Here is a 56,973-nt window from a genome sequence, read left to right as displayed (position 1 = left end):
TCCTGGCTGGCCACGAACATCAGCTCGTCGCCCGGCTCCAGCGTGTCGTCGGACGTCGGGACGAGCACCCGCCCCTCCCGCAGAATCGCCACCAGCGCCGTGTCGCGCGGCCACTCCACCGACCCGACCCGCTGACCGCCGAGCGGCGCGTCGTCCGGCAGCGTCAGCTCCACCAGGTTCGCCTCACCCTGCCGGAACGTCATCAGCCGGACCAGGTCGCCGACGCTCACCGCCTCCTCCACCAGCGCCGACAGCAGCCGGGGCGTCGACACGGCCACGTCCACGCCCCACGACTCGTTGAACAGCCACTCGTTGTTGGGGTGGTTGATCCGGGCCACCACGCGCGGCACGCCGTACTCGGTCTTCGCCAGCAGCGACACCACCAGGTTGACCTTGTCGTCGCCGGACGAGGCCACCACGACCTGGCAGCGCTCCAGCGCGGCGTCGTCCAGCGCGGAGATCTCGCAGGCGTCGGCCAGCAGCCACTCGGCGCGCGGCACCATCTCGACCTTGATGGCCTTCGGGCTCTTGTCGATCAGGAGCACCTCGTGCCCGTTCTCCAGCAGCTCCGCGGCGATGGACCGGCCCACCGCGCCCGCCCCGGCGATCGCGACCCGCATCAGGACTCCTCCCCGTTCCGCGCCGCGACGGCGGCGTTGACGCGCTCGAGATCGTCGGCGGCCGCCATGATGTGCACGATGTCGCCGTCCTGGATCACCGTGTCCCGGTCGGGGACGAGGGCGTCGCCCATCCGCGACAGGAACGCCACCCGCGTGCTCGCGTGCTCCTCCAGCGCCCCGACCTTCTCGCCGACCCACAGATGCCCCGAGTCCAGCTCGGCGAGGACGACCTCGCCGGTCGGGTCGCGCCACAGCGGCTCCGCGCCCTCGGGGAGCAGCCGCCGCAGGATCTGGTCGGCCGTCCACCGGACGGTCGCGACCGTCGGGATGCCGAGCCGCTGGTACACCTCGGCGCGGCGGGGGTCGTAGATCCGGGCCACCACGTTGTCGACGCCGAACGTCTCCCGCGCCACCCGGGCGGAGATGATGTTGGAGTTGTCGCCGCTGCTGACGGCGACGAACGCCGACGCCCGCTCGATGCCCGCCTCGGCGATCACATCGCGGTCGAACCCGAACCCGGTGATGCGGCGGCCCCGGAACCCGCTGCGCAGCCGGCGGAACGCCTCCGGGCTCTGGTCGATGATGGCCACCGAGTGACCCTTGTCCTCCAGGATGTGCGCGAGCGTCGAACCGACCCGTCCGCACCCCATGATCACGATATGCACGGCCGTTTCCTTTTCCGTCCAGGGGGACGTTCCCCCTGTACCCCCCGCGCCGCGCACGGCAATCGTCGCTGGCCGCCCATGCCGTGCTTACCCGAGGATCGTTTCCTGTGAATGATCCCTACCGGGCTGCAAACCTACACATCCGCCCAGGGGAGCACTACCCGGCGGCGCCCTTCGGCGCGCACCGGTCCGGCCGCCGGGGGGACGCGGCGGCGGTGTCCCCCACAAAGGCTAGGCTCTCGTTTCGTGTCAAAGGTTCCGGACCTTGCGAAGCGGCTGCTCCTCGGCCGGGCGCTGAGTAGCGCACAGCAACACGAACAGCTCCTGAAGAAGCGCATCGCGCTCCCCGTCTTCGCCAGCGACGCGCTGTCGTCGGTCGCGTACGCGCCACAGGAGATCCTCCTCGCGCTCGGCGCGGGCGGCCTGGTGATGTACCACTACACCCCGTGGGTCGCTGCGGCCGTCGTGGTGATCCTGCTGACGGTGGTCGCCTCGTACCGGCAGAACGTCCGGGCCTACCAGAGCGGCGGCGGCGACTTCGAGGTCGCCACCACCAACCTCGGCGGAAACTGGGGCGTGCTCGTCGCGAGCGCGCTGCTGGTCGACTACGTCATGACCGTCGCCGTTTCCGTGTCGTCCGGGGTGGAGAACCTCGGCGCGCTGCTGAAGTTCATGCAGCCGCACGAGGTCGGCGTCGCGATCGTCATCGTGGTGCTGCTCACCATCGGGAACCTGCGCGGTCTCAAGGAGGCGGGCGTCGCGTTCGCGATCCCGACCTACCTGTTCATGTTCGCGGTCTTCAGCATGCTCGTGTGGGGCGTGTTCCGGCTCGTCCTCGGCACCGACCTGGAGGCCGAGACCGCCCACTACGAGGTCCGCGGCGACGAGGCGGGCGTCGCCGGGTTCGCCCTGGTCTTCCTGCTGCTGCGGGCGTTCTCGTCCGGCTGTGCCGCGCTGACCGGGGTCGAGGCGATCAGCAACGGCGTGCCCGCGTTCCGCAAGCCCAAGGGCGAGAACGCCGCCAAGACGCTGCTCATGCTGGGGCTCGTCGCGATGACGCTGTTCGGCGGCGTCACCGCGCTCGCCTACGTCACCGACGCCAAGTTCGCCGAACCCGACCAGGGCAGCAGCCTCGTCGACCCGTCCACCGGACGCGCCGTCCAGGACGCCGACCCGGTGATCGCGCAGGTCGCGCACACCGTCTTCAGCAACTTCGAACTCGGTTTCGCGCTCGTCACCGCGATGACCGCGCTGATCCTGTTCCTCGCCGCCAACACCGCGTTCAACGGGTTCCCCGTCCTCGGGTCGGTGCTCGCCCAGAACCGCTACCTGCCCCGGCAGCTGCACACCCGCGGCGACCGGCTCGCCTACAGCAACGGCATCATCATCCTCGCCACCATGGCCGGGCTGCTGATCTACGCCTACGACGCCTCCGTCAGCCGACTGATCCCGCTGTACACCGTCGGCGTGTTCGTGTCGTTCACCGTCAGCCAGGTCGGCATGGTCCGGCACTGGAACCGGCTGCTCGCCACCGAGACCGACGCCGCGCAACGCCGCCGGATGCGGACGTCCCGCGGCATCAACGCCTTCGGCGCCACCCTCACCGGCATCGTCCTCGTCGTCGTGCTGATCACCAAGTTCGCGCTCGGCGCCTACATCGTCTGCATCGCGATGCCGATCCTGTTCATGCTGATGAAGGGCATCAGACGGCACTACGACCGCATCGCCGCCGAACTGGTGCCCTCCGGGGAGGACGTCGCGCTGCCCGCCCGCATCCACGGCATCGTGCTCGTCTCCAAGATCCACAAGCCGACGCTGCGGGCGCTGGCGTACGCGCGGGCGACCCGTCCGTCCACGCTGGAGGCCGTCACGGTCGCGGTGGACGCCGAGGAGTCCCAGCGCCTCCAGGAGGAGTGGGACGCGCTCGACGTGCCCGTCCCGTTGAAGATCCTCGACTCGCCTTACCGGGAGATCACCCGTCCCGTCCTCGCCTACGTCAAGGGCATCCGGCGCAAGAGCCCCCGCGACGTCGTGACCGTGTTCATCCCCGAATACGTCGTCGGACACTGGTGGGAGCAGCTCCTGCACAACCAGAGCGCGCTGCGGCTGAAGGGACGCCTGTTGTTCCAGCCGGGCGTCATGGTGACGAGCGTCGCGTGGCAGCTCCAGTCGTCCGACCGGCTCAAGGGACGGATCGAACCGCCCGGCCCGGGTGCGTCACGGCGGCCGCCGCGGACCGGGGCACGCCCAGGGGCGGGTAATGTTTCGGGACGTGACTGAGCTGCAACCCGACGTCCTCGAACTGGAGGTCGGCAACGTCGCCAACGGTGGTTTCTGCGTCGCCCGGCACGAGGGCCGCGTGGTCTTCGTCCGGCACGCCCTGCCCGGCGAGCGCGTCCGGGCCCGCGTCACAGAACGCGCGAAGAACTTCCTCCGCGCCGACGCTGTCGAGATCATCGAGGCGTCCCCGGACCGCGTCGACCCGCCGTGCCCGTTCGCGGGCCCCGGCCGCTGCGGCGGCTGCGACTGGCAGCACGCCTCCCTGCCCGCGCAGCGCGCCCTGAAGGCCGCCGTCGTCCAGGAGCAGCTCGAGCGCCTGGCGGGCATCGACCGCCCGGTCACGGTCGAGGAGGTGCCCTATCCGGTCGATTCGGAGGTGGCGCCGCCGCCCGGCCTCGGCTGGCGCACCCGCGTGCAGTTCGCCGTCTCGTCCGGCGTCATCGGCCTGCGCCGGTACCGGTCCCACGACATCGAACCCGTCGACGAATGCCTGATCGCCCACCCCGGCGTCGAGCTGATGGGCATCGAACGCAAACGGTGGCCGGGCGCGTCCGGCGTCGAGGGCATCGTGTCCGCGACCACCGGCGACCGCGTCGTCGTGCTGCGCGGCCGCGACCGCCGCAAGGTGCGGGTGCCGAGGCTGGACGTGCCGGTCCGGCTCGTCCGCGGCAAGCCCGAGCCCGGCGCCTCGCTCCCGTACGTCCGGGAGGAGGTGTCCGGACGCCTCTACCAGGTCAGCGGCAGCGGCTTCTGGCAGGTCCACCCCGGGGCCGCGCAGCTCCTCGCCGACGCCGTCGTCGACGCCCTGGAGCCGAAGCCCGGCGACATCGCGCTCGACCTGTACTGCGGCGCGGGCCTGTTCGCGGGCGTCCTCGCCGACCGGGTCGGTTCGGACGGCCTCGTCGTCGGTGTCGAGTCCGACGGGCAGGCCGTCCGCGACGCCCGTTTCAACCTGCGCGACCTGCCGCAGGTCTCCATCGAGCGCGGCCCCGTCGACGAGGTCATCGCCGACCTGGAGTTCGGCCGCGCCGCCAGCGGTTCCCGCGCGCAGAACAAGCGCGGCGCCGGTCACCAGGGCGGCGCGCGCGTCCGCGGCGCCGACATCGTCGTCCTGGACCCGCCCCGCACCGGTGCGGGCCGCGACGTCGTTCAGCACCTCACCCGCCTGGCCGGACGCAAGATCGCCTACGTGTCCTGCGACCCCGCCACCCTGGCCCGCGACCTGGCCTACTTCGGCGAACGCGGCTGGACACTGGAGACCCTCCGCGCCTTCGACGCGTTCCCCATGACGCGCCACGTAGAACTCCTGGCAACCCTGGTCAGAGGCTGACCGTCGATCAGAGGCGGCCCGGCCCTTCGGGCCAGGCCGCCGCCCGGCGCCCGGCCCGCCGCCCCCTGTTCCAAACGGAATCGCAAGGCCCGCAATTAGATAGGCGAAAAACGCCTAACCATTTCACCAATAGTGCACCGCGAAGATCATTGTTCTCCTGAGCGACGGCTACCTTGAAACGCGACGGCACCACGGAAGCGGAGACGCGACCGTATGGGGCTGACAGCGCTAAAAGGATGTGCCGCGAAATGTGCAAATAACCCGGTGGGTAACGGACATTCACCGTCGGCACGCCATACTCGGGAGGCCACATGACATCCGGCGCCGACGTCGCTCTACGCGAACGGGTAAGGGCCCAGATCGCGCCGAACGGAACCGTGCCCTGGTGGCCGTTGCTGCTCGGCGCGGGATGGTTCGTGCAGGTCCTGCTCCGGTTGGCGCTGGCGAGGGGACGGCACGTCCCGCTCTACGTCCCCGACGAGGTCGGATATCTCCTCGGCGGCCGGTTGTTCGCGGGCGGCCCCGCAGGTGACATGACCGGAAGGCCCCTCTACTACTGCGGGTACTCGCTGCTCCTGGTCCCGGCGAACTGGATCAGCAACAATCCCGCCACCGTTTACCAGCTGGTTCTGGCGATCAACGCGTTGATCGGCGCCGCGGCGCTTCCGCTGGCATACGTGGCCCTCAAACGCATCGGTGTGCCCCAGATCCCGGCGTACATCGCGGCGACGTTGACCGCTCTGCTGCCGTCTAGCGTCCACTACAGCCAGTTCGCCCTGACCGACGCGGTCATGCCGGTGGCCGTCCTCGCCTGGCTGCTGCTCGCGCACTCCTGGCTCACGTCCGGACGACTGACGTCCGGGGTGGGCGCCAGCGTCCTCGCCGCGTACCTGTCCTGGATCCACGTGCGCGGCTTCGTCGTCGTCGTGGTGTTCGCGGGCCTGCTGGCCGTGACCTGGTGGCGCCGCTGGGCGGACCGGCGCGGCGTGGTGGTCATGGCCTGGGTGCTCGTCGCGACCACCATGATCGGTGTCCAGCTCAACGACTGGCTCCGCTCCCAGCTGTACCCACGGGGGACCTACCAGCTGGAAGGGCTGCTGTTCGACCGCCTCACGAGCCTGTCCGGCCTGGGCTGGACGCTGTCCCTCACCGCCGGGAAGTTCTGGTACCTGATCGTCTCGACCTGGGGCATCGCCGGAGTGGGCCTGGTCGCGTTGACCATCGCCGTGATCCGCGACCGCACCGCGGTGGAGACCCGCATCATCGCCGCGCTGGCCCTGATCTCCACTGTCGGCCTGGCGCTGGCGACCTCGGCGGCCACCCCGGACGAGAACACCGTCGCCAACTTCGTCTACGGCCGCTACCTGACCTGCGTGGCACCGGTACTCTTCATGGCCGCCGCCGTCCTGGCCGTCCGCTCCCCAGCCCTGACCGCCCTACGCGCGGCCCCCATCGCCTCGGCCGCCGCGGTGATCGCCGGGAGCCTTGTGTGGCTGCACGCGGGCGACCGGCTCTCCAAGGACTTCTTCCTCTCCACCGACTTCCCCGAGACCAGCTTCCTCACCTGGAACTGGAACGAACTCCGCCTCTGGCCCGCCACCCTCATGGCCCTGGTACTCCTCACGGGAGTCGCCGCGCTGGTCGCCTACGGAGGCAACCACGCGCTCGCGGTCAGCGCGGGCCTGATCGCCGCTGTCAACCTGGCCGCCGTCCTCGCCGCCACCGGCCACATCGTCGACCACTGGGACCGCCGCTACGCCGCGAACACCAGCCTGAAACAGCAGCTCCGCCCTGACGACAAGGTCGGAGTGAACTTCCCCGACCTCGACTGGCGAGTCTGGGTCCTGCACGCCTTCCAGTCGCGGCATGGGCTCGTCCCGATCGACCGCACAGGACGCTTCCCCCTACCAGCGGACCTGACGCTCGTCGTCGTCCCGTGGACCATGGGCACCCCACCCCGCCAGAGCTGGCCCGCCGCCCCACCGAACTGGCACATCGTCACCGCACACGCCCCAGGCACCGGCGGCTGGGTGGCTTGGCGCCGCACCAACTGACCGACAAAACAGCAGCACACGGACAAGCGGCCGATATCCCGCCATTCCCAACATTAGCTCCCCATGTGCACCCTTAAAAGCATGCCGCACAATAACCAGCGAATGCACCCACTAAATACCCGAGCGCAGAACAAGCGCTCCCCAGAAAATGTCACCGCCACCACCGCCTCTGATCGCGGTCGGCGCACATTCTTAAATGCAATCTAATGACACTCACATAAGCCTGGCAAAACGCGAGATCCCATCTATATGTAACCGGCGCCGGGGCACCTTCCGCGCTAGTTCGGCACCAGCCGCCCGCGAGGGCGGCGGCTCTCACCAGGGCACAAGAGCACGCCTGGCGAGTGCCATCGGGTGCGTCCACGGTTACGAGGGAGTTATCGCGTGTCCCGCTGGCTGCTGCAACGACGCCGCTCGATCAGAAACTCCATGATCTCGATCACGTTGCTCCTGGCTGCTCTGGCCCAGCCGTTCAACGCCCAACGCTCATCCGCCTCGACGGAAGAGGCTTCAGGAAAGAACGCGGACAGCAGCGGGGCCCGGCACCACACCGAGGACACGGCACACTGCGGAAAAGACAAGTGCTGCCACAAACCGAAGTGCTGCCACAAGGGCAAGTGCGAACACGGCCCAACCGGCCCGACGGGCCCAGCAGGTGAGGACGGCGCCACAGGCCCGACCGGCCCCCCAGGCGAGGACGGCGCAACAGGCCCAACCGGCCCCCCAGGCGAGAACGGCGAGCCAGGCCCACCCGGCGCCGACGGCGCGACCGGCCCCACGGGCCCAATGGGCACCGAAGGCGCGACGGGCCCGACAGGCCCCGCCGGCATGGACGGCATGGACGGCGACACCGGTCCAACGGGCCCAACGGGCGCCGACGGCGCACCAGGCCCCGCAGGTGCAGACGGCCAGGACGGCGCGACCGGCGCAACGGGCCCAACCGGTTTCACAGGCCCAACGGGCGCTGACGGCTCAACGGGCCCCACAGGCGCTGACGGTCAAGACGGCTCGACCGGCCCAACGGGTTTCACCGGCCCCACGGGCGCCGACGGTGCGACGGGCCCCACAGGCGCCGACGGCGCCACCGGCCCAACGGGTGCCAACGGCCTAGACGGCGCGACCGGCCCGACAGGCGCAGAAGGACCGACGGGCCCCGCAGGCGCGGACGGCCAGGACGGCTCAACCGGCCCCACGGGCCCGACGGGCGCCGACGGCGCGACGGGCCCGGCGGGTATGGATGGCTCGGACGGCGCGACGGGCCCCACCGGACCGGCAGGTATGGACGGCCTCGACGGCGCCACCGGCCCAACGGGCCCGACGGGTGCTGATGGTCTGGACGGAGCAACCGGCCCAACTGGCTTCACAGGACCCACGGGCGCAGACGGCGCGACGGGCCCCGCAGGTATGGATGGCGCGACGGGCCCAACTGGTCCCACGGGTTTCACTGGCCCAACGGGCGCGGATGGGGAGCCCGGCCCGACCGGTGCCACAGGAGCTGATGGTGAGACGGGCCCGACCGGTCCGGCAGGCGCAGACGGCCTAGATGGCGCGACGGGCCCAACCGGACCGACGGGTGCTGATGGCCTGGACGGTGCCACTGGCCCAACGGGCCCTGCGGGTGCCGATGGCGTTGATGGCGCGACGGGTCCGACGGGTTTCACTGGTCCGACGGGTGCCGATGGCGCGACAGGCGCGGAAGGCCCGACAGGGCCTGCGGGCGTGGACGGTCTCGATGGGGCAACCGGCCCGACGGGCTTTACGGGCCCGACTGGGCCCGCTGGCGACACCGGTCCGACTGGGCCTGCGGGTGTGGACGGCCTTGACGGCGCTACGGGCCCAACCGGTCCGACGGGCGCGGACGGCGCCACTGGCCCGACGGGTGCTGATGGTCTGGATGGAGCAACCGGCCCGACCGGTCCCACGGGCCTTGAGGGCCCGACGGGTGCTGATGGTGCAACCGGCCCCACGGGCGCCGATGGCCCGACAGGCCCGACGGGTGCTGACGGTGCGACGGGCCCAACCGGTGCGGCGGGCGCAGATGGTGCTGATGGCGCGACGGGTCCGACTGGTCCGACGGGACTTGAGGGTCCGACCGGCGCTGATGGTCAGACGGGTCCGACTGGGCCTGCGGGTGCGGACGGCCTTGACGGCGCGACCGGCCCGACGGGCGCCGATGGTGCGACTGGTCCGACGGGTCCTGCGGGTGCCGATGGCGTTGATGGCGCGACGGGTCCGACGGGTTTCACTGGTCCGACGGGTGCCGATGGGGCTACGGGCGCGGAAGGCCCGACGGGGCCTGCTGGCGTGGATGGTCTCGATGGGGCAACCGGCCCGACGGGTCCGACGGGCCTTGAGGGTCCGACCGGTGCTGATGGCGCGACCGGCCCCACGGGCGCCGACGGTGCGACGGGTCCGACGGGCTTCACCGGTCCGACCGGCGCCGATGGCGCGACGGGTGCAGAAGGCCCGACGGGGCCTGCTGGCGTGGACGGTCTCGATGGAGCAACCGGCCCGACCGGTCCGACGGGCGCGGACGGTGCCACTGGCCCGACGGGTGCTGATGGTCTGGACGGACCAACAGGCCCGACCGGCTTCACGGGTCCGACGGGTGCTGATGGTCTGGATGGGGCAACGGGCCCGACGGGCTCTACGGGACCGACCGGTGCTGATGGCGAGACGGGTCCGACTGGGCCCGCTGGTGCGGACGGCCTGGACGGCGCAACTGGCCCAACAGGTGCGGACGGCGCGACTGGACCGACGGGGCCCGCTGGTGCGGATGGACTGGACGGTGAGACGGGCCCAACCGGCCCAACCGGTCCGACAGGCTTTACGGGTCCGACGGGCTCTACGGGTGCTGATGGCGCGACGGGACCTACGGGTTTCACTGGCCCGACAGGCGCTGTTGGCGCGACGGGCGCGGAAGGGCCGACGGGACCTGCGGGCGCGGACGGCTTGGACGGCGCAACCGGCCCGACTGGCGCGACGGGATTCACGGGCCCCACTGGTGCCGACGGTGCCACAGGCCCCACGGGCCCGACTGGTGCTGACGGTCTGGATGGAGCAACTGGCCCGACGGGCTTCACTGGTCCGACCGGCGTTGCGGGTGCGGATGGTGAGACGGGGCCGACCGGCCCGACGGGCTTGATGGGCCCCACGGGCCTGGATGGTGCGACGGGCCCGACGGGTGCAGACGGCGCCACGGGCCCAACCGGAGCCGCAGGTACGGATGGGACGACCGGCGCAACGGGCCCAACAGGTTTCACGGGTCCGACGGGTGCTGACGGCGCGACCGGCCCTACAGGCGCCGATGGTGCTGATGGCGCCACGGGTCCCACTGGACCGACGGGTGCTGATGGTGCGACCGGCCCCACGGGTGCCGATGGCGCGACTGGTCTAACTGGTCCGACTGGCCCAACCGGCTTCACTGGCCCAACGGGTGCGGACGGCGCTGACGGTGCTACGGGTCCGACTGGCCCAACGGGGCTTGAGGGCCCGACTGGCGCTGACGGTGCGACGGGTCCGACGGGCTTTACTGGTCCGACGGGTGCGGATGGTGCTGATGGCGCGACGGGTCCGACTGGCTTCACCGGTCCGACGGGCGCAGACGGTGCTACTGGTCCGGCGGGCGCTGATGGCGCGACCGGCCCGACTGGTCCGACGGGGCTTGCGGGTCCGACGGGCGCTGACGGTGCCACCGGCCCTACGGGTGCGGATGGCGCTACTGGACCTACGGGTGCGGACGGGGCCACTGGACCTACGGGGGCCGATGGGGCCGATGGTGCTACCGGGCCGACGGGACTTGCTGGACCCACCGGGGCTGATGGGGCCACCGGTCCCACTGGTGCCAATGGGTCTACCGGGCCTATTGGGTTCACGGGGCCGACCGGACCGACGGGGGTTGCGGGGGCCGTTGGTGCTACCGGGCCCACCGGGCCGTCTGGGGTTGGGGCTACTGGGCCCACTGGGCCTACAGGTGCGGGGGCTACGGGGCCGACCGGGCCTACCGGGGGTGTTGGTGCCACTGGGCCTACGGGGGCCACTGGTGCGGGGGCTACTGGGCCGGCCGGGCCTACCGGGCCGACTGGGCCTGCGTCCACCGGTGTCACCCAGACCACTCGTGTGAGCCAGCTGGTCAACATTCCGGCCGGGAACCAGGCCATTCAGGGCAGCGCGTACTGCCCGGCCGGTTACACCGTCACCGGGGGTGGCGCGACCATGGGGAACACGAATGACGGGACGATCTCGTCCACCGAACCCTTCCCCGGTGGCGTGCAGGCCTGGAACGCATGGGGGCGGTCGTCGTCGGCCACCACGATGACGGTGTACGCGATCTGCATGCGGATGTCCTGAGTCTCGTAGTGATCACCCTTCGGGGTCTCCGGCGATCGGGCCGGGGACGCCGGAGGGTGATCGCTTGCGCGGGGTGGGCGGTGTAGTGATCTTCGGGTGGCAGGATCGAGGGGCGGGGGGTCGACGGCGGAACGGGAGTGGCTGTGAGCGATCTGGTGGAGTTTCTGCGTGCCCGGCTCTTCGAGGACGAGGACACCGCGCGGTGGGCGGCCGACTACCGGTCGCGTCCGAGGACGGGCGCCGACCTGTCGGGGCAGGAGCGGTGGCAGTGGGTCGAGACGCACTCGGGGGAGCGGCTGCGACTGGGGCGGCGGCCCATGGATCACCTGCAGAGGCCCGTGTCGTTGAGGAGTATCAACGAGTATCCGTGGCAGAGCCGCCCCGGGTTCGGACCGCATCTCGTGTTGGACGTGCCGTTCGTCAAGGAGGGCGTCGCGCTGCACATCGCACGGCATTCGCCCGCGCGGGTGGTGGCGGAGGTCGGGTTGAAGCGGCGCCTGCTCGAACTGCATTCGCGGATGAACGGGACGGGTGTCTGCCAAACGTGCGGCGAGCGGGTCCGGGAGGGCGGGTGCACGACGTTGCGGCTTCTCGCGATGCCGTACGCCGACCATCCGGCATACCGGAGGACGTGGGCGGTCTGACCCGCCCTGGATGTTTCCTGGTATTTCCGGCATGCTGGGCGCCATGGCCGGGGACGTGGACCGGGAGCGAGTCGCCAAGTACGCGGTGGCGCGGCGCGGGTCGCTCGGGTTGACGCAGGAGCAGCTCGCCGAGCGGGCCGGGGTGACGGTCAAGACGGTCTACAACCTGGAATCGGGGGAGCGCTGGCCGCAGGCGCGGACACGTTCCGCCGTCGAGGACGCCCTGCGATGGCACCCCGGTGATCTGGCCAGGATCGGCGAGGGCCTGGAGCCGCAGGACGGACGCGACCACGTCGCGCCGGAACTCGCCGAGCTCAACGCCTACTTCGCCGAGCTGCGCACCGACCCGGGAGACAAGCGGCGGATGGCACTCGCCTTCTTCCGCGCCCTCTACGGCGAACCGGACGGCCGCTGACTTACCGGCTCTTGCCGGGTCTCATCTCCAGAAGAACACCTTGGCGCTGCCATGGGCGACCTTGGCGCCCCCTCCGCCGTGCTGGATCAGCTGGAAACGGACCCGGTGCCCCTTCCGGACGGTGTCGGCGGCAAGCCCGTACACCAGGTTCGTCGTGTTCCCGACGGAGGTGAAGTCCTGGACAGGCCCGACCTCGAACTTGTTCACGTCGTCGATCTCGACCTCGATGGCGCGGGCCTGGATGAGCGTCCCCTCGGGAACGCCGTTGACGGTCGCCGCGACGGACAGGCTGTAGCGGGCGGAACCGGTGAGCAGGCTCGGGCCGCCCTTGTCGTAGTGCTGGTGCTCGCGGTCGGAGTACTCCTTGTCCCAGCTGATGTTCGTCCAGGTGCCGGACGGAAGCTCCTGTTCGGCGCCGGTGCCGACGGACACGTAGTCGGGCATGTCGTCTCCCCCGGGCGAGACGCCGACGCGCCACTGCCCGTAGTCGTTGTGGACGGCGCGGTCGTAGTCGACGCTGACGCCGTTGATCTCGTGGCCGTTGGAGTACTGCTGGAGTTGGGCGCGCTCGTCCCACCGGCCGCCGGACCAGGCGTAGGTCTGCCAGCCGTAGGTGATCTTCTTGGCGTCGAACGCGCGTTTCGTCGGGCCGTAGGCGGCGTAGAGGCCGACCCTGCGGCGGCCGATGACGCTCGCGGCGCCGTCGAGGTAGGCGTTGATCTCGTCCTGCTGGCCGGCGGAGGCGTCCCAGTCGGCGGCGAAGTAGATCGGACGGTCGTCCGGCATCCCGCACGCCCGTGCCTGTGCGGCGGCGTCCTTGGCGTCGGCGGCCCCGGCGGACTTCCCGTCCAGCGGACGTTTCGCGGTGTTCTCCCACACGACGACGAGCCAGATGCCCGCGTCGGAGAGGTCGTTGGCCTCCTCGCGGGTCAGGTTCTTGCCGGTCGTGTCGTGCGAGAGGTAGCGGCATGCGAACTTGGCCTTGGCGCGTTTCAGGGCGGACGCGCCGGGACGGCCCCACGCGTAGTCGACACCGAAGACGGACATGGCCTCCCCTCCCGTGGTTCCGGGCTGTCCGTCCGATTCAACAAGGTCTGACCGTGATCACACACCGTTTTACAGTGACAACCATCCGTGACGCCACTCATCACTATCTGTGTCGACACGCCGACACGGCGCTAGGTCGACGGCACGCCCCTCGCTACAACGGACGTGTCCGTAAGAGAACCGCAGGTCACGGGGGGTCATTGTGATCAGGGAATGGAAGGTGCGCGGTCTCGTCGTCCTGACCGCCGCGCCGTTGCTGGGGGTCGTGCCGATGGCGACCGTGGCGGGAGCCGACGGGTCGGCGCCGACCCCGGGGGAGGGACGGCACGATCCGCTGCTGAAACCTCCGCCTCGCCCCAGAACGCACGCCAAGCCCAAGGCCAAGAAGGACGAGCCCAAGCCCACAAAAGACGAGGCCAAGCCCAAAGCCAAGCAGGACAAGCCCAAAGCCACGCAGGCCAAGCCCAGGCCCAAGGGCAAGCAGGACAAGTCGAAGGCCAAGAAAGACAAGCCGCACGCGGCGCATGCGAAGAGCAGGGCGCTTCACATGGGCGGTCCGAAGAGGGAGGTTCTCCCGGGCCACGTCTACGAGTGGACGTGGACGTTCCGCGCCCCCCGGCGAGGGTCGGTGAAGTCCGGCAAGGCGGTGTTCCAGACGACGCTGCCGAAATCACTGGCGTTCGTGTCCGGTGAACCAGACTGCGCGGCTCAGGGACGGAAGGTGTCCTGCGACCTCGGCACCGTCCGGCGGGGTCAGAAGGTCCGCGGGACGATCAAAGCCAAGGTGGACAACCGGATGAGGCCAGGCCACCCCATCAAACTGCGTGGCACCGTGACCTGGGGCAAGGCGCATGTGACGCGAAGGTTCCCGGCGGTGCGCGTGGCCCACTCCGCCGACCTCGCGCTCACCGAGTCGGCACCGTCCAAAGCGCGCGCGGGGACGCGGATTCCGTACGTGCTGAGGATCCGCAACCTGGGCCCGTCCACGGCCGAGGGCGTGATCGTGGAGTCCAGCGGTCCGATCAAGCTCGTCGGACGGGACGCCGCGTGCATGCCGCGCGACCGTGGTTACGTGTGCGGGGTGGGTTCGCTGCGGCCAGGCGAGTCCAGGACGCTCCGTCTGACGGCGGTGCCGCGCGGATCCGTCCGCGCGGGGACAGTGCTGGAGTCGTCCTGGAAGGCGTCCTCGCCGACCGCCGACTCCGACGCGGCGAACAACGCCGCCGTCCTCCGCACCCGGATCACGCGCCGCCGCTGAAACAAGCCGCCGAAACAAGCCGCTGAAACCATGCGACGCCGCTGACCTGGTTCGCGGGCAGCGCCGCGCGGGTAGCAGGATGGGTGCCATGCGACTTCGGATCTTCACCGAGCCCCAGCAAGGGGCGACCTACGAGACACAACTGGCCGTCGCCAAGGCGGCGGAGGACCTGGGGTTCGACGCCTACTTCCGCTCGGACCACTACGTCAAGATGGGCGACGTGACGGGCGAGCCGGGCCCGACCGACTCCTGGATCACGCTGGGCGCGCTGGCCAGGGAGACCAGCCGGATCAGGCTCGGCACGCTGGTCACGGCGGCGACGTTCCGCCATCCGGGCCCGCTGGCGATCTCCGTCGCGCAGGTCGACCAGATGAGCGGCGGCCGCGTCGACCTCGGTCTCGGGACGGGCTGGTTCGAGGTGGAGCACGCCGCGTACGGCATCCCGTTCCCGAGCCTCGGCGAGCGTTTCGCGCGGTTGGAGGAACAGCTGGAGATCCTCACCGGACTCTGGGGGACCCCGGACGGCGAGACCTACTCGTTCAGCGGCGAGCACTACACGCTGACCGAGTCGCCCGCGCTGCCGAAGCCCGCGCGGCCGGGCGGTCCGCCGATCATCATCGGCGGGACGGGGGCGAAGCGGACGCCGCGGCTGGCAGCCCGCTTCGCCGACGAGTACAACGTCCCGTTCCAACAGCCGGAGGCCACGGCCGCCGCGTACGACCGGGTCCGCGCCGCGTCCACCGAGGCGGGCCGGACGAAGCCGCTGGTGTTCTCGGTCGCGCAGGTCGTCTGCTGCGGCCGGGACGAGGCGGAGGTGGCGCGCCGCGCCGCCGCCATCGGACGGGACGTGTCGGAGCTGCGGACCAACGGCCTGACGGGTACGCCCGGCGAGCTGGTCGACAAGATCGGCCGGTTCGCGGAGCTGGGCGCCGAGCGCGTCTACCTCCAGGTTCTCGACCTTCAGGACCTGGAGCACCTGGAGCTGCTGGCCGCGGAGGTCATGTCCAAGGTCTGACCGACCAGACAGCCCGACGGGACCCGACGAAGGGCCCGCGGCGGGAATCGTCCCGCCACGGGCCCTTTCGCACGTCGCCTGCGCCTTCGTCGCCGTCGTCGGCGAGGGCCGGATCAGGTGGGCTCCTCCTCGGGACGGGCCTGCTTCGGCATCAGGAAGGTCGCCAGGAAGGTGAGGGCGAGGAGCCCGACCTCCACCCACAGCGTGATCTTCACGGCGTCGCCGAAGCCCGTCCTGGCGGAGTGCTGGCCCGCGTCCGCGACCGCCTTCTGGACGGCGGGAGCCGACCTCGGCGCGGCCGCGATGGCGGACCGAACGTCCAGCTCAAGCCGCTGGCAGGAGGCCGGGACGGCGGTGGCGTCCTTCGCCGCGGCGTGGTCGTGGCCGCAGTCGTGGACTCCGGTCACGATCCGGTCCCGCGCCGCGGCGGGCACGGACGCGGCGGCGAGATCGTTGCGGAGGGCGGTCGCGCCGTCGTCGGCAGCGGACGCCACGTGCCCGCCGAGGAGCCCGAAGAAGATCGTCCCGAGGACGGCGGCGCCGAGCGCGGCGCCGAGCTGCTGCACGGCGGTGAGCGTGCCGCCCGCCGACCCGGTCTCCTCCGGTTCGACGCTCGCGAGGACGATGTCGAAGAACGGCGCCATCAGCAGGCCCATGCCGAGGCCGGTGACGACCAGGGCGGGGACGAGCGGCCAGGCGGTGACGTCCACGCCCACGTAGCGCAGTGTGACGTTGAACGCGACGACCCCGGCCGCCATGATGACGATGCCCCCGTGGATCACCGTCCGGCCGAGGGAACGCAGCGCCTGCGCGAGGCCGAAGCCGAGGATGATCCCGGCCGACCACGGGATCTGCGCGAGACCGGCTTTGAGCGGTGAGAAGCCGAGACCCATCTGGAAGAACAGGGCGAGCACCAGGGCGATGCCCGTCATGCCGGTGAAGAAGACCAGGCCGACGACCAGCCCGCCGGTGAAGCCGCGCTTGCGGAACAGGCTGGGGACGATCAGCGGGTCGCCGCCGGCGCGCTGCTTGCGGGCCTCGTACCAGGCGAACAGGCCCCAGACGACGAGCGAGGCGGCCATCATCAGGAACGTCCAGGCGGGCCAGTCGTGCTCGCGGCCCTGGACGAGCGGGTAGATCAGCAGCCCGGCGGCGAGGGACGCCAGCGCCGCGCCGGGCAGGTCGAGCCGGGTCGCGTGCGCGGAGCGTCCGGCGGGCAGGAACCGCAGCCCGGCCAGGACGGCGGCGGCGCCGAGCGGCAGGTTGATCAGGAAGATCATCCGCCAGCCGGTGCCGAACAGGTCGGCGTCGATCAGCCAGCCCGCCAGCACCGGTCCGCCGACCGACGACAGGCCCATGACCGGTCCGAACATCCCGAACGCCGCGCTCATCTCCTTCGCGGTGAACATCTGCTTGATCATGCCGATGCCCTGCGGCAGCATCAGCGCGCCGAACAGGCCCTGCGTGACGCGGGAGCCGACCAGCATCTCGGGCGAGGTGGCGAGGCCGCACAGCAGCGAGCCGACCGTGAATCCGGCCGCCCCGATGAGGAACATCCGCCTGCGCCCGTACAGGTCGCCGAGGCGTCCGCCGGTGATGAGACCGACCGCCATGGCCAGGGTGTAACCCGCGGCGAGCCACTGGACGGTGGCGGCGGAGCCGCCGAGGTCGGTGCGGATCGTGGGCGCCGCGATGTTGGTGATCAGCATGTCCAGCATGTCCATGACCTCGCCGGCGAGGATCACGAACAGGGCGGCCCAGCGCCATCGGTAGGCGGTCTCACCCACGCTCTTCGTGGTGGACGCCACGGTCTCCGTCATGATCCTCTCCTCTGCCTGAACATGGTTCGTCGTTACGAACGCTGTTTTAATGAGGGAACGGCGTTCGTGTCAAGTACGCTGTTCGCGACGGTGATGGTCTTCTCTCTCGTAGAGAAGATATATCGCGTCTCGGCAAAGTCAAGATGTATCTCGAAATTGAGAGGTCTCGCCGTGGCCACCCAACGCCCGGACCTGCCGACACCGCCCGGACGCAAGCCCCGCAGGGCCGCGCCCGCCCGGCAGCCGCTCAGCCAGGACGTGATCGTCGACACCGCGATCCGCGTCCTGGACGCCGAGGGCCTGGAGGCGGTGACCATGCGCCGCGTCGCGCAGGAGCTGGGCACCGGCCCGGCGTCCCTCTACGCCCACGTCTCGGACAAGGAGGAGCTGCGGGAACTGATGCTCGACCGCGTCACCGGCGAGGTCGTGCTCCCCGTGACCGACCCCGCCCGGTGGCAGGAGCAACTGAAGGAGATCGCCCACGAGATCCGTCGCGTCTACACCTCGCACGGCGACATCGCCAAGGTCTCCATCGGCCTGATCCCCACGGGCCCCAACCTGCTGACCATCGCCGAGGCGCAACTCGACCTCATGCGCGTCGGCGGCGTCCCACCGAAGATCGCCGCGCTCGCCGTCGACGCGCTCGGCATGTACATCGACGCCGACGCCGTCGAGGACACGGTCTACACCGCCCGGCTCGGCGCGGACGAGGACGCGTGGGAGCACTTCCACCGCTATCTCAACGAAGTCCGCGCCTACTTCAGGGGCCTGCCCGCCGACCGCTACCCGAACATCGTCGGCATGGTGGCCGAACTGACCAGCGGGGCCGGTGACGAGCGCTTCGAGTTCGGCCTGGACATCCTTATCCGAGGCATCGCGTCCTACGTCGACGCGCCGCCCTCAGCCTGAGGGGCACGCGGGCAAGACGCGGTTACGCGAAGACGTTCTGGAACGCGGTGTGCCTGGGGGAGCCCTTCGCGGTGTCCCAGACCGCGAAGACGACATGGTCGAACCGGCCCGCGAACACTCCGCCGGGACGCAGCGCTTCGGCGAACGCCTCTGCGACCTCCCGCGGATCGTTGCGGAACACACCGCATCCCCAGGCGCCGAGCACCAGGCGTCGATGTCCGTTGGCCAGTGCCACGGCGAGCACCTTGCGGGCGCGTACATGGAGCACGTCCCGTATCCGTTCCGCCTTGGCTGCGTCACGGATGGCGCCGCGATTAGGAGCGGGGGACGTCAGGAAGGCCACCTCGTAGGACTCTTCCAGCAGCAGCCCGGCGTCGTCGCGGAAAACCGGCACGTCCGGGGAGTAGATCATGTGGTCGCTGTAGAGGAGGTCGCCCTGCGCGCGGTGGAAATCGTAGAACTCTCTGGCCGAACGCAGTGAGGCGTACAGACCCGACGATCGGGCCAGCCCTTCCTCCTGGGCATGCGCTCCGTTCAGGAACCCGCCGCCGGGGTTCTTCGCGGAAGCGAAGTTCAACGCGAACGGAACCGCGCCGGGGCCGCGCAGCCGGTGGGCGGCGGCGAGCGTGGTTTCGTCGGTGACTTCGATGCGCGTTTCCGCGTCGGATTCTGCCTTGGGCAGCCGTTCCAGCATCTCGTCGAGTTCGCCCGGACGGTGCAGGACGGTGCCCCGGACCGCGCGGGCAAGGCTCTCCGCGATCGGGACGGTGCGGCCGGACGGTGCGATGTAGTCGCCGCGGTCGAGGATCTCCACGGTCTCCTGCGCCGTCATCCGGCGGGGATGTCTGCTCATATCGCTTCGGATTCTGTCGATGCCGGGAACAGGTCGCAAATCCTTTTGGTCGCCGATCAGTTCTGAAAAATGGATGTGGAGCGTTCATCCCGGTCCGCCACACTTGCAGGCGTGCTTCTGACGATCGCGACAACCATGAGCCAACCGACCGAACTGGGCTTCCTCTTGCACAAGCATCCCGGCAGGGTGCAGAAGTTCGAGCAGTCCTTCGGTACGGCACACGTCTTCTACCCCGACGCTGACGAACAGCGCTGCACGGTCGCGCTGCTGCTGGACGTCGACCCCGTCAAGCTCGTGCGCACGCGCGGCAGAGGCACCCCGGACTTCTCTCTCGGCCAGTACGTCAATGACCGTCCCTACGCGGCGTCGTCGCTGCTGGCGTCCGCGATGGCGAACGTGTTCCGCACGGGCATGCGCGGGCGGTGCGATCTGCGTCCGGAACTGGCGGAGACCCCGATTCCGCTGGAGATCGTCCTGCCCGCCCTTCCGTGCCGCGGGGGACCGGATCAGGCGGAACGGTTCTTCGGCCCGCTGGGTTGGGACGTGTCGGCGGTGCCAGTTCCGCTCGACCCGGAGTTCGGCGAATGGGGCGACTCCCGGTACGTGACGCTCACGCTGACCGGGACGCTGCGCCTCGCCGATGCGCTCAACCAGCTGTACGTGCTGCTGCCCGTCCTGGACGACGCCAAGCACTACTGGATGGCGCCGGACGAGGTGGACAAGCTCATCCGTTCCGGAGAGGGCTGGCTGGCCGCGCACCCCGACCGTGGAACCATCACCCGCCGCTATCTGGCCAACCGGCGTGCTCTCGTCCGGACCGCGCTGGGCCGCCTGGCCGACGCCGAGGACGCGACCGAAGAGGCGCTCGACCCCGAGCAAGTGGAGGAGGAACCGCCAACTGTCGAGAACGGCGAGAACAGCGAGAACGGTGGGAACGGCGAGGATCAGCCGATCGCAGTCGAACAACCCGTTTCGCTGGCGGAACACCGTCTCCAAGCGGTCGCGCAGGTACTGCATGAGGAGAACGCCCAGCGCGTCATCGACCTCGGGTGCGGTTCCGGGAAGCTGCTCTCGCGGCTCGCCAAGGACGATTTCTTCCGGGAGGTCTCCGGAACGGACGTGTCGTATCGCGCGCTGGCCCACGCCTGGCGGCGGCTTCGCTGGGACCAGCCGCGCCGTCCGGGCGACCCCGTCAAGGACGTCTTCCAGAGCGCGCTCACCTACACCGATGAACGGTTCGGCGGTTATGACGCCGCCGTGCTTATGGAGGTCATCGAGCACATCGACCCACCGCGCCTCACGGCGGTGGAACACGTCGTGTTCGGCGACGCGCGTCCCCGCGTCGTGGTGGTGACGACTCCGAACGCCGAGCACAACGTCCGCTACGACGGTCTAGCGGCTGGCGCGATGCGCCACCCCGACCACCGTTTCGAATGGACCCGCGCCGAGTTCCGCGCGTGGGCGGACGGGGTTGCCGTCGCGCACGGCTACAGCGTCCGATACGTGTCCGTCGGTACCGACGATTCCGAAGTCGGCGCGCCGACGCAGCTGGGGGTGTTCACACGATGACCGAGGTCAAGATCCCCGCGATGGGGCTCGTCGTGCTGGTCGGCGTGACTGGTTCGGGCAAATCGCACTTCGCGCGCAAGCACTTCGCGCCTACACAGGTCATCTCGTCCGACTACTGCCGTGGCGTCGTGTCGGACGACGAGAACGACCAGTCCGCGACCGGCGACGCCTTCGAGCTGCTGCACTGCATCGTGGCCACGCGGCTGCGGCGCGGCCTGCTGACCGTCGTCGACGCGACCAACGTGCAGAGCGCCGCGCGGCAGTCGCTGCTGAAGATCGCCAAGGATCACGACGTGCTGTCGGCGGCGATCGTCCTGGACGTCCCTGAGAGCGTCGCCGCCGAGCGGAACGCCGTCCGCCCAGACCGGGACCTGCCCCCGCACGTGATCCCGCGTCAGCGGCGCGAACTGAGGCGCGGGATGCGGTCGCTGTCCCGCGAGTTCCGCCGGTACCACGTGCTGACCGGCGTCGAGGAGATCGACGCCGCGACCGTCGTCCGCGAGAAGGCGTGGAACGACCGGCGGGAGCTGACCGGGCCGTTCGACCTCGTCGGCGACGTGCACGGCTGCCGCGCCGAGCTGGAGGAACTCCTCACCGGTCTCGGCTACGACATCGACCGGGACACGCAAGGTCGTGCCGTGGACGCGCGCCACCCCGGCGGGCGTACCGCCGTCTTCGTCGGTGACCTCGTCGACCGCGGACCGGACTCGCCGGGCGTCCTCCGCCTGGTGATGGGCATGGTCGCGCATGGCAACGCGCTCTGCGTCTCGGGTAACCACGAGGCGAAACTCGTCCGCGCCCTACGCGGACGCAAGGTGCGCGTCGCACACGGCTTGGCCGAGTCGCTGGAACAGCTCTCTGCCGAGCCCGACGAGTTCCGTGACGAGGCACTGCGGTTCATGGACGGACTCATCAGCCACTACGTCCTGGACGACGGCCGTCTTGTCGTGGCCCACGCCGGACTGAAGGAGGAGTACCACGGTCGTGCGTCGGGCCGTGTCCGGTCTTTCGCGCTCTACGGCGACACCACTGGAGAGACCGACGAGTACGGGCTGCCGATCCGATATCCGTGGGCGCGTGACTACAGGGGCGACGCGATGGTCGTGTACGGGCACACGCCCGTCCCCTCCGCGGAATGGATCAACAACACCATCTGCCTGGACACCGGTGCGGTATTCGGCGGGAAGCTGACCGCGCTGCGCTATCCGGAGCGTGAACTGCTCTCCGTCCCGGCGCAGCAGGTCTGGTACGAGCCGACCCGCCCCCTGGACGCGCCGCCCTCCATCGGGGGAGGACGCCGTGAAGCCGAGGTACTGAAAATCGAGGACGTGCTAGGCGCGAACGGTGTCGAGACCCGTCTGATGGGCCGCATCGCCGTCCGAGAGGAGAACGCGCTCGCCGCACTGGAGGTGATGAGCAGGTTCGCCGTGGACCCGCGCTGGCTCGTCTACCTGCCGCCGACCATGGCCCCCGCCGAAACGTCGCTGCTGCCGGGCTATCTGGAACACCCGGCCGAGGCGCTGGCCGCGTACCGGAACAAGGGTGTGCTCCGCGTGGTGTGCGAGGAGAAGCACATGGGTTCGCGTGCCGTGGTCGTCGTATGCCGCGATCCGTCGATCGCGGCCGACCGCTTCGGCGTGGACGACGGAACCACCGGCGCCATCTACACCCGCACAGGACGCCCCTTCTTCCGCGACCCGACCCGCACGACCGAAGTACTGGACCGGGTCCGTTCCGCGATCGACGCGGCAGGGCTCTGGGAAGAACTCGACACAGGCTGGCTCGCCATCGACTGCGAACTGATGCCGTGGTCCGCCAAGGCCATGGAACTCATCCGCACGCAGTACGCGGCGACCGGCGCGGCCGCCAGCGCCGCCCTGCCGATGGCGTCCGGGCTGCTCGCCCGCGCGCAGGAACGCGGACTCGACCTCGGTGGGCTCCGCGAGCGCATCGACCAGCGCACCGCCAACGCGACCCGCTTCCGCGACGCCTACGCGCGCTACTGCTGGACGGTCGACGGCCTGACCGGGCTACGGCTCGCACCATTCCAGATCCTCGCCGGAGAAGGCTGCTCGTGGGCCGTCGCACGCGAACACGACTGGCACATGGCCATAGCGGGTCGCCTCGCCGACCACGACCCCAGCGGCCTGCTCCAGCGCACCGGTTCGATGACCGCCGACCTGGACTCGCCGGAGTCGGAAGCCGCCGTCACCGAATGGTGGGAGCAACTCACCTTCACGGGCGGCGAGGGCATGGTCGTCAAGCCGCTGGGCTCGTTCCCAGAAGACCGACGCATCCAGCCGGGCGTCAAATGCCGAGGACCCGAGTACCTGCGCATCATCTACGGCCCGGATTACCGCGAGCCGGAGAACCTCGACCGCCTACGTGGACGGTCCCTCGGCCGCAAACGCTCGCTGGCGACGCGTGAACACGCGCTCGGGGTAGAGGCACTCGACCGGCTCACTGGCGGGGAACCGTTGTGGCGGGTTCATCAGGCCGTGTTCGCCGTCCTGGCTCTGGAATCGGAGCCCGTCGACCCACGCTTGTAGTCGCTGACAGAAGTACGGCCCCCCCTTTCGGAAAGGGGGGGCCGTACTTTGTCACCCGGTCGGCTCGTGAGGAGCCGGTCAGGTGCTGAAGAGCATGTGGAAGACGCTCCCGTGGTGAGGGCGGTGGTGCCCACCATGGTGGTGATGGTGCACCGATGGCGCCGGGGTCGCTCCCCACCCCGGAGCCGCCGCCGGCGGCGTCCGGTACTGCGACTCCATCTGTGCCAGGGCCTCAAGCTCGCCGTAGTCGAGGAAGATGCCTCGGCAGCTGTCACATTGCTCGATGTGGACGCCGCTGCGGGTGTAGGTCCGCATCACTCCACGACACTTAGGGCAGTGCATCGCCTTGTCTTCCTTCCAGTATGGATCCCCAGGTAGAGGCTAAATGTAGGGCAGGTGACGCGCCACGTCATGCGGCGTCACCCGCGGTCGATATTCTTGCGCACGCGTCGATCATCGCCTGCTCTGGCCCGTCGAGCGACCGGTTCTCCCTTTCCGCGGATATGACGCACGTGGCGCCGATCTGGATCGCAAGACTTCGCGCGGGCACGTCCAGGGCCGTCCACGGGTCCCCACCGGACGGGACGGCCGGACCACCCGCCTCCGTGTACGCGCCGAGAAAACGAACCCAGTCGTCGGGATGCAGAACCCCCGCCGAATAGAGCGCCGCCGGACGGGCGAGGTCCCACGCGGGGTCGCCCCTGCCGAGATCCTCGATGTCGATCAGCCGCCACCCGTCCCGCACGCGGACCATCTGACCAAGGTGCCAGTCCCCGTGGATGAGACATTCGAACGTTCCCGGCGGCTCCACACCCTCACCGCGCATCCAGGCGGGAAGGGTCGCGAACGCTTGCCTCACCACGTCCGCTGCCGGGCCGTGCCCCAGCTCCGAGACACGTCGAGCCACTCGCGCGGGACGTCCCCAAGACGGCGCGTCCTCTGGAAGAGGCATCGAATGGAGGGCCGCCAGAAGCCGCGCACCGTCCTCCCAAGGCGGATCCTGACCCGGATCCACCGGCTCACCGTACGGAGAGACCGTGACGACCCGTCCGTCGACATCGACCGGTGGCCCCAACGGGCCGACGAGAATCTCCGGCAGTCCACGCGCCAGCCGCACCCGTTCCAGGAACGGAACCCCATGCTCACGGTCGGCCTGATGCGCCTTTACGGCCACGTCCCCCACGCGCACCACCAGAACGCCATGCCGGTCGTACAACGTCACCGGATCAACGGGCGTCCCGGACTCAGCACGGCCCGAGTCACGCCCGATTTCAACGAGCCGGGCGAACAAGCCCGACTGGACGGTCTCGGTGTGCACCAGCACAGTCAACCATCCAGCGCGCGAAGGTTCCGCCTACGCGGGCGAGTTGACGACCTTGTCGCGGAGCCGTCGCCTGACCACCTTCCCGAGGGCGTTGCGGGGCAGGTCCGTACGCAGACGGAACTCGGCGGGCACTTTGTAATGCGTCAGATAGCGCTCGCAATGCCGCCGCAGTTCGTCCGCCGAAAAAGGGTAGGCGGGGTGTTCCACCACGTGGGCGATGATGCGTTCCCCACGCCGCACGTCCGGCACACCCACCACCGCACAGTCGTGAACGGCCGGATGGCGCCGCAGAACCCGCTCCACCTCGGTCGGGAACACGCTGAACCCGCTGACCTTGATCATGTCGCGGCGGCGCTCCAGGATGGTGATGAAGCCGTCCTCGTCCATCACCGCGATGTCACCCGTACGCAGCCACCCCTTCGAGAGGGTCTGCGCGGTGGCGAGCGGCGCGTTCCAGTAACCCCCGAACACCTGCGGCCCGCGCACGACCAGTTCGCCCGGCTCACCCGGCGGCAGAACCCTCGTCGGCCTGTCCTGGTCGACGATGACGGCTTCGGTCATAGGCAGCGGCAGCCCCACGGTCAGATTCCGCGCCCCACCACCGAACGGATTAGCCGTGACACCCGGGGACGCCTCCGTCAGCCCATACCCATTGATCAGCCCTTTGGCGCCCAACCGTTCGAGCCGATCAATCGTCCCCTGCCCCAGGTCCATCGCACCCGAGACCACAATCCGCAGCGACCCCAGATCGGACGGCAACAGCCGCGGACTGTCGAGCAACTCCTCGAACAACGTCGGAACACCAGGGAACACGGTCGGGCGATACTTGCGGAGTGCCCGAAGCACACGGTCGGCATCAAAACGCGGAAGCAGCACCACCGCCCCGGCCGTCATCATCGGCGAGAGCAAACAGCTCATCAACCCAAACGAATGGAACAGCGGCAGCACCGCCAGCGTCACGTCCTCACCGGGACGCCCCTGCCGGTCCCACGAGCACTGCTGGCATGCGTTCGCGACAAGGTTGCGGTGTGTGAGCATCGCCCCCTTGGGACGACCCTCCGTCCCACCCGTGTACTGGATGGCCGCCAGATGCCGTGACGGTTCGAGATCCCACTGCCGCACCGGCTCCTGCGGCGCCCGCTGCATTTCGCGGAACGGGACGACGCCCGGATCGTCCGGCACGTCCACGACGAGGTCCGCGCGCCGTCGCCGGGCCTCCGCCAGCGGCAGCCGCAACGTGACCCGCTCCGTCACCAGCATGAAATCGGCCAGCGACGTCACGATGACGTGCTCGAGCCGCAACCTGGACCGCACCGCGCGGACCGTCGCGTAGGAACGATCCAGGACGACGGCGACGCGGGCCCCGCAGTCCGAAAGCTGGTGAAGCATCTCCTCCTCGGTGTACAGCGGGTTGTGCTGCACCGCGACCGCGCCCCTGCGCAGCGCCCCGTAGAACGCGATGACCAGCTGCGGACAGTTCGGCAGGATCAACGCCACCCGGTCGCCCGGCTGGACGCCGAGCCGGCGCAGGCCGTCGGCGAACCGGTCGACGGCCGCGCGCAACTCCCGATAGCTGATCCGCCGATCGGAGAAGATGAGCGCGGGCCGCCGAGGATGCCGGTCCGCGGCGTCGTCGAGCAGCCGCGTCACGGGAATGTCCGGGATACTCAGTTCTTCGGGAACACCCGGCTGATACCACCGCCGCCAGGGGAAAGAACCTTGTGACGCATGCCACATGAGAAACGATTCAATCATCTGTGGGGCGTCCGCGTCCCCCGCTTCACGATCGCCCTCAGAACGATGCGATGTACGGCGTCTCCTTGCGCGCGTCATGCAGGACGGAACCCCACCACTTCAACTGGTCCAGAAGCGTCTTCGCGGCGGTGTCGGCACCATCCGCGTCGATCAGGTTCCCCTCTTCGTCGACCCGCGTCCAGTGCCGGTCGAAACTGACCTGGTCCCGGACGGGCACGCAGTGCGTCTCTGAGAACACCTGCCGGAGATGCTCGACCGCCCGCAGCCCACCGCCCATACCTCCGTACGACACGAACCCGACCGGTTTGGCGTGCCACTGCGACCCGTGCCAGTCGATGACGTGCTTGACCGACGCCGGATAGCTGTGGTTGTACTCGGGCGTCACGACGACGAAGGCGTCCGCGTCGTCCAGCCGCCGCGCGAGAACCGCCATCCCCGGCCCAGCCTCGTACCCCTCCGGCCCCGCAGGCAGCGCGTGGGGCAACTCCACGTCCACAAGATCAACGACATCCACGTCGAATTCACGCGACATCCTCGCCTGGACAAACGGCTACGAACTCCTGGCCGCCCCAACCGCACCAAAAACCCACCCCGCCTACCCCGTCGCGCCGGCATCGAACGATTCGTCCACCCGGACACAGGCGAACTACGCCTGGCCTACGAAACTCTCGCGCTCCCCATAGCCGACGAACAAGCGCTCATCGCGTACCTACCCGCTGACGACGCCACGTCCGAAGCCCTGAACCACCTACGCCCCGGCAGACTCCGCGCCGTCTCCGGCAGGAGATGACCTCAGATACGTCCCGTCCCACGACAGACGTTGCAACTCTCACCGGTGGCGGTACTCGTCCCGGTCCCGTTGCAGCCGGGGCAGGTCCGCGTAGTCGGCTTGTTGTGCTTGCCCACGTCCACCACCCCCGCCCTCATCCTAGGCGCACCCCCACCCAACCACCCGCACAAAACCACGCCTCCGCAGTCCCGGACCACCCCGCGAGTCCAACCCCCAACCACACGACCATCCGCCGACCAACACATACTTCGCTGCGCTCCCACGATGACCCCACCAGGAAACGGCAGCACAGAAGAAAAGGGACGAGAGCCCATTCGTCATCCAGGCAGAATTATTCGTGTCCGATCTGTTAAGATCTGATCCAGTCGAGCAATAAACGATCAAGGATATGACGATGGGCTGGTTTCAGCGCCAGTGGAAAAGCCACCCCGTACGGGGATTGCTATTAATCTCGGCATTGGCAATCCTTGTTGCCATATTGTTTGAAACACTGTATGTCGGACGCTCTCAGGGGCGGGACACTCGCTCAAGCGACGATTCCAGTTCCAGCGAATCGGACGATCGCCCAATCACTCCTGACGTACTCGCCGAAAAGTGCTCCAAACCAGGACTGAAATTTGCCAACGCCGCCGCACATCGTGGGCCTGCACCGCACCCTATGGATGTGATTGTCAAGCGTCCGTTCCCGTACGATGAGGGCTATAAGTCATGGTACCGACCAGCGGAGACGTCGGTCGGTCAAGACTCGGAGTGGGCGGCGTTGGAGAAGGGAACCGTGCAGCTCGTGACGTGCGTGACCCAGGAGTCCGCGCGAAAGCGGGTGTCATCATGTCGCTACGAGCTCGACGGGGTCGATGGGAAAAGCTCAGAACCACTTCCGATGATGGAGCAGACCTACAAGGCGACAATCTACGCGGCAAGGACTGGCCAAACCGTCGGGGAGGTCACGTTCGCCGGTCACGATCGCGAATGCCCGGACACCTTCTGGTCTCAGGGCCTGACCAACCTCTACACCGAGCCGACAGACGAAGACTTGAAAGCGGCGTTGAAGAAATTCGTAGAAGGCTAAAGACCTGTTAGAAAATGATTCTGTCATTATGAACTAGACAACTCACCGAGCCACTGATCCCGGTGTTCAGACCGCGTAGCCAGGGCGGCGGGACTGGGTCGTGGGCGTGGCGTATGAGATGACGGCTGCCGGTGCGGCTACGGCCATCACGGACGTGGCCATGTGGAGACGCCTCAACCGCGGTTGGTGCGGGCGCTCGTGGCGATGGCCTCGCCGTCCAAGGTCGTGGTCATCGTTGTGTCTGGGGTTTCGAGGGCTGTGGGGCGGCCTGCTTCCTGCTGAGTGGGAGGGAGCCAGGGGGCGAGACTCGGGACGCGATGCAGGTCGAGTAGAGCCGACCTAGATCGACTGTGTTGGACGGTTCCTCTGGGGTCCCGTCGTTGTTCTCGCAGGTGAGGGGCTTGTCGGGGGTTGTTCCGGGGGGAGGGTGGGCGAGATCTGAATAATTCTCACTCAGCGGTTCCTTAAGGCGGGCATAAGCGGGGGGCTGTGGGGGTGGCGGGGTGCGAGGTTCGGGGCGTGGCACTGCGAATGGGCAAGAGCATCGGGTCCTTTGGTCCGGGTTCGGCGGGGGCGCGGATGCGTCCTGTGGTGGTCGCCCGGGCTTTTCAGGCGCTGCCGTCCGTGCATCGCGAGATTCTGACCGAGACCGTGTTCAGGGATCGGTCGGTCAATGAGGCCGCCGCGCGGCTGGGGGTGCCGGTGGACGTGGTCAAGGTTCGTGTGTACCACGCGCTGCGGGCGTTGAACGCGGCGTTGGGTGGTCGGTAAATCAGTTGTCGGGGTGGGAGTGTCCCGGCAGTATGGGTCTTGTTGGAAGTGGGGTTGGGAGGGCAGGAAGCATGCGTCGTCATCGAATGTTCAGTCGTCTTTCTGGTCCCGGGTGTGGGCTCTGGGCGTAATCGCGCGTTCTGGAGTTTGCCGCTCGTGGGCTACGGGCGGCTTTTTTGGTTCCCGGAGGGTTGGCCGAGTGGGAAGGCAGCGGCTTGCTAAGCCGTGGTCAGGGTCATCCCTGCGCGAGTTCGAGTCTCGCACCCTCCGCGCCGAGTGAGGATGCTGGTGTGTCCGGCGGATTCATATCCCGCTACAGGCAGGTTCGATTCCTGCACTCGGTACGTCTCCGTGGCGCAGTTGGAGAGCGTGCCGGGTTGCGGACCCGGAGGTCGCAGGTTCGAGTCCTGCCGGAGATACGGCTTCCGTGGTGTAGTGGTCTGCACGCCAGGTTGTGGTCCTGGAGGTATCGGTTCGATCCCGATCGGAGGCCCTTGTAGGGGTTTGTCGAGTGGATATTGCCGAGGTGCTGGCTCCCGATTGCGTTGCATTGGGGTAATCCTGGACAGGGATTCCGTATGCACAGGTCTCTCGGGAAGTCGCGGCTGCTGGGCGTCGCGCTGGTGCTCGTCGTGTGTGGCGCTCCGGTGCGGGCGGACGCCGGGCCCGCGCCCTATCTTGACGCGCGGTTGTCCGTCGCGGATCGGGTGAGTGATCTGCTTGGGCGGATGAGTCTGGCGGACAAACTCGGTCAGATGACGCAGCCCGAGCGCAGGTACATCACGCCGGACGAGGTCACGCGGTATCGGATCGGGTCAGTGCTGTCGAGTGGAGGGTCGGCGCCCAGTCCGAACACGGCGAAGAGCTGGGCGGACATGTACGACGGGTGGCAGCGGGCCGCGCTCGCGGCGCCGTTGCGGGTGCCGATGATGTACGGGGTCGATGCCGTTCATGGGCACAACACCGTTGTTGGGGCGACGATTTTTCCGCACAACATCGGGCTCGGGGCGTCGCGTGATCCGGAGCTCGTTCGCAGGATCGGTGCGGCTACGGCGGAGGAGATGGCGGGGACGGGCGTTGACTGGGACTTCGCGCCGTGTGTGTGCGTGGCCCGTAACGACCGGTGGGGGCGGACGTACGAGTCGTTTGGTGAGGTGCCTGAACTGCCCACGATGATGACGACGGTTGTGGACGGGTTGCAGGGTGAGGAGTTGGGGGGTCCGGCTTCTGTGCTGGCTACGGCCAAGCATTTTGTGGGGGACGGGGGGACGGCGGGTGGTGGTGATCGGGGTGATACGCGGATCTCGGAGGAAGAACTGCGGGCTGTTCATCTGCCGCCGTTTCAGGCGGCAGTGAAGCGGGGTGTGGGGTCGGTGATGGTCTCCTACAGTTCGTGGAACGGGCTGAAGATGCATGAGAACCGGTATCTGATCAGTGATGTTCTGAAGCGGGAGTTGGGGTTCGGTGGGTTTGTGGTGTCGGATTATAACGGCATTGATCAGATTGATGGGGAGTCTGGGTTCAGTAGGGGCGAGGTCGTTGCGGCGGTTAATGCGGGGATCGACATGGTGATGGTTCCTACGGAGTGGCGTCGGTTTATTACGTATTTGGGGGATGCTGTTAGGGGTGGTGATGTTTCGATGTCTCGTATTGATGATGCGAATCGGCGCATTCTGACGAAGAAGTTCGAGCTCGGGCTTTTTGAGCGTCCGATGGCAGATCGGTCGTATTTGAAGACCGTTGGTAGCGCGGCGCATCGGGAGTTGGCACGGAAGGCTGTCGCCGAGTCGCAGGTTGTGTTGAAGAACGAGGACGATGTGTTGCCCCTGGATGGCGACAAGTTCTTCGTGGCGGGACGTAGCGCGAATGATGTTGGTATGCAGTCGGGGGGCTGGACGATCACGTGGCAGGGCGAGCCTGGGCCTATTACGCCGGGTACGACGATCCTGGACGGCATTCGCAAGGCCGCGGGGTCGGGCGCCACCGTCTCCTACAGCAGGGATGGGGTGGGGCTCGACGATTCGTATGACGCCGCGATCGTTGTGGTGGGGGAGAAGCCCTACGCCGAGTATCACGGGGACCGGACGGGTGACCTCGGCCTGGACGCGGGTGACCTCGCGACCATTGACCGGCTCCGTGACGCTGACGTCCCGGTGGTGGTGGTGCTTGTGTCGGGGCGTCCGCTGGATATCGCGAAACAGCTTCCCCAGTGGGATGCCCTCGTTGAGGCATGGTTGCCGGGTACGGAGGGGGGAGGGGTGGCTGACGTCTTGTTCGGTGAGGCCGAACCGAAGGGGCGGCTCCCCGTCACGTGGATGCGTGACGGGGGCCAGGAGCCCATTAACAAGGGTGATGGAAAGACGCCGTTGTTCCCGTTTGGATATGGCCTTACGTTTGAGTGATGGTCATGGTTTTAGGAGGACGACCGGCGGGGTCGTCGGGCGCGGGGATCCGCTTGCCGGTTCGATGGTTATTGCTAGTTTTTCGGATGGATGCCACGTTTCGGTGATGATTGGTCGGTTGTGGGGGAGAAGGCCCGCGGGGCGTGGGCCCTTCCGGTCTATGAGCCACAGTTGGTAGGCATTGGAGGCTGGGAGGGTTCGCAGTCCTGAGGATGCGACGACTGCTCGGCCCCTTGTCGCGGAGGCGACGACGGTTACTGTTCCGCCTGCTTTGGTGCGGCCCATCGCCGAGTGCGCGTCGGGGGCCGAGAGGACGGACGCGATGGCGCGGGATGTGGCGTCGGCGCGTTCCATTCGTTGGTGTTCCCGAACCGCTTCCGTGACCGATGCGGCCGTCACCAGGCATGCCGCTGCCGCAACGGCGGCGGCTACTGCGCGGCGCCAGCGGCGTGGGTGGCTCGATTCGGGGGCTGGGCTTGTGGGTGCTGGCTGGCGGGGGGCGGGGAGTTGGCGGATGTGCCGGATGTCGGCCAGCACCCGGTCGCGCAGTGCGGGAGGTGGGGATTCGGCGGCCGCCATTCCGAGGCGTGCCGATGTCGCGCGGAACTCGCGAAGTTCAGTCGTGCAGGTCTCGCATCCGGCGAGGTGCGACTCGAACTGCCGCATTTCCTCCGCGTCGTCGATCGCGTCCAGGGCGTAGGCGCCGGATAGGGCATGCGGGTCGTCCGTCATCGCACGACCCCCAGACAGTCGCGGAGGCGGATGAGGCCGTCGCGCATTCGGGTTCGCACCGTGTTGGGTGGTGCGCCCACCATTTCGGCGACCTCGCGGTAGGTGTGGCCGCCGTAGTACGCGAGTGTCACTGTTTCGCGTTGCAGCCGTGTCAGGGTTCGCAGGCAGCGCCGCACCCGTTCGTATTCCAGGCGTGCTTCGACGCGTTCGCCTACAGGGTCGTGTGCTGTTGTGTCGCGGGGCGTGGCTCGGGCCTCGCGTTCGCCCGCGGACTGTTCGCGCCGGACGCGGTCCACGGCACGGCGGTGCGCGATCGTCATGATCCACGCCATCGCCCCCCCGCGGGCGGGGTCGTAGCGGGCGGCGGAGCGCCACACGTCGAGCATCACCTCCTGCGTCACCTCCTCGGCAATCGCGGGGTCGCGGACGACCCGTCGCACCAGTCCGTGCACCGGCGCCGCCGCCGCGTCGTAGAGCAGCTCGAACGCCCGCTCGTCGCCGCGACCCGTCCGGTCAAGGAGGATGTCCGGGTCGCGGCCGTGCACGGGTGGGCTCGTATCTGGTGGCATGCGGCATTCCCCTCGGTGGGCCGTGCGTTCGGCGATACGCGAACGGCCCCGCCTCGGATCACAGATCACAGGACGAGGCTGCGCAGTGTGATGCCGAGTCCCAGCGCGACGACGGTCGCGGAGGTTCCGATCGGCATCAGTCCGGGGGGCATCCGTCTTCGTCCGGTCAGGACGCGCCGGGCCAGGGCGCGGCCGGAGCCCGCGATCAGCAGCCCTACGGTGACGAGCGCGGCGGCCAGGCCGAGCCCGTACGCCAGGACGAGGACCGTCCCGAACCACGCCCGTCCGATCGCGGCACCGCCGACCAGGACCACCACGGCGGACGGGCTGGGCACCATCCCGCCCGCCAAGCCCATCAGCATGATCCCGCCCCGGCGCGGCGGCGGCGCATGCCCGTGGCCATGCCCATGCCCATGCCCGTGGCCGTGGGGGTGGTGGCGGTTGCGGAGGGCGCGGCGCAGGAGGAGGGCTCCCGCAGCCGTGACCAGGACGCCGCCCGCCGCGCCGAGCCATGGGAACACCGTCTCCGGGGTCAGGAGCGCGCCCGTCGTGACGAGCGTCCCGAGGGCGAAGACCCCGGCGGTGTGCGTGAGCGTGACCGTCAGGCCGAGGGTGAGGATGTCGCGGGTCCGGCTGCGGCCGTCGCCGATCGCGTGCGCCGCCATGATCGTCTTGCCGTGGCCGGGGGCGAGCGCGTGCAGGGCGCCGAGCGTCATCGCGATCAGGAAGGCCAGGACGGCGAAGGCGGGCGTGAGGTCGTGCCGCGCCACCAGCGACGTGAAGCGCTGGGTCAGGCCGTCCGTGCCGCGCGGCAGGAGCCGTTCCGGGCCGCCGCCGGGTGCGGGCGCGGCGGCGAGCGGTGGGCCGCCCGCCCGCACGGTCAGGGTCGCCGTTCGCTGGTCGAGCGGCGAGGAGAGCAGGTCCCGCGGGTAGGCGGTGAGGCGTTCGCTGCGGGACGAGTCCGGCACGTCGGACGCCGCCAGCGTCATCCGGTCGGCCCGCGCCGTGATCTCCCGCCAGCCGGTCCGGCCGTCCGCCGACCCGCCGTCCCGGAACATGATCTTCCCGGGTCCGGCGGGGGCGGTGACCTGGCATTCGGCGCGCAGCGTCGGTAATCCGGCCTGGCCGGGCGGTGCGGTGGCGGACGCCGTCGTGACCGTTGCGACAACGGGCCGTCCGTCCACCGTGATCTGGAAGGACGCGGCGGCCCGCCGGCACACCCCGCCCGCCCACGCGGCCAGTTCGGTAGTAGACGGACGCCCGTCGCGGTCGGTGTCCACATCCGGGAGGGTCTGCGCGGCGGGAATCTCCGCGAGGTCCTCGACATGGTCGATCCGCAGCTCGTGCGGGGCGGCGACGAGTCCGTCGTAGTGGTTCACGGTGAAGTTGCCCAGCGGATGCGCGGCCAGCATCCCGGCCGCGAGCACGGAAGCGATCATGGGGTGCCTCCCCGGGCGAGTGACTTCTCGATGGCGCCGAGATGGCGCTGGAACCTCGGGTTGCGGTAGCCCGTCGCGGTGGCCTGGCGGGCGTAGCGGAGCGCCTCCGCGTCCCGCCGGTTCACGTGCAGGGCCCAGGCCAGCGCGTCCGCCGCGTGGACGCCGCACTGGCGGACCGCCGCGCCGGGGCAGCGCCGGACGTACTCGGCCCGTGCCGCCCGCAGCGACTCCTTCGGGTCGCCGTGGTCGGCCTCGAACAGGGCGGTCTCCAGGTCGGCGTCGACGCCGTGGGCCCGCGCGATCCGGGCCCAGGCCGACGCGACGGCGTACTGGCGTTTCGCGTCGTCCGGACGTCCCGCCGACTCCAGGAGCGCCCCGTACTCGCTGAGGTACTCCGGTATCGGCAGCCGCCGGACGAGTTCCGCCCGGTCGGCGAGCGCGCCCCTGACGTCGCCTCGCGCGGCGCGGACGCGGGCCCGGCCGTCCAGGGCGGGCAGGTGGCCCGGCGAGACGCGCAGCGCCTCCGCGTACTCGCGGTCCGCCCGGACGAGGTCGCCGTCGTTGCGGGCCAGCTCGCCGAGCTGGGTCGCGATGTAGGCGAGGTCGCGGCGTTCGGTCGCGGACCGGCGGGCGAGGTTCAGCACCCGGCGCGCCTCCCCGGTCTCTCCGCGCAGCTCACGCACGTACGCGAGCCGCGTGAAGATCGGGATGCCGGGACGGCGGGCGTCCGCGGTCCGCGCCGCCGCCAGTGCGTCGGGGTAGCGGCCCAGCTCGACCAGGGCGTCCACCCGGACGGCCGCGGCCCGCTGCCCGTACGGGTCGGCGCCGAGCGCCAGGTCCGCGTACCGCAGCGCGCCGTGGAAGTCGTGCCGGGCCGCCGCGAGCGTGCCCAGCCCGGCCAGCGCCACGGCGTTGCCCGCCTCCTCCGTCAGGGAGCGGCGCAGCACGTCGTCGGCCTTCGGGTAGTACGCGGTGTTCCCGGTGACCCGGGCCTCCTCCACGTAGGCGGCACCGAGCGACGCCCAGGCGGCGGCGTCGCGCGGCTGCTCACGGAGCCGCCGCTGCAACCCCGCGGCCGGGGCCCCGGCCGTGCCCGGACGGGCCGCGGCGGACGTTCCGGAAGGGCGTGCGGGGGCGACCGCCGCTCCGAACGTCAACGCCGCGACCAGTCCGGCGACCGAGATTCCGACGATCAGGGGTCGGGGTGTCGGGGGGCGGAACATCAGGCCTCGTGCCGTCCCATCTCGGGACGCCGGCGCCGCCACCACAGCAGCCCGCCGGTCAGGACGAACGCCGCGCCTCCGGCCAGCCCCGCGGCGGGCAGCGCGCCGAGCGGGCCGGACCCGCCCGTCCCGGACGTGTTCTCGACCGCGCCCGCGTTCAGGAGGTTCACGGACTCGCCGCCGTTCCCGCCCGACGCCGTCTTCACGCCGGACTTCTTCGCGCCGCGCACGTCCGAACCCGAGTTCGGCTGTCCCACGTACGGGAACGATTTCTCGAACGGCACGTCATTGGTGTTGACCGCGTCGCCCAGGTCGTTCTTCTTGCCGAGCAGTTCGCCCTCGACGGCCTGGAGCGAGATGTCCAGGACGTCGTCGGTGAGCCGCCGCCCGTTCGGGAAGCCCGCCTTGTCGCCGCCGAGCACCCCGAGCCGGTCCGGGTGCGCGACCGGTTTGATGGACGTGTTGAGCCTGAGCAGCTCCGCCGGGCGCACGTTCGCGGGCTGCGTCAGCCCCGGCACGCCGGTCAGATACACCTGGACGAGGTCGCTGCGCGGTGCGGGCGGCGCCGGGATCTTGTAGATCTGCTGGATCAGCTTCGGCAGTTCGGGGTCGATGACGAACTTGGCGAACTGCGCGTCATGCCACGGAATGGAGGCGTTGAACGTGTCCTTCTTCCCCTGCGGGATGACGACCTCGTTCACCAGCGGGCTGCCGAGCCGCGACACCTGCGTGTACCCGCCCGAGGCGTTCTGCCGCTGGACGGTCGAGTGGACGCCGATGACCGGGTCCTTCCCGTTCTCGTTCACCAGCAGCTTGGTCGGGATCTGGAGCGCGACGGTGTTGACGTTGTAGCCGCGCAGCGTGTCGTTGCCGACCTCTTTCAGGTTGGTGCCGTACAGCAGGTCGAAGACGCGCAGGTCGAGGAAGAACGGGTCGTCGGCCTGCCCGGCGAACGCCGTCATCCCGTCGCCGACGGGCCTGATCGCCTGGTCGCGGAGCGTCCGGTAGTCCGGCATGGACGCCTTGCCCACGTTGGACGGCGCGACGGGCGCGTCGTCGGCGATCTTGTGGGTGCTGTGCACCTGCCCGTCCACCTGCCGGATCAGCGACAGGTCGTAGGTCTGGGTGAAGTTGAGGTCCGGGTCGTCGAGGCTCGTCACCGGCCCGGTGTTGTAGAGGAACGTGTTGTCGTTCTTGAGCCGGTCGCGGAACTGGAACCGGTAGATGAGGTCCGGCTGGGAGTCACCGTCGTTGTCGACGTTGAGGTCGTACCGGGCGTCGTTCGCGAACCGGTAGAAGTTGGGCCCGCCCGCCGGGTCGGAGAACGGGATGAAGTTCGCTATTAACGTCGTGGTGTCAGGTCTGTCGGGACTGACGAACGCGTACACGTCGGTGTTGTCGTACTGCGGCTGCCCGGAGATGAGCGGCGCCTCCCGGTGGCTGGACGCGGTGCCCTGCCCCGGCGCCAGCCCGGCGAGCCCGCCGCCGACCAGCAGCCCCCCGGCGGCGACGATCGCGGCGAACCGTTTCCCGGACGAATGGATTCTCGGCATCGTGGAACTCCGACCGGTCCCCGGATGACCGCCGCGGCGGCGCCTTCGACGGCGCTGGGCTCGTGTGCCGCGACGCCGGATCGACCGGCTTCTTCGCCATGCCCGCCACTACTTCGCGCCCCACCGCCGATCTGATTGCCGGTGGCCGCATGCGGCCACACAGGAAACCGCCCCCGGGCCCGGACGTGGGCGCGGAGGCGGGTTCGCGGTCGTCGTTACGCGACGATGAGGAGCGGATTCTCCAGCAGGGTCGCCAGGCGGTCCAGGAAGCGGGCGCCCGTCGCGCCGTCGGTGGCGCGGTGGTCCACCGACAGCGTCACCGTCATGCGCTTGCCCGGCACGACCTGGCCGTCGCGGACGACCGGCTCGTCGCGCACCGCGCCGACGGCCAGGATCGCGGCCTCCGGCGGGTTGATCACCGCGGCGAACGAGTCGACGCCGAACATGCCGAGGTTGCTGACGCTGAACGTCCCGCCGCTCATGTCCTGGAGGGACAGCTTGCCCTCGCGCGCCTTGCCCGCCAGCTCGCGGGTCTCCCGGCCGATCTCCGAGACGCTCTTGCGGTCGGCGTCCCGGATGACCGGCACGACCAGGCCGTCGTCGACCGCCACGGCGATGCCGACGTGGACGCGCTTGTGGAAGAGCAGGTTCTCCTCGGTGTAGGAGACGTTCACGGCCGGGTGCTCGCGCAGCGCCGTCGCCGCCGCCTTCACGATCAGGTCGTTCACGCTGACCTTGGCCGGGGCGAGCGCCTCGTTCACCGTGGCGCGGAAGGACAGCAGCGCCTCGGCGTCCACCTCGCGGTTGAGGTAGAAGTGCGGGGCCTCGCGCTTGCTCTCGGTCAGCCGCTTGGCCGCCACCTTCCGGAACCGGTTCAGCGGGACGACCTCGACATCGGGGTCGTCGGCCCGCGCGGCGACGGCCGACGCCGGGGCGGTCGGCGCCGTGCCGGTCGGTGCCGGGGCGGGCGCGGTGGTGGGCGCCGGCGCGGAGGCGCCGCCACGGATCGCGGCCTCGATGTCGGCGCGCACGATGCGTCCACCCGGTCCCGAGCCGTTCAGCCCCGCCAGGTCGAGACCGTGGTCGCGGGCCAGCCTGCGCGCCAGCGGCGACGACGGCGGCCGCGACGCCCCCGCCGGACGAGCCGGAGAGGGCGCCGGAGCCGGTGCCGGGGCTTCAGCGACCGGCTCGGGCTTCTGCTCGGGCACGGGCGCCGGTTCGGCGGCGGGCGTGGGCGTCGCCGCAGGGGCCGCGCCGCCCGCCGGGGTCAGGACGGCGATCGGGGCGCCGATCGCGGCCGTCTCGCCCTCTTCGACCAGGATCTTCTCCAGCACCCCGGCCTCGTACGCCTCGTACTCCATGACCGCTTTGTCGGTCTCGATGTCGACCAGCACGTCGCCGACCGCGACCTCGTCCCCCGGCTTCTTCTGCCAGGAGCTGATGACGCCTTCCTCCATGGTGTCGGAGAGCCTGGGCATGAGGATGTCGGTCATCGGGCGTTCTCCAGCGATTCGGGCGACCGCAGCGGAGCGCCAGCGGAGTGAGGATCGTCCGAATCGCGCTGCGGGGGTCTGGGGGTCGTCCCCCAGTCGGACAGGCGGCCGGTGGCGCGGAGGGTGGCGCGGGCGGCGGTGAGCAGGGAGTCGGCGGACGGTAGTGCCGCCGACTCCAGGGACTTGGCGTAGGGGAGGGGCACCTCGGCCATCGCGACGCGCCGGACGGGCGCGTCCAGCCAGTCGAAGGCGCCCTCCTGGATCGACGCGGCGATCTCGGCGCCGATGCCGTAGGTCAGCCAGTCGTCCTCGGCGACCACGGCGCACCCCGTCTTGCGGACCGACTCCACGATCGTCTCCCGGTCCAGGGGGCGCAGGCTGCGCAGGTCGACGACCTCGGCGGACACGCCCTCGGCGGCGAGGGTCTCGGCGACCTCGGAGGCGACCCGCGCCATCCGGGAGTAGCCGATGATCGTGATGTCGGTGCCGGGACGGGTGACGGCCGCGCGCCCGATCGTCGCGGGCTCGACGTCCTCCACCGGGGCGGGCAGCTCGCCCTTGGTGTTGTAGAGGGCGAGGTTCTCCAGGAACAGCACCGGGTCGTCGTCGCGGATCGCGGCCTTCAGCATCGCGGACGCCTCGGCGGGCGTGCTCGGCGCGACGACCTTCAGCCCGGGGACGAACGAGTAGAACAGCTCGACGTTCTGCGAGTGCGTGGCGCCGAGCTGCTGCCCGCCGCCGCCCGGGGTGCGGATCACCATCGGGACGCTGGCCTGCCCGCCGAACATGCCGTAGATCTTCGCGGCGTGGTTGACGATCTGGTCCAGCGCCAGCAGCGAGAAGTTGATCGTCATGATCTCCACGACGGGACGCAACCCCAACATGGCGGCGCCGATCGCGGCGCCGACGAAGCCCTCCTCGGCGATCGGGGTGTCGCGGACGCGGCGCGGCCCGAACTCCTTCAACAGCCCCTCGGTGATCTTGTAGGAGCCCTCGAAGAGGCCGATCTCCTCGCCCATGAGGAACACGTTCTCGTCCCGCAGCATCTCGGCGCGGAGGGTGTCCCTGAGGGCCTGGCGGTAGGTCGTGAGTGCCATGGTCGCGCTCCTCAGGAACCGAATACGGGGTCGGCGGGCAGGCGGCGAAGCTCGCCCGGGACGGGGGTGGCGTAGGTGTAGTCGAACAGCGTGGACACGTCGGGCGCGGGGCTCTCGTCGGCGAACGCGGCGGCGGCGTCGACCTCGGCGGTGACGGCGGCGTCGAGCTTGTCACGGTCCTCGTGGGAGAGGATCCCGGCCTCCTCCAGGTCCAGCGCCATCCGGGCCAGGGGGTCGGCGGCCTTGAGGGCCTCCTTCTCCTCCTTGGACCGGTACCGGGCCGGGTCGACGACCGAGTGGCCCTTCAGCCGCGGGCTGGTCGTCTCCAGCAGGTAGGGCTTGCTCTGCGAACGGGCGCGCTCGACGGCGACGCGGGCGGCGTCCCGCACCGCGATCACGTCGGTGCCGTCGACCCGGGCGCTCTCCATCCGGTACGCGGCGCCGCGCTTGTACAGCTCGGGCTCGGCGGAGGAGTGCTCCACGGTCGTGCCCATGCCCAGCCCGTTGTTGATCACGACGAACACGACGGGCAGGTCCCAGAGGGCCGCGACGTTCAGCGACTCGTGGAACGCGCCGATCGCGGCGGTACCGTCGCCCATGTGGCACATCACGACGTCGTCGCCGCCCTTGTACGACACGGCGAGCGCCGCGCCGGTGGCGAGCGGGAGCTGGCCGCCGACGATGCCGTACCCGCCGAGCAGCCGCGCGTCGGCGTCGAACAGGTGCATCGACCCGCCCCAGCCCTTCGAGACGCCCGTCGACCGCCCGTACAGCTCGGCCATGACGCGCTCCGCGCCGATGCCCTTGTGGGGGGACGACCCCCCACTCCCCCCGTCAACCGCGTTGAAGCCCTTGGCGAGGGCGTAGCCGTGCTCGCGATAGTTCGTGAACAAATAGTCGGTGGGACGCAGCGCCGCCATCAGCCCGACGACGGTGGCCTCCTCACCGAGGTTCAGATGGCAGTAACCGCCGATCTTGGCCTCGGTGTAGGCGCGGGCCGCGCGTTCCTCGAACCTCCTGACCAGCAGCATCTGCCGGTAGTAGCCGACGAGCGTCTCGGCGTCCGCCGCCGGGACCGTGTCCCGGGGCGTCGTCGCGGCGGTCTTCGCCCGGGGGGTGGCGGTGCCGCGCGTTCTCCGGCCGCGAGCCGGGGCGGCCCTGCCGACCGATCGAGTGGTCTCAGCCATCGGCGATCTTTCCTCTGTCCGGGGCAACGTCGTAGGATCGCCACGACGCTCACCGATCATCATTGATCTATGATCGATCATATTGCATCCGTCAAGAGTCGCCTACCGACTCTGCGTCTACCATGGGACCCCGTGAACGCGCCGATCCGTGCCCCGCTGCTCCGCACCGGACTCGCCGACCAGATCCGTGAGTTCATCGTGGACGGGATCAGCTCCGGCCGCTGGCAGCCAGGCGAGCGCGTCGTGGAACGCCGGATCGCCACCGAACTCGGGGTCAGCCAGGGGCCCGTCCGCGAGGCGCTGCGGCAGCTGGAGGCCGAGCGGCTCATCGAGTCGCTGCCGAACCGGGGCGCCCGCGTCCGCGCGTTCACCGAACGCGATCTCGCGGAGATCTTTCCCGTCCGCGCGGGGCTGGAGCGGACGGCCGTGGAGCTGGCCCTGCCCCGCCTGGCGGGCTGTCTGGACGCCCTGGAGGAGCACAACCGGCGGCTCGCCCGGGCCGCGCAGGACGGCGACCTGCCCGAGCAGATGCGCCTCAGCATCGCCTTCCACCGCGCGATCGTCGAGGCGTCCGGGAACGGGCTGCTGGTGTCGGTGTGGGAGCGGCTCGGCATCGAGCTGTGGACGACCCTGTCACTCCGCCTCCACCAGACGGAGATCTACTCCAAGTCGGCCGAGCACGCCGAGCTGATCGAGGCGTTCCGGCGCCGCGACCCGCGGGCGCCGAGTCTGCTGCACGAGCACGTCATGAACTACGCGCCGCGGACTCCTGCTCCCGATACGCGTTCGTGAGCTGCGCCTCCGCGTCGTCCAGGTAGGAGCGGAGTTCGGCTTCGGCCGCCGCGACCTCGCCGCGTGCCAGCAGCGTGTGGATGCGGCGGTTGCGGGTCAGGTACGGCTCGTGGAACTCGCGCGGCGAGCCCATCTCGTGGAAGACGAGCCGCATCTCGACGAGCAGATGCCCGATCATCTCGTCGACCCGGGGGCTGCCCATCAGCGCGGCCAGGGCCTTGTGGAACATGATGTCGGCGGTGCCGACGTCGTCCCACTTCCCGGCCTCGGCGGCGCGCTCGCCCTTCGCGACGGCGGCCTCCACGCGGTCGAGCGCGGCCGGGTCGGCGGCCTGTGCCGCGCCCCGCACCGCCTCGCACTCCAGGATGCGCCGGATCCGGTAGAGGTCGGCCAGCCCGTCGGCGGGGACGCGGTTCACGAACACGCCCCGGTTGAGCTTCTGGACGAGCAGCCGGTCCTTGATGAGGATCTGGAACGCCTCGCGCACGACGTTGCGCGACACCTCCATGACGGGCGCGATCTTGTTGTCCGACAGCCGGGTGCCGGGCCGCAGATGGCCGTCGGCGATCCGCGCGCGGATCAGGTCCGCGAGCCAGGCCGCGGTGCTGGAGCGATCCAGCTGGTGCCGCGACGCGGCCATCTCGTCGAGCCAGGGCTCCCGTACCGGCATCGGCCACTCCTGAAAATAACTCAACAAGGGGATTGCTGGATTGTAGGGCAATCCTTACCCTGACGGAAAGCGGATCCCCCGGAAGGGCCAGCCCCATGACGGACCGGACGACCCTGGACAAGCAACCGTCACCCACCGCACCGTCCCGCCGTGGCGTTCTCCTCGGCGCCATGTTCCTGATGGCCACCAGCGCCATCGGCCCCGGGTTCATCACCCAGACCACCGTCTTCACCGCCGAGCTCGGCGCCGCGTTCGCGTTCGCGATCGTCGTGTCCGTGCTGGTGGACATCGCGATCCAGCTCAACGTGTGGCGCGTCGTCGGCGTCTCCGGCATGCGCGCGCAGGAACTCGGCAACCGCGTCCTGCCCGGCGCCGGGTACGGCCTGGCCGCGCTGGACCTCTTCGGCGGGCTGGTCTTCAACATCGGCAACATCGCGGGCACCGCGCTCGGGCTGAACGCGCTCCTCGGCCTGGACGTCAAGGTCGGCGGCGCCGTCTCCGCGCTGGCCGCCATCGGGATCTTCCTGAGCCGCCGCGCGGGCGTCGCCATGGACCGGATCGTCGTCGTCCTCGGCGGCGTCATGATCCTGCTGACGCTGTACGTGGCGTTCGTGTCCGAACCGCCCCTCGGCGACGCGCTGCGGCAGAGCGTCGCGCCCGAGACCGTCGACTTCCTGATCATCACCACCCTGATCGGCGGGACGGTCGGCGGCTACATCACCTACGCGGGCGCGCACCGCATGATCGAGTCGGGGCTGCGCGGCCCGGAGCACGTGCGCGAGATCAACCGGAGCGCGGTCACCGGCATCCTGGTCACCGGGTTGATGCGCGTGCTGCTGTTCCTCGCCGTGCTCGGCGTCGTCGCGGGCGGGGTGACGCTGGCGAAGGAGAACCCGCCGTCGTCGGCGTTCGAGCACGCGGCGGGCGAGGCCGGGCTCCGCGTGTTCGGCCTGATCATGTGGTCGGCAGCGATCACCTCGGTGATCGGGGCCTCGTACACGTCGGTGTCCTTCCTCGTCTCGTTCTCGTCGTTCGTCGAGCGGTACCGCAACTGGCTGGTCGTGGCGTTCATCGCCGTGTCGACGATCATCTACCTCATCATCGGCACGACTCCGGCGAAGCTGCTCATCCTCGCGGGAGCGCTGAACGGGATGATCCTGCCGTTCGGTCTCGGCGTGCTGCTGTGGGCGGCGGCCCGGCGCCGCGACCTGCTCGGCGGCTACCGGTATCCGCCGTGGCTGCTCGTCATCGGCGGCACCGCCTGGCTGCTGTCGCTCTACCTCAGCTGGGACCTGCTCACCAACCTTGACCAGCTGTGGGAGTGAGGGCGTGCCGCACGTCACGCCGGGCAGAGGACTTTATTCAGGTTTTTTTCAGGAAGTGGGAACCATGGGGCGAGTGAGGGCGTTTCCTCACACAGGGCCGCTGGAGAAGTCCAGGATTGGGGCCGTCCGGGTCATGCGGCGCTCGGCGTGGGGGTGTCGGGCGCCGCAGACCCGGACTCATTTTTTACGGGGATGGTCGTCATGACCGCACCCATTGACCCGGGCGGGCTCTCGCCCGAACAGGCCAGAGCGCTGTTCCGTGGCGGGCTCCGCGTTCCCACCGCCGGTTGGTGCGCGGGCTGGACGCAGGCGAACCTCATCGCCGTGCCCCGCGACCACGCCTACGACCTGCTGTTGTTCGCGCAGCGCAACCCGAAGCCGTGCCCGGTGCTGGACGTCACCGAACCCGGTGAGACGTCCGCGTCCCTGTTCTCCGGTGACCTGCGCACCGACCTGCCCGGCTACGTCGTCTACGAGCGCGGCGAACCCGTCGCCGAGGTGCCCGACGTGACGCGGCACTGGTGCGACGACCTGGTCGCGTTCCTCATCGGGTGCAGCTTCACCTTCGAGGACGCGCTGCGCGAGGCGGGTGTCCCCGTCCGGCACATCGAGCAGGACCGGAACGTCCCCATGTACCGGACGAACCGCCGCTGCCGTCCCGCCGGGAGCTTCCGGGGCCCGCTCGTCGTGTCGATGCGTCCCGTGCCCGCCGGGCTCGTCGCCGACGCGGTGCGGGTCACGTCGCGATACCCGTCCGTGCATGGCGCGCCCGTCCATGTCGGCGACCCGGTCGCGCTGGGCATCGACGACCTGGACCGTCCCGACTTCGGTGAGCCCGTCGACGTCCGCGCGGGCGAGGTGCCGGTGTTCTGGGCGTGCGGTGTCACCCCGCAGGCAGCGGTCATGGCGTCGCGGCCGAGTCTGGCCATTGGGCATCTACCTGGCCACATGGCGGTCACCGACGCCCGCGACGCCCGGTACGTCGTGCCCTGAGCGAGGTGCTCTGGGCGGGCCGTAGGCTTCCGGCATGTCCGAGATCGTCGCTCCGGGTGATCGCCTCGGGGAGCGCTACCGTCTGGACCGGCCGCTGGGCGCCGGTGGGATGGCGACCGTCTGGCGCGCGGTCGACCTCGTCCTCGACCGCGCCGTCGCGGTCAAGGTGCCGAGGGACGGCTGGTCCGAGGAGTTCACGCGGCGGCTCCGGCAGGAGGCGAAGGCCGCCGCCGGTCTCACCCACCCGAGCATCACCGGTGTCTACGACTACGGCGAACACACAAGTTCGTCCGGGAGGTCGCCCCTCCAGGGGCGGCAGAGCGTTCCTTACGTGGTCATGGAGTTGCTGGACGGTGAGAGTCTGGCGGCGCGGCTGGGCCGAGGGCCGTTGCCCTGGCGGGAGGCGGCCGCCGTGTGCGCGCGTGTGGCCGACGCCTTGGCCGCCGCGCATGCCGCCGGGATCGTGCACCGCGACGTCAAGCCCGCCAACATCTTCCTCACGCCGGTCGGCGTGAAGGTCCTGGACTTCGGGATCGCCTTCACCGGTCCGGCCGCGCCCGGCGGGCCCGTCCTCGGCACCCCCGCCTACGTCGCGCCCGAACTGCTGTCGGGGTCTCCGCCCACGGCCGCCGCCGACATGTTCTCGCTGGGCGTCGTCCTGCACGAGTGCGTGACCGAGGTAGCCGTGTTCACGCAGCCGTTGCCGGAGGACGTCCCGGAGAAGGTCGCCGCGCTGTGCCGCCAGTGCATGAACCAGGACCCCGGCTTCCGGCCGACGGCGTTCCAGGCCGCTCGGCTGCTCGCGGACGCGGCGGGCGTCCAGCTCGACCGGCTCTCGCCGTCCGCGCCTGATGATGACGGCCCCGATCCGGCGCGGGAGACGACCCACGTCCTGGAGAACCCCGTCCCGCCCGTGGATCCGAACCCGACGCGGGTGCTGGACGAGCCGCCGCCCGCCGCGCCGCCGCCCTCTGCCCGCAAGCCGCTGATCATCGCGGGGGCCGTGGTCGGGGTGATCGCGCTGGCGGCGGTGCTGCTGGCGACGCTGTCGCCCGGTTCGTCGGATCCGTCCGCCGCGCCGCCGCCCTCGCCGAGCACGTCGCCCACCGCGTCGGCCGCCGCGTGCTCGGTGTCCTACAAGGTGACCGGGACGTGGCCGCAGGGGTTCCAGGCGACCGTTCGGATCACGAACCTCGGCACCGGCCCCATCGACGGCTGGACGCTGGGCTTCCAGTTCCCGGACGGGCAGGCCATCACCGAGCTGTGGAACGGCCGCAAGGCGCAGGACGGCCCGTCCGTCACGGTGAGCGACGCCGACTGGAACCGCGCGATCCCGGCGAACGGCACCGCCGAGTTCGGTTTCCTCGGACGCCAGGACGGCACCAACGGCGTCCCACCCCATTTCACCCTGAACGGCGGCGAGTGCCGCCCCTGACTGGGCCAAGTGTTCTCCAAGTGCGTTGCACCGGAGATCGGCCCTGGTCTATGAGTGAACGGAGCGTCATTCATTCGGGGGGAAACATGCTCAGGTCGCGTTCACGATGGGTCGTCGGGTTGGCGGGAACGGCGGTCATCGCGTCGTCGGCGCCCACGCAGGCGGCGCCGACACCGGTCGGCTCCTACGTGCTGAGGGTGGCGCCCGAGCACGGCCCCGCCACCACCTACAGGCTGCGGTGCGACCCGGACGGCGGGACGATCGCCGCCGTGTCCGAGGCCTGTGACCAGCTCGAATCCGCGAACGGGGAGGTCCGGCGCATCCCGGCCAGGCAGGGGGCGTGCACGATGGAGTACTCGCCCGTCCGGGTGACCGCCGACGGCACCTGGCGCGGCGAACCACGCCATTTCGCTCGCACCTATCCGAACCGGTGCTCGGCGATGAACGAGACCGGCGGAATGCTCTTCCGCTAGATGATCGTTTTCACCGGGCCGGACATCGTCCCGCCGGACTGGCGGGCGGCGATCGACCGGCTGGACGCCCTCACCCGCCGCTGACCTGTCCCGCCGCGCGGGTGTGCAGGTCGCGCATGGCGGCCTCCAGGGACGCGACCGGGCCGTCCACCCGCAGGCCGGGCACGACCTCCTGGATGGGGAGCACGGCCACCGGCCCCGGCGCGATGCCCAGTTCCGCCCGCCAGGCGGCGACCTGCGCGGACGAGTGGACGTAGACGATGCGGCCGAGCCCGACCCACCCGTGCGCGGCCGAGCACATCGGGCAGTGCTCGCCGGAGGTGAACACCGTCGCGGCGGCGCGCTCCTCCGGCGTCAGGTGGGACGCCGACCAGCGGGCCGCCTCGAACTCGGGGTGGCGGGTCTCGTCGCCGTCCGCCGTGCGGTTGCGGTCCTCGAACAGCACCTCGCCGGACGCGGACACCAGCACCGTCCCGAACGGCTCGTCGCCCGCCTCCAGCGCCTCGGCGGCGAGCGCGACGCAGCGGTCGAGATGGACGAGTTCGGCCTCGGTCGGTTCGTACGCCATCACAAGATCCTTTCATGTGGGGAATCGGTTCGACACCCCGTGGCCGCCTGCGTCAGGCTGCCAGCGTGACCACCTCCGACCCCGATACGGCGCTGGGCCTCGTCCGCGACCACACGATCCTGTCGGTCGTGACCGGGTCGCGGGCCTACGGCCTGGCGACGGACGCCAGCGACGTCGACCGGCGCGGGGTGTTCGCGGCCCCGGCGCCGCTGTTCTGGCGTTTCGAGAAGCCGCCGACACACGTGGACGGCCCGCTGCCCGAGCAGTTCTCGTGGGAGCTGGAACGGTTCTGCGAACTGGCGCTGGCCGCGAACCCGACCGTCCTGGAGTGCCTGTGGTCGCCGATCGTCGAGAAGGTCACCCCCGCTGGTGAGGAGCTGCTGGCCGTCCGGTCGGAGTTCCTGTCCCGGCACGCGCACCGCACGTTCCTCCGGTACGCCGAGGCCCAGTTCCAGAAGCTGGAGGGCGATCTCCGCAACGGCGGCGTGCCGCGCTGGAAACACGTGATGCACATGCTGCGGCTGCTCGTGAGCGGCGCGCATCTCGTCCGGCACGGCGAGCCGCGCGTGGACGTCGGCGACCTGCGCGACCGGCTCCTCTCCGTCCGACGCGGCGAGGTCGGCTGGGACGAGATCGAGACCTGGCGCGCCGCGCTCGCCGCCGACCTCGACGACGCCGTGGACCGCAGCCCGCTGCCCCCCGAACCCGGCCGCGCCGCGGTCGAGAACCTGCTGATCTCCATCCGCCGAAGGAGCGTTGACCGGTGACCCGTCCCCTTGCCGTCCACGCCGCCGTCCCCGAGGGCATGCTCGACCGCCTCGCAGCCGACCACCCGTACCCGCGCGCGTTCCTCACCGTCAGCGGCGCGCACCTGTACGGCTTCCCGTCGAAGGACTCCGACGTCGACCTGCGCGGCGTCCACCTGCTGCCGCTGGAGGAGATCGTCGGCCTGGAGACGGGGCAGGAGACCGTCACCCTCATCTGGGACCACGACGGTGTGGAGGCCGACGCCGTCACCCACGACCTCGCCAAGTTCTGCACGCTGCTGCTGCGGCGCAACGGCTACGTCCTGGAACAGGTCATGTCGCCGCTGGTCCTCACCACGTCGCCGGTGCACGAGGAGCTGAAGGCGCTGGTCCCGGGCCTGGTCACGGCCGGGCACGCGCACCACTACCTCGGGTTCGCGCGCAACCAGTGGCAGCTGTTCGAGAAGACCAACGAGCTGAAGCCGCTGCTCTACACGTTCCGCGTGCTGCTGACCGGCGCCCACCTGATGCGGACGGGCGAGGTCGAGGCCGATTTGACCCGGCTCAGCGGGGAAGGCCCCTCCTACCTGCCAGAGCTGATCGAGGCGAAGCGGGCCGCCGAGCACGCGGGGCTGCCGCCGGACGCGCCCGACGCGTCCCGGCTCCGCGACGACGTGACCGCGCTGACCGCCCGCCTCGACGCCGAGCGCAACCGGAGTGGCCTGCCGGAGGTCCCGGCGAGTCGCCGTGCCGTTCACGAGTTGGTGGTCCGGACCCGCCTACGCTGAACCCTGCGGTGCCTCCCCTCCGTGTCACGGGTCATACCGACCGTTTCACCAAGGCAACCACCGCGTGCGTCCGCCACGTACCACAGGTGGTCGCGGAGCCGAGGAAGGGGAGCGATGCGCGATCACGGCATCGAGCAGAAGGACATCGCGGAGGCGGAGCTGCGGACCCGGCGGGGGACATTCCTGGCCGTCGCGTTCCGCGATCCGGTCGACCGGCACGAGCACCTGGCGCTGGTCCGCGGCGACGTCCGGGGCCGGGACGACGTCCTCGTCCGGATGCATTCGGAGTGCATGACCGGCGACATCTTCGGCGCCACCCGCTGCGAGTGCGGCGACCAGCTCGGCGCGGCGCTGGACGCGATCGTCCGCGAGGGCGCGGGCGTCCTGGTGTACCTGCGGGGCCACGAGGGACGCGGAATCGGCCTGGTCGCCAAGGTCAGGACCCACATCCTCCAGGACGACCAGGGCCTGGACACCGTCGACTCCGCCACCGCCATCGGCCTGCCGGTGGACGTCCGCGACTACGGCCCGGCGGCTCGCGTGCTGCGCCATCTCGGGGCCAGGTCGGTGCGGCTGCTGTCGAACAACCCGGCCAAGGTCAGCGCGCTGGAGGACTACGGCGTGCCGGTCACGGCCCGGGTGCCGCTGCTCGTCCCGGTCAGCGACGACAACGTCCGCTACCTGACCGCGAAGCGCGACCGTCTCGGGCACGACCTGCCGCACCTCGCGGCGACGCGGCTGGGGGAGGCCCGTCGATGACGCGGCCCGTCACCGCGCCCCGGCCGGTCGGGATCTCCTGGCGTCCGGGGGCGCCCCGCTTCGGCAGGAGCGCCGAACTGGCGGTCGCGGGCGGCGTGCAGGCCGTGCTGCTCGCGGTGATCCGTCCCGGCCTCGCGGGCCTGGCCGTGGGCGTCCTGTACGCGGTGGCCGCCTGGGCGATCCTGAGCGCGGCCTTCCGGCGACGGCGCGCGTTCCGCCCGGCCGACCATGTGACGTTGACGCGGGTCGTGCTGACCGGCGGCGTGACGGCCCTGGTCGCGGAGCATCTGCTCGGCGGCGGCCACACCTGGACCCTGGTCGTCGTGGCGTCGACCGCGCTCGTCCTGGACGGGGTGGACGGCCGTGTCGCCCGCCGCACCGGGACGGTGTCGCGGCTCGGCGCCCGGTTCGACATGGAGGTGGACGCCGTCCTCGTCCTGGTGCTGAGCGTCGACGTCGCGTGGTCGATGGGCCCGTGGGTGCTGGCGATCGGGGCCATGCGGTACGTGTTCGGCGCGGCGGCCCGGGTGGCGCCGTGGTTGCGCGCCGACCTGCGTCCGAGCCTCGCCCGCAAGGGCGTCGCGGTCGTGCAGGGCGTGACGCTGGTCGCGGCCGCGTCGGGCGTCGTCCCGTACGCGGGCGCACTGGTCGCGGTGGCGCTCGCGCTCCTGGTGTGGTCGTTCGGCAGGGACGTGATCTGGCTGTTCACCCAACGGACTCGGGAAGGGAGCACGGATGGAGCGCGACGCCCGCGCGTTCTGGATCCGGTCGCCCGGTGAGGGCGAGATCCGCGACGAGGTCCTGCCGGAGCCGGGGCCCGGCGAGGTGCTCGTCCGGACGCTCCGCACCGGCGTGAGCCGGGGCACCGAGGCGATCGTCTTCCGTGGCGGCGTCCCGCCGACCCAGCACGCGATCATGCGGGCGCCGTTCCAGGACGGCACGTTCCCCGGCCCCGTCAAGTACGGGTACCTGAACGTCGGGGTGGTGGAGCACGGCCCGTCCGGTCTGCTCGGACGTCCGGTGTTTTGCCTGTATCCGCACCAGACCCGGTATGTCGTCCCGGCGAGCGCGGTCAGCCCCGTCCCGGGCGGCGTGCCGCCGGAGCGCGCCGTCCTCGCCGGGACGGTCGAGACCGCCGTGAACGCGCTGTGGGACGCGGCTCCGCTGGTCGGCGACCGTATCGCGATCGTCGGCGCCGGAATGGTGGGCTGCGCGGTCGCCGGGGTCGTCGCCGGGTTCCCGGGGTGCCGCGTCCAGCTCGTCGACACCGACCCGTCACGGGCGGGCGTCGCGCGGGCGTTCGGCATCGAGTTCGCGCTGCCCGAAGAGGCCGAGGGCGGCTGTGACCTGGTCGTCCACGCCAGCGCCACCGAGGCGGGCCTGACCCGGTCGCTGGAGCTGCTCGCGCCCGACGGGGAGGTCGTGGAGCTGAGCTGGTACGGCGACCGGCGTGTCGCCGTCCCGCTCGGGGAGTTCTTCCACTCGCGGCGGCTGACCGTCCGGGGCAGCCAGGTCGGCGCGGTCCCGCCCGCCCGCCGGTCGCGCCGCAACTTCGCGGACCGGCTGGCGCTGGCGCTGCGGCTGCTCGCCGACCCCGCGTTCGACGTGCTGATCACGGGGGAGAGCGGCTTCGCCGACCTGCCGCGGATCATGCCGCGGCTGGCCAGCGGTGAACTTCCCGCGCTCTGCCACCGAATCACCTACTGACATCCCGACCGACTGGAGACCATGGTGTTCGCGATCACCGTCCGCGACCATGTCATGATCGCCCACAGCTTCCGCGGCGAGGTCTTCGGACCGGCGCGGCGGCTGCACGGCGCCACCTTCGTCGTGGACGCGACGTTCCGCCGCGCGGACCTCGACCCCGACGGCATCGTCGTCGACATCGGGCTCGCCACCCGGCACCTCGGCGAGGTCCTCGCCGCGCTGAACTATCGCAACCTGGACGACGAGCCTGACTTCGCGGGGGTCAACACGTCCACGGAGTTCCTCGCGAAGGTCGTCGCGGACCGCCTCGCCGACCGGGTCCACGCGGGCGAACTCGGGGAGAACGCGCGCGGTCTGTCCGGCATCACGGTGACGTTGCACGAGTCGCACGTCGCGTGGGCGAGTTACGAGCGCGAGCTGTGACCGTCGCGGAGGTGTGCGTCGTCGTTCCGGGCGATGTCGACGACGTCGCCGCGCCGAGCGGAGGAAACCACTACGACCGGCGGCTCTGCGAGGAGTTCGCGGCGTCGGGACGGCCCGTCCGGGAACTGGCGGTGCCGGGGGAGTGGCCGCGTCCCGGCGAGGCCGCCCGCGCCGGGCTCGCCCGGATGCTCGCCGCCCTGCCTGCCGGTTCCGTCGTCCTGCTGGACGGCCTGGTCGCGTGCGGGGTGCCGGAGATCGTCGTGCCGGAGACGCGGCGGCTCAAAGTCGCCGTCCTGGTCCATCTGCCACTGGCGGACGAACCAGGGCAAGCCGACCTGAACGCGGCCGAACGCGAGACGCTGGAGGCCGCAGCCGCCGTCATCGCGACGAGCTCGTGGGCCAAGGAGCACCTCATCGCGCACCACGGGCTCGAACCGTCCCGCGTCCACGCCGTCGCCCCCGGCACCGACGCCGCACCCCTCGCGACCGGTACCGACGGCGCGACCCGGCTGCTTTGTGTCGCGTCCGTCACGCCGCGAAAAGGCCACGACGTCTTGGTTGAGGCCCTGGCCGCCGTCGCGCACCTGCCATGGCGATGCGAATGCGTCGGCCCGCTGCGCCGCGACCCCGGACACGTCACGCGGCTGCGCCAGCTGATCGCCCGGCACGGCCTCGCCGACCGTGTCCACCTGGAGGGGCCGCTGACCGGCAAGCGGCTCGACGACGCCTACGCGGACGCCGACCTCGCCGTCCTCGCGTCCCGCGCCGAGACCTACGGGATGGTCGTCACCGAGGCCCTCGCACGCGGGCTGCCCGTCGTCGCGACGTCCGTGGACGGCGTCCCCGGCACGCTCGGCCACGCGCCGGACGGGTCCGTCCCCGGGCTGCTCGCCCCGCCCGACGACCCCGCCGCCCTCGCCACCGCGCTGCGCCGCTGGCTCGTCGAACCCGACCTGCGCGGCCGCCTGCGCGTCGCCGCCCGCGAACGCCGCGCCACCCTCGCGGGCTGGGACGACACCGCCCGCCGCATGGCCACCGTCCTGTCCAGGCTCAGCAGGGAGACCAGATGAACTTCGAGCCCTCATGGCTGGCGCTGCGCGAACCCGCCGACGCCGCCGCCCGCGCCGCCGACCTGCTCGACCCGATCCGCGCCGCGCTGCCACCGGACGGCCCGCTGACCATCTGGGACCTCGGCTGCGGCACCGGCGCCCTCGGCCGCTGGCTGTCGGGGCGGTTGCGCGGACCGCAGCACTGGGTCCTGCACGACACCGATCCCGACCTGCTCGACGTGGCGCGCGCCAACGCCTACACCACGGCGGACGGCTATCCCGCGACGATCGAGACCCGCAAGAGCGACGTCGGATCGCTGCTCGCGTCCGACCTCGTCGGCGTGTCGCTGGTCACCGCGTCCGCGCTGCTGGACGTGCTCACCGCCAGCGAGGTCGAGGCGATCGCGGCGGCGGCGGCCTGCCCGGTGTTGCTGACGCTGTCGGTGGTCGGGCGCGTCCGGCTCGTCCCGTCCGACCCGCTCGACGCCGAACTCGCCGACGCCTTCGACGCGCACCAGCGGCGCCGCGGCCTCCTCGGACCGGACGCCGTCACCACCGCGACCGAGGCGTTCCGGCGGCGCGGCGCGACCGTCCTGACCCGTCCGAGCCCCTGGCGGCTCGGCCCGGCGCAGGCCGCGCTGACCTCCGCCTGGCTGCGCGGCTGGGTCGAGGCCGCCACCGAACAGAACCCCGACCTGGCCGCTGACGGCTACCTGCGCCGCCGCCTGACCGCCTGCGCCGCCGGAGGACTGGCCGTGGAGGTCCACCACGTCGACCTGGTCGCCATCCCCGGGAGGACGGCGTGACGAAGCTCTGGCCATGGCTGCGCCTGCTCGCCGGGCTGAGCATCCTCGCCGCCCTTGTGTGGCGGCACAGTACGGGCGCGTTCGTGGACGCCCTGCACGCCGTCGACGGCCGCGCCCTGTGCGCCGCGCTGCTCATCGGCCTACTGACGACCGTCCTGAGCGCTGCCCGCTGGCGGCTGGTCGCCGGTCGTCTGGGCGTGAGCCTGCCGTTGGCGGACGCCGTCATCGACTACTACCGGGCGCAGTTCCTGAACGCGGTGCTGCCCGCCGGGATCCTGGGGGACGTCCACCGCGCCATGAACCACGGCCAGCGATCCGGGGCGCGCGGGGTGCGAGCGGTGTTCCTGGAGCGGGTCATGGGCCAGGTCGTGCCGGTCGTCGTGGGCGTCGCCCTCCTGGTGACCCGGCCCGCCGTCCTTTCCGCCCTGGCACCGGCACTGATCACATTGGCAGTCGTGCTCGGCGCCCTGCTGATCCTGGCCCGGTGGCGCCGCCGCGCCCTGACCGGGACGTATACCGACGTGCGCGCCGTCCTCGCCGCCTGGCCCGCCATCACGGCTCTGTCTTTGACGGCCCTCGCGGGGCACCTGACGCTGTTCGTCGTAGCCGCCCGCCTCGCTGGTGCCACGGCGCCGCTCCGCGATCTGCTGCCGCTCCTGCTGCTGGCGCTGCTCGTCATGGTCCTGCCGGTGAATGTCGGCGGATGGGGGCCGCGCGAGGCCGTCCTCAGCATCGCGTTCGGCGCCGCCGGGCTCGGCTCAGCGCAGGGGCTGACCGTCTCCGTCGTCTACGGGGTGCTCACGTTCGTGGCGTGCCTGCCCGGCGCCGCCGCCCTGCTGCTGAAGCGCCGCGAGGCAGTCCCCGAACAGCTCGACGAGACGCCCCAGCGCGTCCCGGCCCTTGTCGGGGCGAGCCAGTGACGGCCGTCCGATGACGCCCGACTCCGTGTAGGCGGCCATCCCCGCCGTCAGCAGGTGCCGCCGGTCGTCGGCCAGATGGTCGGCGGACTGGTAGCCGTCCCGCACCAGCTCCGGATGGGCGTGCAGCAGGATCGACGTCTCCAACTCCCCGGCGTGCATGTCGCTGACGTCGGACGTCTCGATCCCGGCCGCGCGCCTCGCGTCCGCCCATTCGTCCAGGCCCGGGAACAGCGCCATGTCGCCGTGCGCCTCCTGGACGACGTTCCCGAGCACGTAGTTGCCGCCGTGCCCGTTCACCAGCACCAGCTTCGGCACCCCGGCCGCGCGCAGCGAATCGGCGACGTCCCGCACCACCGCGTGCAGGGTCGCCGCCGAGATGCTCACCGTCCCGGGCCAGGCCGCGTGCTCATGCGAGCACGAGATCGTCACGGGCGGGAGCGTCCGTACCCGGTACGCCGTCGCGATCTCCCTCGCGATCGTGCAGGCGATCACCGTGTCCGTCGCCAGCGGCAGGAACGGGCCGTGCTGCTCGTGGCTCCCGATCGGCAAGATCGCCACTGGAACGTCCGGAACCTCGGAACTCGTGTGCGTCGGCAGCATGCCCCCCACCCTGCCGCACCCGCCCCACCAGCGAAACGATCGCCATGGCCGTGGCCAGCAACAGCGCGGCGACGATTCCGTCCGTCCAGTAGTGATTCGCGGTCACCACGACCACGAACACCGTGACCGGCGCGTGCAGCGCGACGACCCACCGCCACCGGCTCCGCGACACCCGCACCACCGTGACCGCGACCAGCAGCGCCCACCCGATGTGCAGCGACGGCATCGCCCCGAACTGGTTCGCGATCCCGTCCGTCTCCGCCGGATACGCGGACGGCCCCACCGTCAGCATCGTGTCCACGAGCCCCACGCCCGCCAGCCGTGGCGGCGCAAGCGGAAAGAACATTTGCACGAACAGCCCCGCCGCCGTCAACGCCACCAGCTGGTTCCGCACCCTGCTGTAGGACGACCGGTGTCGCGTGTAGAGCCAGATGAGCAACAGAGCCGTCCCCGGAAAGTGCACGCCCACGTAGTACACATTCGCGAGGAACGCCGTGTGGTCCCACTCCAACGCCCAGTGCTGGAAACCCACCTCGCTGGGCAACCACGACCGCTCGAACCCCCAGAGCCGTGTCGCGTTCTCCATCGCCACGCCGGGGCCGTGCGCCACCAACATCCGCCCCCACTTGTAGAAGGCGAACAGCACCGCCAGCAACCCCACCTCAGTGACCAGTGGCCGCACCACCCCTCGCCGCATCGCCACGCTCGCCATCTGTCCTCCCCGCGCTGGTCCCGTCTGTTCAATCACAACCCTTGCGTCTGACATTCCCGTGGGCACTGGTCCCAGCCACCCGAACCAGGGAGGGAAAGCCCCTCGCCGAAGGTGGAGCTAACCCCACCCCGCTTGACTAGGGTTTGCTGATCATGTCGCAGTGGAGCAGAAGAACGCAGACTCTTTTATGGACGGCCGCCGTAGCGGCGAGTGTCGCCCCGGACACGGTGAGTTGGATCCGCTCACTTTTCAGATCATCCGACGAGAGCATCACGGGTTACATCGTCACCGCCCCCGCCGCATGCGATGGTTTCGAGCAATGGACGATGCACGCCGCGTTCGAACCGTGGTATCGGCGACTGACCGACATGCCGTACCTGGTCGTCGTCCCAGCGTTCCTCCTATGGCTGGTGACTAAGCGCCGGTCAGTGGGCTGGGTGGCCGCCGGGATCCTCGGGCCGATAATGGCCTGCGAGCCGATCCTGCTCGGCTACGACTTGGCGCGCTGGGACAGCTCATGCGCCGACCTCTGGCTGGGCCCCTTCGCCAGATCGCAGATCACCTTATGGGTATACGGCCTGGCCCCCGTGATCCTGATCCTGGCAGCGGTCTACCGCCCGGGCCGCCACGCGATCCGACTGGTCCCGGCGACCGCCGTCCTCATCGCCCTGATGTTGGGAGCCGCCGGTGACGCACAACCACCGAGAACTGTGCTGGCGAGTCCCGACGACTGCAAAGACGCAAACCGTTTCTACGTGACCGACACGAAAACCCTCGCGTCGGAGGTCAAAAAGCTCTCGACCGACCAGCGAAGGGTCGCCTACATTTGCTCGATGCGCGGACCTTCCGGCCCTCCATTCACCTGGGGGCAGGGCTCGTCCGAGAACGACGGGCCGTCCGACGGCGTGCTCCTCGATCTCGGACGTCGCGAATGCCACGGAACCAAGCAAAGGTCGTTCCATGATCTGGCCCGTCTCGGAGTCCGCTTGCCGTCTCTCCAGCAGATCGCCTATCTGTGTCCCGAAACGGCGATAGCGCGCCTGCGCGCGCAAGAACAGGAGCGGGCGAAAAGCACAGCGGAGTTCGCACGTCAGCAAGCGAAAGCCATGGCCTACTGCAAGCGGACGGCCCCTAAAGGGCCGCGCCCGGTCAGGGAGGCGACCGGGCTCATGTCCGGCGGAGAGAGCAGCAGCTATGACATCGGTATGGGCGAGGGCGACATGACCGTGTTCGACAGGGCGATCCAGGACGGCTTGGTCGCCGCCGCAGCCCAGGGGGTCACGGTGCTCACGGGCACGGAAGGGGACATCTGCCTGACCGTCCGCGCCTACCGAAAGGCACCCCCGCTCGACCTCAAGGGCCAATGCCATTTAGTTAAGCCGCTGGGCTGAAGAGGTGGATTTCTGGTGGGTTTGGGTGCTGCAT

At 70.2% G+C, this 56,973-nt stretch carries 49 protein-coding genes, 4 tRNA genes and 2 pseudogenes (1 of these 55 only partly in view); 33 read left to right on the top strand and 22 right to left on the bottom strand.

What is annotated here, in order from left to right; all coding sequences use genetic code 11:
* Positions 1-620: the 5' portion of a potassium channel family protein gene (locus tag ABD808_RS24490; protein ID WP_344900622.1), read on the bottom strand. 40 nt of this gene lie to the left of the window's left edge; 620 of the gene's 660 nt are visible here — the first part of the coding sequence; its start codon is at positions 618-620; its stop codon lies beyond the left edge, outside the window.
* Positions 620-1,285, bottom strand: coding sequence for a potassium channel family protein (locus ABD808_RS24485; RefSeq protein WP_344900620.1), 666 nt, complete (start codon positions 1,283-1,285; stop codon positions 620-622). The genes ABD808_RS24490 and ABD808_RS24485 overlap by 1 nt, the downstream gene beginning before the upstream one ends.
* A gap of 246 nt (positions 1,286-1,531) precedes the next feature.
* Here ABD808_RS24485 and ABD808_RS24480 point away from each other — a divergent pair, with 246 nt between their 5' ends.
* From ABD808_RS24480 to ABD808_RS24470, 3 genes are all read left to right on the top strand, one after another.
* Entirely contained in the window at positions 1,532-3,565 is a 2,034-nt protein-coding gene (locus tag ABD808_RS24480; RefSeq protein ID WP_344900618.1) for an APC family permease, read from the top strand.
* Positions 3,558-4,895 carry a class I SAM-dependent RNA methyltransferase gene (locus tag ABD808_RS24475; protein WP_344900616.1) on the top strand — a complete coding sequence of 446 codons (1,338 nt, stop codon included), beginning with the start codon at positions 3,558-3,560 and terminating at the stop codon, positions 4,893-4,895. Before ABD808_RS24480 ends, ABD808_RS24475 begins: the two co-directional genes overlap by 8 nt.
* A 311-nt stretch (positions 4,896-5,206) precedes the next feature.
* Positions 5,207-6,949, top strand: coding sequence for a phospholipid carrier-dependent glycosyltransferase (locus tag ABD808_RS24470; RefSeq protein ID WP_344900614.1), 1,743 nt, complete (start codon positions 5,207-5,209; stop codon positions 6,947-6,949).
* Between the two features lie 4,187 nt (positions 6,950-11,136).
* Here ABD808_RS24470 and ABD808_RS24465 read toward each other — a convergent pair.
* Positions 11,137-11,286, bottom strand: a complete 150-nt coding sequence (locus ABD808_RS24465) for a hypothetical protein (protein WP_344900612.1) — start codon at positions 11,284-11,286, stop codon at positions 11,137-11,139.
* A 156-nt stretch (positions 11,287-11,442) separates the two neighbouring features.
* Here ABD808_RS24465 and ABD808_RS24460 point away from each other — a divergent pair, with 156 nt between their 5' ends.
* Positions 11,443-11,943: a DUF6221 family protein gene (locus tag ABD808_RS24460; RefSeq protein ID WP_344900609.1), complete on the top strand. Its 501-nt coding sequence runs from the start codon at positions 11,443-11,445 to the stop codon at positions 11,941-11,943.
* A gap of 43 nt (positions 11,944-11,986) precedes the next feature.
* Positions 11,987-12,358 carry a helix-turn-helix transcriptional regulator gene (locus ABD808_RS24455; RefSeq protein ID WP_344900607.1) on the top strand — a complete coding sequence of 124 codons (372 nt, stop codon included), beginning with the start codon at positions 11,987-11,989 and terminating at the stop codon, positions 12,356-12,358.
* 21 nt (positions 12,359-12,379) lie between these two features.
* Here the strand turns inward: ABD808_RS24455 and ABD808_RS24450 are convergent, their stop codons facing one another.
* Positions 12,380-13,405, bottom strand: a complete 1,026-nt coding sequence (locus tag ABD808_RS24450; RefSeq protein ID WP_344900605.1) for a glycoside hydrolase domain-containing protein — start codon at positions 13,403-13,405, stop codon at positions 12,380-12,382.
* A gap of 202 nt (positions 13,406-13,607) precedes the next feature.
* Between ABD808_RS24450 and ABD808_RS24445 the strand changes: the two genes are divergently transcribed.
* Both ABD808_RS24445 and ABD808_RS24440 read left to right on the top strand, forming a co-directional pair.
* Positions 13,608-14,663: a COG1361 family protein gene (locus ABD808_RS24445; RefSeq protein ID WP_344900602.1), complete on the top strand. Its 1,056-nt coding sequence runs from the start codon at positions 13,608-13,610 to the stop codon at positions 14,661-14,663.
* A gap of 88 nt (positions 14,664-14,751) precedes the next feature.
* Entirely contained in the window at positions 14,752-15,678 is a 927-nt protein-coding gene (locus ABD808_RS24440; RefSeq protein ID WP_344900600.1) for an LLM class F420-dependent oxidoreductase, read from the top strand.
* Between the two features lie 113 nt (positions 15,679-15,791).
* Here the strand turns inward: ABD808_RS24440 and ABD808_RS24435 are convergent, their stop codons facing one another.
* Positions 15,792-17,498 carry an MFS transporter gene (locus ABD808_RS24435; protein ID WP_344900598.1) on the bottom strand — a complete coding sequence of 569 codons (1,707 nt, stop codon included), beginning with the start codon at positions 17,496-17,498 and terminating at the stop codon, positions 15,792-15,794.
* 171 nt (positions 17,499-17,669) lie between these two features.
* Here ABD808_RS24435 and ABD808_RS24430 point away from each other — a divergent pair, with 171 nt between their 5' ends.
* Complete coding sequence (locus ABD808_RS24430) at positions 17,670-18,407, top strand: TetR/AcrR family transcriptional regulator (RefSeq protein WP_344900596.1); 738 nt, start codon at positions 17,670-17,672, stop codon at positions 18,405-18,407.
* 22 nt (positions 18,408-18,429) lie between these two features.
* Here ABD808_RS24430 and ABD808_RS24425 read toward each other — a convergent pair whose 3' ends face one another.
* Positions 18,430-19,260, bottom strand: a complete 831-nt coding sequence (locus tag ABD808_RS24425; RefSeq protein WP_344900594.1) for a TIGR02452 family protein — start codon at positions 19,258-19,260, stop codon at positions 18,430-18,432.
* A 111-nt stretch (positions 19,261-19,371) separates the two neighbouring features.
* Between ABD808_RS24425 and ABD808_RS24420 the strand changes: the two genes are divergently transcribed.
* Both ABD808_RS24420 and ABD808_RS24415 read left to right on the top strand, forming a co-directional pair.
* Positions 19,372-20,829: a 3' terminal RNA ribose 2'-O-methyltransferase Hen1 gene (locus ABD808_RS24420; protein ID WP_344900592.1), complete on the top strand. Its 1,458-nt coding sequence runs from the start codon at positions 19,372-19,374 to the stop codon at positions 20,827-20,829.
* A complete protein-coding gene (locus ABD808_RS24415; RefSeq protein ID WP_344900590.1) occupies positions 20,826-23,378 on the top strand; it encodes a polynucleotide kinase-phosphatase in 2,553 nt (850 codons plus the stop codon). The genes ABD808_RS24420 and ABD808_RS24415 overlap by 4 nt, the downstream gene beginning before the upstream one ends.
* Positions 23,379-23,456: 78 nt before the next feature.
* Here ABD808_RS24415 and ABD808_RS24410 read toward each other — a convergent pair whose 3' ends face one another.
* From ABD808_RS24410 to ABD808_RS24395, 4 genes are all read right to left on the bottom strand, one after another.
* Positions 23,457-23,720, bottom strand: a complete 264-nt coding sequence (locus ABD808_RS24410) for a TFIIB-type zinc ribbon-containing protein (protein ID WP_344900588.1) — start codon at positions 23,718-23,720, stop codon at positions 23,457-23,459.
* A 67-nt stretch (positions 23,721-23,787) separates the two neighbouring features.
* Positions 23,788-24,702: a phosphotransferase family protein gene (locus ABD808_RS24405; protein ID WP_344900586.1), complete on the bottom strand. Its 915-nt coding sequence runs from the start codon at positions 24,700-24,702 to the stop codon at positions 23,788-23,790.
* A 30-nt stretch (positions 24,703-24,732) separates the two neighbouring features.
* Positions 24,733-26,352, bottom strand: a complete 1,620-nt coding sequence (locus ABD808_RS24400; protein WP_344900584.1) for a long-chain-fatty-acid--CoA ligase — start codon at positions 26,350-26,352, stop codon at positions 24,733-24,735.
* A 142-nt stretch (positions 26,353-26,494) separates the two neighbouring features.
* Entirely contained in the window at positions 26,495-26,989 is a 495-nt protein-coding gene (locus tag ABD808_RS24395; protein WP_344900582.1) for an NADPH-dependent FMN reductase, read from the bottom strand.
* Here ABD808_RS24395 and ABD808_RS24390 point away from each other — a divergent pair.
* From ABD808_RS24390 to ABD808_RS24355, 8 genes are all read left to right on the top strand, one after another.
* On the top strand, positions 26,933-27,247 hold the full coding sequence (locus tag ABD808_RS24390) for an MmyB family transcriptional regulator (RefSeq protein ID WP_344900580.1): 315 nt from the start codon (positions 26,933-26,935) through the stop codon (positions 27,245-27,247). The two genes, ABD808_RS24395 and ABD808_RS24390, sit on opposite strands and share 57 nt — an antisense overlap.
* A gap of 388 nt (positions 27,248-27,635) precedes the next feature.
* Positions 27,636-28,316 (top strand): hypothetical protein, encoded by a 681-nt coding sequence (locus tag ABD808_RS24385; protein WP_344900578.1) that lies wholly within the window; start codon positions 27,636-27,638, stop codon positions 28,314-28,316.
* A gap of 531 nt (positions 28,317-28,847) precedes the next feature.
* Positions 28,848-29,087 (top strand): sigma factor-like helix-turn-helix DNA-binding protein, encoded by a 240-nt coding sequence (locus tag ABD808_RS24380; protein ID WP_344900576.1) that lies wholly within the window; start codon positions 28,848-28,850, stop codon positions 29,085-29,087.
* 185 nt (positions 29,088-29,272) lie between these two features.
* Positions 29,273-29,357: transfer RNA gene (locus ABD808_RS24375), tRNA-Ser, on the top strand.
* A gap of 1 nt (position 29,358) precedes the next feature.
* A tRNA-Met gene (locus ABD808_RS24370) sits at positions 29,359-29,431 on the top strand.
* Position 29,432: 1 nt separating this feature from the next.
* Positions 29,433-29,506, top strand: a tRNA-Arg gene (locus ABD808_RS24365).
* 2 nt (positions 29,507-29,508) lie between these two features.
* Positions 29,509-29,580 (top strand) — tRNA-His (locus ABD808_RS24360).
* 85 nt (positions 29,581-29,665) lie between these two features.
* Positions 29,666-31,489: a glycoside hydrolase family 3 protein gene (locus tag ABD808_RS24355; protein WP_344900574.1), complete on the top strand. Its 1,824-nt coding sequence runs from the start codon at positions 29,666-29,668 to the stop codon at positions 31,487-31,489.
* A 3-nt stretch (positions 31,490-31,492) separates the two neighbouring features.
* Here the strand turns inward: ABD808_RS24355 and ABD808_RS38590 are convergent, their stop codons facing one another.
* The 8 genes and pseudogenes from ABD808_RS38590 to ABD808_RS24320 all read right to left on the bottom strand — a co-directional run bounded on the left by ABD808_RS38590 (position 31,493) and on the right by ABD808_RS24320 (position 40,782).
* On the bottom strand, positions 31,493-32,221 hold the full coding sequence (locus ABD808_RS38590) for an anti-sigma factor (RefSeq protein WP_486303656.1): 729 nt from the start codon (positions 32,219-32,221) through the stop codon (positions 31,493-31,495).
* Positions 32,218-32,790, bottom strand: coding sequence for an ECF RNA polymerase sigma factor SigK (gene sigK / locus ABD808_RS24350; protein WP_344900572.1), 573 nt, complete (start codon positions 32,788-32,790; stop codon positions 32,218-32,220). The genes ABD808_RS38590 and sigK overlap by 4 nt, the downstream gene beginning before the upstream one ends.
* Before the next feature lie 65 nt (positions 32,791-32,855).
* Positions 32,856-34,229 (bottom strand): High-affinity nickel-transporter, encoded by a 1,374-nt coding sequence (locus ABD808_RS24345; protein WP_344900570.1) that lies wholly within the window; start codon positions 34,227-34,229, stop codon positions 32,856-32,858.
* Positions 34,226-35,452 (bottom strand): tetratricopeptide repeat protein, encoded by a 1,227-nt coding sequence (locus ABD808_RS24340; protein WP_344900568.1) that lies wholly within the window; start codon positions 35,450-35,452, stop codon positions 34,226-34,228. The genes ABD808_RS24345 and ABD808_RS24340 overlap by 4 nt, the downstream gene beginning before the upstream one ends.
* Positions 35,452-37,005, bottom strand: coding sequence for a DUF4331 domain-containing protein (locus ABD808_RS24335; RefSeq protein ID WP_344900566.1), 1,554 nt, complete (start codon positions 37,003-37,005; stop codon positions 35,452-35,454). Before ABD808_RS24335 ends, ABD808_RS24340 begins: the two co-directional genes overlap by 1 nt.
* 215 nt (positions 37,006-37,220) lie before the next feature.
* Positions 37,221-38,498, bottom strand: coding sequence for a dihydrolipoamide acetyltransferase family protein (locus tag ABD808_RS24330; RefSeq protein WP_344900564.1), 1,278 nt, complete (start codon positions 38,496-38,498; stop codon positions 37,221-37,223).
* 104 nt (positions 38,499-38,602) lie between these two features.
* Positions 38,603-39,595: pseudogene (locus ABD808_RS24325) on the bottom strand (alpha-ketoacid dehydrogenase subunit beta); the annotation flags it as partial.
* 11 nt (positions 39,596-39,606) lie between these two features.
* A complete protein-coding gene (locus tag ABD808_RS24320) occupies positions 39,607-40,782 on the bottom strand; it encodes a thiamine pyrophosphate-dependent enzyme (protein WP_344900562.1) in 1,176 nt (391 codons plus the stop codon).
* Positions 40,783-40,851: 69 nt separating this feature from the next.
* Between ABD808_RS24320 and ABD808_RS24315 the strand changes: the two genes are divergently transcribed.
* Positions 40,852-41,574, top strand: coding sequence for a GntR family transcriptional regulator (locus ABD808_RS24315; protein ID WP_425548976.1), 723 nt, complete (start codon positions 40,852-40,854; stop codon positions 41,572-41,574).
* On the opposite strand, the gene ABD808_RS24310 is transcribed toward ABD808_RS24315, so the two are convergent.
* Positions 41,528-42,244, bottom strand: a complete 717-nt coding sequence (locus ABD808_RS24310) for a GntR family transcriptional regulator (protein ID WP_344900558.1) — start codon at positions 42,242-42,244, stop codon at positions 41,528-41,530. The two genes, ABD808_RS24315 and ABD808_RS24310, sit on opposite strands and share 47 nt — an antisense overlap.
* Before the next feature lie 95 nt (positions 42,245-42,339).
* Between ABD808_RS24310 and ABD808_RS24305 the strand changes: the two genes are divergently transcribed.
* The 4 genes from ABD808_RS24305 (at position 42,340) to ABD808_RS24290 (ending at position 46,470) form a co-directional block, all read left to right on the top strand.
* The gene (locus tag ABD808_RS24305) at positions 42,340-43,569 is read left to right on the top strand and encodes an NRAMP family divalent metal transporter (RefSeq protein WP_425548975.1); all 1,230 of its coding nucleotides are present in this window, start codon (positions 42,340-42,342) and stop codon (positions 43,567-43,569) included.
* A 201-nt stretch (positions 43,570-43,770) separates the two neighbouring features.
* Positions 43,771-44,562: a putative hydro-lyase gene (locus ABD808_RS24300; protein ID WP_344900556.1), complete on the top strand. Its 792-nt coding sequence runs from the start codon at positions 43,771-43,773 to the stop codon at positions 44,560-44,562.
* A 34-nt stretch (positions 44,563-44,596) separates the two neighbouring features.
* Entirely contained in the window at positions 44,597-45,997 is a 1,401-nt protein-coding gene (locus ABD808_RS24295; protein WP_344900554.1) for a protein kinase domain-containing protein, read from the top strand.
* An 86-nt stretch (positions 45,998-46,083) separates the two neighbouring features.
* Positions 46,084-46,470: an SSI family serine proteinase inhibitor gene (locus tag ABD808_RS24290; RefSeq protein ID WP_344900552.1), complete on the top strand. Its 387-nt coding sequence runs from the start codon at positions 46,084-46,086 to the stop codon at positions 46,468-46,470.
* 70 nt (positions 46,471-46,540) lie between these two features.
* Here the strand turns inward: ABD808_RS24290 and ABD808_RS24285 are convergent, their stop codons facing one another.
* Entirely contained in the window at positions 46,541-47,038 is a 498-nt protein-coding gene (locus ABD808_RS24285; protein WP_344900550.1) for a nucleoside deaminase, read from the bottom strand.
* 65 nt (positions 47,039-47,103) lie between these two features.
* On the opposite strand from ABD808_RS24285, the gene ABD808_RS24280 reads away from it, so the two are divergent.
* The 9 genes from ABD808_RS24280 (at position 47,104) to ABD808_RS24240 (ending at position 54,236) form a co-directional block, all read left to right on the top strand.
* On the top strand, positions 47,104-47,805 hold the full coding sequence (locus ABD808_RS24280) for a nucleotidyltransferase domain-containing protein (RefSeq protein ID WP_344900548.1): 702 nt from the start codon (positions 47,104-47,106) through the stop codon (positions 47,803-47,805).
* Complete coding sequence (locus tag ABD808_RS24275; RefSeq protein ID WP_344900546.1) at positions 47,802-48,572, top strand: nucleotidyltransferase domain-containing protein; 771 nt, start codon at positions 47,802-47,804, stop codon at positions 48,570-48,572. The genes ABD808_RS24280 and ABD808_RS24275 overlap by 4 nt, the downstream gene beginning before the upstream one ends.
* A gap of 114 nt (positions 48,573-48,686) precedes the next feature.
* Positions 48,687-49,331: a GTP cyclohydrolase II gene (gene ribA, locus ABD808_RS24270; RefSeq protein WP_344900544.1), complete on the top strand. Its 645-nt coding sequence runs from the start codon at positions 48,687-48,689 to the stop codon at positions 49,329-49,331.
* Positions 49,328-50,110, top strand: coding sequence for a CDP-alcohol phosphatidyltransferase family protein (locus ABD808_RS24265; RefSeq protein WP_344900542.1), 783 nt, complete (start codon positions 49,328-49,330; stop codon positions 50,108-50,110). The genes ribA and ABD808_RS24265 overlap by 4 nt, the downstream gene beginning before the upstream one ends.
* Complete coding sequence (locus ABD808_RS24260) at positions 50,067-51,038, top strand: zinc-dependent alcohol dehydrogenase (protein WP_344900540.1); 972 nt, start codon at positions 50,067-50,069, stop codon at positions 51,036-51,038. The genes ABD808_RS24265 and ABD808_RS24260 overlap by 44 nt, the downstream gene beginning before the upstream one ends.
* 24 nt (positions 51,039-51,062) lie before the next feature.
* Complete coding sequence (locus ABD808_RS24255; RefSeq protein ID WP_344900774.1) at positions 51,063-51,461, top strand: 6-pyruvoyl trahydropterin synthase family protein; 399 nt, start codon at positions 51,063-51,065, stop codon at positions 51,459-51,461.
* Positions 51,458-52,531, top strand: coding sequence for a glycosyltransferase family 4 protein (locus ABD808_RS24250; protein ID WP_344900538.1), 1,074 nt, complete (start codon positions 51,458-51,460; stop codon positions 52,529-52,531). The genes ABD808_RS24255 and ABD808_RS24250 overlap by 4 nt, the downstream gene beginning before the upstream one ends.
* A complete protein-coding gene (locus ABD808_RS24245) occupies positions 52,528-53,316 on the top strand; it encodes a methyltransferase domain-containing protein (RefSeq protein WP_344900536.1) in 789 nt (262 codons plus the stop codon). The genes ABD808_RS24250 and ABD808_RS24245 overlap by 4 nt, the downstream gene beginning before the upstream one ends.
* Positions 53,313-54,236, top strand: a complete 924-nt coding sequence (locus tag ABD808_RS24240) for a lysylphosphatidylglycerol synthase transmembrane domain-containing protein (protein WP_425548974.1) — start codon at positions 53,313-53,315, stop codon at positions 54,234-54,236. Before ABD808_RS24245 ends, ABD808_RS24240 begins: the two co-directional genes overlap by 4 nt.
* Before the next feature lie 6 nt (positions 54,237-54,242).
* Here the strand turns inward: ABD808_RS24240 and ABD808_RS24235 are convergent.
* Both ABD808_RS24235 and ABD808_RS38585 read right to left on the bottom strand, forming a co-directional pair.
* Positions 54,243-54,743 (bottom strand): annotated as a pseudogene (locus tag ABD808_RS24235) (creatininase family protein); the annotation flags it as partial.
* Positions 54,643-55,548, bottom strand: coding sequence for a phosphatase PAP2 family protein (locus ABD808_RS38585; protein ID WP_425548973.1), 906 nt, complete (start codon positions 55,546-55,548; stop codon positions 54,643-54,645). The gene ABD808_RS38585 and the pseudogene ABD808_RS24235, both read right to left, overlap by 101 nt.
* Before the next feature lie 152 nt (positions 55,549-55,700).
* Here ABD808_RS38585 and ABD808_RS24225 point away from each other — a divergent pair, with 152 nt between their 5' ends.
* Entirely contained in the window at positions 55,701-56,939 is a 1,239-nt protein-coding gene (locus ABD808_RS24225; RefSeq protein WP_344900532.1) for a hypothetical protein, read from the top strand.
* Positions 56,940-56,973: the final 34 nt, after the last annotated feature.

The organism is Actinomadura meridiana, from assembly GCF_039537545.1.
Classification (GTDB): domain Bacteria; phylum Actinomycetota; class Actinomycetes; order Streptosporangiales; family Streptosporangiaceae; genus Spirillospora; species Spirillospora meridiana.
The sequence above is the reverse complement of the archived record's forward strand: the minus strand, read 5'-3'. Positions and strand labels throughout refer to the sequence as shown.

Bases quoted from the DNA above. Each gene is read 5' to 3' on its own strand.
- ABD808_RS24425 (WP_344900594.1), bottom strand. From the start codon at position 19,260: ATGAGCAGACATCCCCGCCGGATGACGGCGCAGGAGACCGTGGAGATC.
- ABD808_RS24300 (WP_344900556.1), top strand. From the start codon at position 43,771: ATGACCGCACCCATTGACCCGGGCGGGCTCTCGCCCGAACAGGCCAGA.
- ribA (WP_344900544.1), top strand. From the start codon at position 48,687: ATGCGCGATCACGGCATCGAGCAGAAGGACATCGCGGAGGCGGAGCTG.
- ABD808_RS24415 (WP_344900590.1), top strand. From the start codon at position 20,826: ATGACCGAGGTCAAGATCCCCGCGATGGGGCTCGTCGTGCTGGTCGGC.
- ABD808_RS24355 (WP_344900574.1), top strand. From the start codon at position 29,666: ATGCACAGGTCTCTCGGGAAGTCGCGGCTGCTGGGCGTCGCGCTGGTG.
- ABD808_RS24340 (WP_344900568.1), bottom strand. From the start codon at position 35,452: ATGTTCCGCCCCCCGACACCCCGACCCCTGATCGTCGGAATCTCGGTC.
- ABD808_RS24265 (WP_344900542.1), top strand. From the start codon at position 49,328: ATGACGCGGCCCGTCACCGCGCCCCGGCCGGTCGGGATCTCCTGGCGT.
- ABD808_RS38585 (WP_425548973.1), bottom strand. From the start codon at position 55,548: ATGGCGAGCGTGGCGATGCGGCGAGGGGTGGTGCGGCCACTGGTCACT.
- sigK (WP_344900572.1), bottom strand. From the start codon at position 32,790: ATGCCACCAGATACGAGCCCACCCGTGCACGGCCGCGACCCGGACATC.
- ABD808_RS24395 (WP_344900582.1), bottom strand. From the start codon at position 26,989: ATGTCGCGTGAATTCGACGTGGATGTCGTTGATCTTGTGGACGTGGAG.
- ABD808_RS24290 (WP_344900552.1), top strand. From the start codon at position 46,084: ATGCTCAGGTCGCGTTCACGATGGGTCGTCGGGTTGGCGGGAACGGCG.
- ABD808_RS24440 (WP_344900600.1), top strand. From the start codon at position 14,752: ATGCGACTTCGGATCTTCACCGAGCCCCAGCAAGGGGCGACCTACGAG.
- ABD808_RS24320 (WP_344900562.1), bottom strand. From the start codon at position 40,782: ATGGCTGAGACCACTCGATCGGTCGGCAGGGCCGCCCCGGCTCGCGGC.
- ABD808_RS24385 (WP_344900578.1), top strand. From the start codon at position 27,636: ATGACGATGGGCTGGTTTCAGCGCCAGTGGAAAAGCCACCCCGTACGG.
- ABD808_RS24345 (WP_344900570.1), bottom strand. From the start codon at position 34,229: ATGATCGCTTCCGTGCTCGCGGCCGGGATGCTGGCCGCGCATCCGCTG.
- ABD808_RS24315 (WP_425548976.1), top strand. From the start codon at position 40,852: ATGATCGATCATATTGCATCCGTCAAGAGTCGCCTACCGACTCTGCGT.
- ABD808_RS24225 (WP_344900532.1), top strand. From the start codon at position 55,701: ATGTCGCAGTGGAGCAGAAGAACGCAGACTCTTTTATGGACGGCCGCC.
- ABD808_RS24435 (WP_344900598.1), bottom strand. From the start codon at position 17,498: ATGACGGAGACCGTGGCGTCCACCACGAAGAGCGTGGGTGAGACCGCC.
- ABD808_RS24450 (WP_344900605.1), bottom strand. From the start codon at position 13,405: ATGTCCGTCTTCGGTGTCGACTACGCGTGGGGCCGTCCCGGCGCGTCC.
- ABD808_RS38590 (WP_486303656.1), bottom strand. From the start codon at position 32,221: ATGACGGACGACCCGCATGCCCTATCCGGCGCCTACGCCCTGGACGCG.
- ABD808_RS24410 (WP_344900588.1), bottom strand. From the start codon at position 23,720: ATGCACTGCCCTAAGTGTCGTGGAGTGATGCGGACCTACACCCGCAGC.
- ABD808_RS24245 (WP_344900536.1), top strand. From the start codon at position 52,528: ATGAACTTCGAGCCCTCATGGCTGGCGCTGCGCGAACCCGCCGACGCC.
- ABD808_RS24285 (WP_344900550.1), bottom strand. From the start codon at position 47,038: ATGGCGTACGAACCGACCGAGGCCGAACTCGTCCATCTCGACCGCTGC.
- ABD808_RS24260 (WP_344900540.1), top strand. From the start codon at position 50,067: ATGGAGCGCGACGCCCGCGCGTTCTGGATCCGGTCGCCCGGTGAGGGC.
- ABD808_RS24295 (WP_344900554.1), top strand. From the start codon at position 44,597: ATGTCCGAGATCGTCGCTCCGGGTGATCGCCTCGGGGAGCGCTACCGT.
- ABD808_RS24465 (WP_344900612.1), bottom strand. From the start codon at position 11,286: ATGCAGATCGCGTACACCGTCATCGTGGTGGCCGACGACGACCGCCCC.
- ABD808_RS24470 (WP_344900614.1), top strand. From the start codon at position 5,207: ATGACATCCGGCGCCGACGTCGCTCTACGCGAACGGGTAAGGGCCCAG.
- ABD808_RS24335 (WP_344900566.1), bottom strand. From the start codon at position 37,005: ATGCCGAGAATCCATTCGTCCGGGAAACGGTTCGCCGCGATCGTCGCC.
- ABD808_RS24310 (WP_344900558.1), bottom strand. From the start codon at position 42,244: ATGCCGGTACGGGAGCCCTGGCTCGACGAGATGGCCGCGTCGCGGCAC.
- ABD808_RS24380 (WP_344900576.1), top strand. From the start codon at position 28,848: ATGGGCAAGAGCATCGGGTCCTTTGGTCCGGGTTCGGCGGGGGCGCGG.
- ABD808_RS24330 (WP_344900564.1), bottom strand. From the start codon at position 38,498: ATGACCGACATCCTCATGCCCAGGCTCTCCGACACCATGGAGGAAGGC.
- ABD808_RS24305 (WP_425548975.1), top strand. From the start codon at position 42,340: ATGACGGACCGGACGACCCTGGACAAGCAACCGTCACCCACCGCACCG.
- ABD808_RS24455 (WP_344900607.1), top strand. From the start codon at position 11,987: ATGGCCGGGGACGTGGACCGGGAGCGAGTCGCCAAGTACGCGGTGGCG.